This window comes from Pantoea sp. EKM10T (genome assembly GCF_011800685.1).
GTDB classification, from domain to species: domain Bacteria; phylum Pseudomonadota; class Gammaproteobacteria; order Enterobacterales; family Enterobacteriaceae; genus Pantoea; species Pantoea agglomerans.
Genome location: NZ_JAALEU010000010.1, coordinates 114,632 through 169,382, shown reverse-complemented (window position 1 = coordinate 169,382; position 54,751 = coordinate 114,632). Strand labels below are relative to the sequence as shown.

Below are 54,751 nucleotides of genomic sequence, written 5' to 3'. Positions count from 1 at the left end.
TCGCCGGAAAGGGTCGGCCGCGCGTCGTCGGTGACCGAGCCGCTGGCAATCTCGCCGGTGATCGCACCGACGTCGTCCGTCAGGGTGACTGAGTCACTGACAATGCCGGAGTTGATGTTATCTGGAGGAGTTATGTCCGGTCGGGAACCGTTGGACGGCGGAGAGACATTACCCGCAGGATCGACAACCACGATAGTTACGTCGGTATCCCCTTCATGGACAGGGTTAGGCTGGATACTCCAGTCACCATTTTCATCAACTACAACCGTGGTGGTTTCACCGGTACTGCCATCGGAAATAACCACAGTTGAACCAGGTTCTGCTTTACCTGAGATTTGTTCATCATCATTGCTATTTATAACCGCCGCTTCTGGCGAAGAGGTGTCAGTAAACTCTTCAGTCAGGCTACCGCTATTGCCCGCACTATCAGTTACCGTAACAGTGACGGTGCCATTTGGTTGTGAAGTCGGTGCTTCCACATACCAGTTACCTTCACTGTCCGTCTGGGTCGTGATCTGGGTGCCATCAGGCAGTTGAATGACAACCTGTGAGTCAGGGCTATTCGATGTTCCGGAAAACTCTGGACGACCATCATTATCACTGTCCGCAACAGGATCAAGTGTCACCGATACACTCTTAGCGGAAGAGTCATGGCCACTGCTACCACGCCCGGACGCACCAATAGCAACGCCGCCTGCCGCGCCGCCCAGCAGCATAAAAGGCAACCAACCAAAATTGTTGTGACTGGCAGTCAGCGGATCGGCACTGGCATATCCTTCACCACCTAATACCTGTTCACCGCTCTGACCTTCAGTTAAAGCTGGCGGGTATTCAGCCACATCGCCGGAAGTCGGCACATATTCATAAAATTGACCGTTTTCGCCCAGCCCAATCAGATGAACGTTTTCATTATCATAATAATCTTCCAGTACAATATCAGGATGCTGAGAATCATCCTGGCTAAAGAAAAGCTGCAGATTATTGCCAACGCGCCTGGTTACAACCATTTGCGGAGCATGTCCTGTAGCGCTATCGATCAGTTCTATATTTAATGCACCCTGATGCGGAACTTTGATCGTTGTAGGATTTTCAGATTTTGTATCAACAGTGTATGAAGAGATAATACCCTTCACACCACGCAAGTTCACTTTCAACATAACAACCTTCTTAATTAACGAGGATTGATAAAATTCAATAGAAATAAGGCTTTCACAAACCCTTAATCTCTATATTCATATACTTCGAATAACCGTGATTTTATGACGAGATAATCCGCAATCCTGACATTGCTTCCAGCACAACTCTTGATTCTGGAGTCAGTGAACGGCATTATCAGAACTGATTAATAAAAAATATGGTGCCAGATTGCATCAATGCAGTGAGTATGCAGCGCCCTGAGCTTTACTGCTTTTATCAGCTATCTTCATAGCATTGCTCTGAGCATGACTACTGTCAGAATTTAATAGTGAAGAAGCCACCGGGTGATTCAATAGTTTTGACTCGCCCGCTTCAGAACAAGAACGTTCATTCACTACACGCGATAACGTACGTGATTGTGCTTTGAGACTGGTTAAAACAGATTCAGCTTCCTTTGCAGGCACCAGACGCGCCGTGATTTTCTGCTGATCATTTACCGCTAACTGATAGTAATAGCGCTCACCTGATTTCAGCTCTGGTGTGGGTACTTCAATTTTTGCTGGCTGGACAGAATCATGCTGGCTGAACATAACGTCCAGTTTTTTCTGGCCAGGACACACACTAATTTCAGTCCCTCTATCACCTGACATTACGCTAGTATAGTATTGATTATTAAAAAATACGTTAACGACGCGTTTTGATGCGGCAGGATTTTTTTCATCAATACGGTAGACAATAATGTGCGCACGCGGGTCGTGTATCTGCTCCGGCGCCTTGTCATTTTTGACTTCTTTAAACAACGATGGCGCAGGAGCGTTCTGCAATGGTGCCGCCTCAACATAATTGCAGTACAGGTAGCCTGTAAGTAATAAAACCATACTCAGCATTACTCCCTGCATAAATTTAAAGGGACTATTCGATGCTTTGCATGTTAAACGTGAATTATTTTCCATATAACTCTCCTTAAGGTGCTTAATCACTATATTTAAAACACCTTATATCCGATGTTGAACAGGAGCTGACAACTCCTTAAAAAATTAAAAATGGGAAATTTAAACAGCGCAGAAGGGTGAGCCTACGCCTCTGGATAACGTTAAATCTCATTTACATTGATAACTCCTTTGTAAAGTTCAAGCAACGAGACATCATTGATAAATGCATTAAATTCTTTGTCTCCTTTCAGAGCGAACTTTCTCATCACATTATATTTATGTGCATAGATTGTTTTAACTGACAAATCTAACCTTTTTGCTGTCTGGATTACACTGTATCCTTTCTTCAAAAAACTAAGCACCTGAAGTTGCACCACGGTGATACGTGCAAATTCGCACCGTAAACAGTCTGAAGGCAGATATCCCATAACTCTTCCCTGAGTGTTTAACCAGGCCTTGGTTATTTTCTCAGTGATTAAACGTACCGAATCCCTTTTTGACACTTCAAGCAAAGATTGATAACAAAATGGTAACGGGTTTTTAATTTTCTCTCCGAAATCATCGGTAAATACCAATATGATACTGCCAGGCTTTCGCTCGCGATAAGCGGGTTGACACATATAAAGACGCCATTGCGAAACATTGATCAGGATGAAGTCAGCCTGCCGCAGGTTATGACTATCAAAACCTGATAAAAATTTTACTTCTGCATCAGACAGCAGTGCCTCCTCAATTACCTTTGATATGCCCAGTCTGAAGAAGTAATCGTCATCCGTACAAACCACATTAACATCCATTTTTTCCCTTCAGCATCACAAAATTCACGATGACAAATATTATATTCAGGTGAACTTACCGTTAATCAGTACCAATTCGCCTTTCTCTTTTAGTTCCTTGAGCACTCTGCAAATGGAACTTTTTGATAAATGAGAACTATTTTCAATAAGATATAGTGCTGAAAATCGTTTCTTTAAATGAGTCGGCAGTTTTTTCCATCTTTCAATCAAAGAAAGAACTTCATCATATGAGTTACTTTTTGGTAACTGAATGTAATTCATCAGATCAGAATACTGTCCTGATAAAATAGACATTGCGTCATTAAAAAGATCTTTCTCAAAAACCAATCGCCAGAACACGTCATAGTCAATGAAACTGACTTTTCCATAATCAACTCGTTCCAGATAGACTGGCGGCTCGTCTAAAGCTGGAGTGACGCCGACAACAAACGGAGCGGATAAGATATTCAAAACCTTATTCTCGCTTTTAAGTTTAAGTAAAAAATCGCCGTCAAGAATAAACATAACGCGACGTACATTATCTTTAGTCAAATGATAACGGCGCTTGCCTCTTGAAATTTCATCTGGATTAGCAATCTGCGTAAATCCTGCTAATGCATCGATGATCCGTTCATGATTTTCAGTCACTCTATACATATTAATTAACTCAATCTAACTGACGCATTGGTCAGTGATTAGCAACAATTCGTAAAATCAGTTTTTTATAGTCTCTTTTTCTTTCGCCTGGTGTACTCGCTTACCTGAGCTCGCCTCCATAACTCGGGCAGTTAAAAATAGTCTTTATCGGTTCCACTATAATAAAACCGTCCCAACAAAATTCAAAACCGCAAATACAAATAAATAAAGACACTCAGGCTAATAAAAGAAACAATAACCAGATCTTACACCATTAAAATGCTGTTTAGTTAGCACATAAATCTACTTTGTAGCACCTTACGGGCAGTGTTATAACTTTTTTCCTAAAAAAAGAATTTCCCATTACCATTTGAAAGATGATGTTATGAGCATGCTATTTTAAAAGCACGCATTTAAACACCTCTCTCAATTTTCCAGCATGGTTGAAAAGAAACAAATCAAATTGGCATCAATGTTAATTCTCCTTAATAAAGTTACGCTGTCAGGCAGCATTGCATGGAAGGAATTAAACCACGGCACCCATCAAACAGATACTTAAATTGATTATCTTTAAATATTTAGTTTTTTATCCTGATATATATAGTTTACTTAGCTTAAATCACCAGAAACTGGCAAATGGGATTTTTCCCTTTTTAATTCCACTTCTCAAATGACTTCACATTCAGGCAAGTGAAATCATTAACTCATGGCTTTATGCACAAGCTTATTCATAGATAAATCAGTTTCACTGAACCGCGTTCATGGCATGCGCTTCCCGGATGCCAGATAATTTTAAGCATCAGGCATAAGCAGTGCTGTTAATGGTTAAATCACGCATAAGAATAATGTACGCTCAAAAAATTCCAGAATACCAACAGCAGTTAATATTATGTAAAAATATAATAGCCATATCCTTGCTTACGATAACAAAAGAAGAATTATGGATGTTTTACTATTTCATTTTTTATGACCACCCATTCTAATAGCGCCGTTCGCTAGAAGCGGCATAAATAATAATATTGAAAAAATGTTACATGGAGATATCGATGAGAGAGTTAACATCTTTTGAAATGCAAAACGTTTCAGGAGCAGGTTTTTTTGACTTTATTGGCGCTGTAGTTGTCGGTGCCGTTACGGGTATTAGTTCTTTTGGTCTTAAATGGGGAATGAGTGGCGGAAGCACCGGTGGCGTGTTAGGCGTTGGTATTGTCTCTGCCGGTGTAGGTCTGATTGTCGGCGCAGTCCTTGGTCTTGTTGATGGTGCTTTATATGGTGCTATGAATGGCTGGGATAGCACGGCAGGCTGGTTTAACGCGGTCGTTGAAAACCAGTTTGATCCTAATGCATCTGTAATTACAGCTTAAGGAAACAACATGCGTGAATTGAACAATAAAGAAATCGAAGGCGTTAGCGGTGGTTCATTAACTTCGGTGATCCTGGATTTCTTTAAGCAGCTAGGCGCAAGCTCAGAAGAGAAAACTGAATGGACGCGCCCAGACTCAATTCCAGCAGCGAACCCGGTTAGTGGGTCTGCCTTTGGCATGGGTATTGTTGGTGTCGCAGCAGCAGTCGTATTTGGATTGCTGATTTTCTAATTCTCTTGTGAGGAATGAATCCTCCAGGGAAGTGAACGATTATTAAATCGTTCATTAATTGATGTTATTAATTATTTTATACAAAGGAAAGTATATGAAAAAGTTATCTATGGTTGCTCTTGGTCTGATGCTGGCTGCTGCTCACGTTAATGCTGCTGAAGCTTCAGATGGCACCATTAACTTCACAGGAAATATTGCGTCTCAGACTTGTACTGTAAGCGTAAACGGCGGCGGCAGCACTGCAACCGTTACACTGCCTAAAGTAGCAAGTAGTATTTTAAGCACATCTGGTCAGACTGCAGGTAACACTCGCTTCACTATGGCGCTGAGCAATTGCTCAGCTACGACTGGTGACGTGTACGCTTACTTTGAACAAGGTGCCAACGTCAATGCTGATGGTCGTTTGACCAATACTGGTACTGCAACGAATGTTGACCTGCAGCTGCTGGATAGCGGAAATGGCGTGTTGAACGCGGGTAGCACTGAGCAGACCACCTCTCCAAAAACTGTCGCTCTGACTGCTGGTGCAGGTACTCTGACCTATTCTGCTCAGTACTATGCAACTGGTGCAGCTACTGCTGGTACCGTCTTATCAGCTGTGAACTATTCAATCAATTACCTGTAATTGATTATGGTGGGAGCATCTGTTCCCACCTCTCTTCCTCTATCATCATTTCTGTCAAAATCATGAAAAAAAAAAGTTTTAAATTTTTGATCTCCTGTCTGCTGGCTTTTACGGTGACCTCATCGGCTTTTGCCAGTGTGACGATTATCGGCACCCGGGTAATCTACCCCGCAACAGAAAAAGAAGTCACAGTCCGCTTAGATAACCATGGCAATCAACCTGCGCTGGTACAGGCCTGGATTGACAATGGAAATCCTGATGAAGCACTGGATAAAATAAACGTACCGTTTGTCTTGCTACCGCCTGTTTTCCGTATGGAGGCTAACAAAGGACAGACATTACGTATCGTTTATACCGGTTCAAACCTGCCCAAAGATAAAGAGTCGGTATTCTGGCTTAACGTACTCGACATCCCTCCTCGCGATAAAAGCCTTGCGAATCAAAATCAGTTGCAAATGGCTATTCGTAGCCGCATCAAAATTTTCTTTCGCCCAGCCCGGTTCGATGCGATGCAAGCCACAGAAGCAGCGTCGGGTCTTATCTGGCATCAAGGGGAGAAAGCGAATCAGCTGACAGCAACCAATAACTCTTCGTTTTACGTCAACGTTTCACAGATCAATGCCGAGGATAACGCGGGGCGAAAAGTAGTCAGTGAAAAGGGAGAAATGCTTGCACCAGGCGAAACAAAAAGCTTCTCCCTAAAAGGATTGAACGCAAATCAAATAAAAACAAACTTTCATTATCAATATCTGGATGATTATGGCGCTGCACGCAATGTAGACGCCAAAATTAGTCAGTAACTTTGGTAACTCATCAGGGGTAATAATGATGGCAAGGATGATTAAAAATAATAAACCAACGGCAAAAATATTTTACCGATCTTTTCTGGCGCTTTTTTTAACTGCATCAACAGGCGCCGCATTTGCAGAAAATTCGTATGATTTTGACGAATCATTTGTGAAGAATTTACCGGGCGTTAAAGTTGATGTGGCCCGCTATGCAACCGGTAACCCTATTGATCCTGGTACTTATACGCTGGATATTTTCCTGAATGGTCGTCAGATTGGTCGGGAAAATGTTCAGGTCATTCGTGAAGGGGCGGGTACCAAAGCGTGCCTTTCCTATGATCTGGTCAAAAGCTTGTCACTTAAGGACACAGTTTTTAGCCCGGGACAAGCTGAAGATTTGCGCTCTGGTAAACAGTGTATGGCGCTGGAGGAGGTAGTTAAAGAGAGTCATGCAGCTATCAATTCTGCCGATATGCAGATGGATATCTCAATTCCGCAAATTTATCTGTTGCGATCTGCGCGCGGCTACGTTGCGCCAGAATTCTGGGATAAGGGTGAAACAGCACTTACGCTAACCTATAACACCAACTATTATCGCTCTGTAAATCACGGTCAGGCATATGACTCATTTTATGGCCGTGCACTGGCGGGTTTTAACCTTGGCGGATGGATGTTCCGTCACGATGGTTCTCTCAGCTGGCAACGTCAAAAAAACAACGAGTATCATCATTACGATGCAATTAATACCTATGTCCAGCGTGATATTCCGCAAATAAAATCACGGCTGTTATTAGGTGAAGGCAATACCAGTGGCGAAATTTTCGATACGCTTTCTTTTCGTGGTGCGCAAATATCTACAGTTGACCAGATGTGGCCAGACTCTCAGCGAGGCTATGCACCAGAAATCCGCGGCGTAGCCCGAACCAACGCTCAGGTAACTGTATCGCAAAATGGCAACAAAATTTATGAAACGACGGTTTCACCAGGCCCTTTTAATATCACCGATCTTTATCCTACAGGCTACGGTGGTGATTTAGACGTGACCGTGAAAGAAGCTGACGGCGGTGAGACCCGTTTCTCAGTTCCTTACGCAGCGATGACGCGTCTGAAACGTCCGGGCATGACTTTTTATAGTCTGACCGGTGGTGTATCCCGAAAAGACAATATGGTTTATACACCTTCGGTCTATCAGGGCACTATTCAGCATGGTTTTAGCAATAGTCTGACCGGTTACTCAGGTATTCTGGGATCAGATAACTACACCTCTGTGCTGTTGGGAGGTGCATTTGGTTTACCTGTTGGTGCGATCTCACTGGATATTACTGGGGCTCAGACAAAATATGGTGATGAGAAAAAGCAAGGTGTAAGTTATCGGGCAACTTATAGTAAGAAGGTTTCTCAGACTAACACGAATTTTACTCTGGCGGCTTACCGCTTCTCATCATCCGGTTATTACAGCTTTGATAATGCATTACAAATCAATAACTATTATAAAAAAAATCATAAAAACAGTTCGTCAAATTATCTTTCGCGCCCCAAACAACGTTTTTCTATGACGGCAAGCCAAAATTTTGGGGAGTCATATGGGAATATCTATCTTACTGGTTTTGTTCAGAATTACTGGGATTCTGCCGGAACAAATACGCAATTTCAGCTGGGTTACAATAATACAATTGGTCGGGTCTCCTATACTTTATCAGCAAACCGATTATTATATTCAACCGGCGGGCATGATACTCAACTGTCACTCGACTTCTCGGTGCCAATTGGCAGCGATAGTCAAAGTTATGTAACCGGAAGTGCGACACATAATAAACAAGGTGTGAATGCACAAACAGCAGTTAATGGTGTTCTGGGTGAACATGACCAATATAACTATAACGTTGGAATAGCGCGCGATACTGATAATGAGAAGTCCGGTTCAGTTAGTGGGCAGTACCGTTCGCCCTACAGTATGCTGACGGCGTCTTATACTAAAGGGGAAAACTATTATTCTGCCTCGGGTGGTATCAGCGGTGCGGTAGTCGCTTTACCTGATAGCATTAATTTCAGCGCTTATCAGTCTACGACTTATGCTGTTGTTACCGCAGAAGATGCAGAGGGCGCGCGTGTACTCGGCTATCCCAATATTGTGTTAAACGGCAGCGGCAAAGCTATTGTGCCAAACCTTAACCCGTACCGGATAAACGAACTGGCCATCGACCCAAAAGGAATTCCACTGGATGTTGAGCTTGAATCAACTCAGCAGCGCGTTATTCCTGTTGAGGGTGCAGTCGTCAGACTTGATTATAAAACCAGCAAAGGAAAGCCACTGTTAATTCGGGCTAATCAGCCGAACGGAAATGCCTTGCCATTTGGTGCAACGGTTAATGATGAAGACGGTAACCTTATCACCACTGTTTCACAGGGTGGTCAGATTTATGTGAGGTTAAATAAAGATGTCAGCCGCCTGCATATTTCCTGGGGTAAAGCAGCCAGTGATAAGTGTCTGGTTAACCTGGAGTCCGGTATTGTTAATTCCAGTGAAAACAACACCCTTGCAAGGCTCACAACAACATGCAGCAGCGATCAATCAAAACCTGTTCGCTACGTGTCTAACGGCGAAATGAACAAAGATAATCAGGGTTAATCGGGTGACATTATGATGTTTATTAACTTTAGAAGGACACTGACCAGAATAGTCAGCATCATGATTATGGTATCTGGTTTCGTCATGCTAGCACCAATTAATGCGAACGCGGCAGATGATGTCACACTGACGTGCAAAAAATCTCTTTCTGATGCGGTATTAGATTTCCGCTCACTGGGGATAAATATTTCGGCAGCTGTTCCGGTGGGCACGGTCGTTTATAGTGGCAATTTAACAGTCACGTTCAAATGTGCCCTGGATAATCTGCAACAGTTTTTTGATGGTTTAACGGGAGAAGTGTACTTAAAGCGTAAAACAATTGCTGAAGATGCACTCGGTTATGGCTTAACCATTTATACCGGTTACGGTGGTGAAATGTCCACCGACGCTGCCAATATTCCTACCGGCAACAAGATCGCTACTTACGCGTTAACCAGTGGCGGTACAGTCGGTGCTTATACTGATGTCACATTGAATGTGCCTTTTCAGATTGTGCGGACGTCAAACTCGATGGCTGGCCCCAATTTGCTTCCGGACTATGTCAACGTATTTGATGTAGGCTCATTGGTACCAGGAAATGACCTGAAACTTTATGTCAGATATATTAAAAGCGGCATCACTGTGAGGGATCAAACCTGCTCAGCAGCAGGCGATGTTAACCCGAGGGTGTCATTAGGGAGTTACACAGCGAATACCAGCAGTGGGTTGGGTTCCGGTATTGGACAAACCAGCCCATCTACCGCTTTTAATCTTCAGCTTAACTGTGAGGCACTTCTTTCAGGTACCTTTGACGTTATGATGCAGTTGGATGGGGATGCGGCTGATGGGCTATCGGATGTCGGCGTAGTTTCTCTGAACTCGACCTCAACTGCCAGCGGAGTGGGTGTTCAGATTCTGAATGAAAGTCAGCAACCTGTTGCACTGGCAGCACCATACAGAGTTGCAGCTTATCCACTGTCGTCAGCATTGATAACAGTGCCCTTATATGCACGTTATTACCAGACTGCTGCCACAATAACCCCTGGTAGTGCTAACGCAGTTGCTACCTATACCATTAGTTATCAGTAACCACATGGGCTCTTCGGAGCCCTTTACCAGACTTTATAAACTGAGAAAGGATTTTATCAGTGGATAGGCCATTAAAAGGAAGGAGGTTTAAAGTTGGTGTCTCTGATGAGAGTCCTTTTATTTTTTATTCAATACAAAAAATACTCTCAACCGGATTTCACAACCTGGACATTGCAGCATACCCGGTAGAAGCAGAAAATCTTTTTGTAAAACTGAATAGCGATCCTCCTGATATATTAATTACTGATTTTTGCTTTAACTTTGAACGTAATGATTTGAACGGCGTTAGAAAGCTAGAAGAAATTTACAACCATAATGCTAACCTTAAAATCATTATCTTTACGGCACAGAATAGCCCGGCCATTTTGAAAAGAATATTGCAAATTCCGGTAAATGCAATAGTGAGCAAACGTGATGATATACGGGATCTGGTAGAAGCTTTGCACTGGGTTTGCTCATCGAATTCTGAAATATTTTATTCAGAAAAGATGAAAGATCTGGCGCAATCTGCTTCAGATGAGCCCGCACAGACTCTTTTATCACCCGCAGAAGTTGAAGTAATCAGGCTTTTTGCTATCGGGTACAGTTTAATGGAGATAGCTAAAGCACGTAAACGTAGTATCAGTACGGTTGCAACGCAGAAATATAACGCCATGCGTAAACTTCAGCTGCAGTCTAATACTGATTTGATTAAATATGTCTTTGCCCAGCAACTCATTTAATTTCGGGCTTAATTTTTAAGAAACAGCGAGCATCATGAAATTTTATAATTTTAAAATTGCATTTATTGTACTGTCCTGCGTGCCATTTGGATCTTATGCAACCAGCTTACAGCAGGCTGCCCGTGCCGCATTAACCTATGACTCTGCATTGCAATCCAGCCAGATGACCAGTGAAGCCGATCAGCAAAAATACTGGCAGGGTATGGCCGGAATGTTGCCCACATTGACGCTCGAAGGAAACTGGGATCGTCAGGAACAGCCGGATAAAAAATATCAAAGTGGTGTAACAAATCACAGTTACGATCTCAGTGTCAGACAACCCCTGTTTGATATGAGTAAATATGCTGGCTGGCGTAAAGGCGTTGCTATTGCCAATACCGCTGAAGCCCAGTCAAAAAAAGCTGAAGAAAAGTTATTAAATGCGATCAGTAATGCCTACTTTTCGGTGCTCTATCAGCAGGAAGTTTTACAGGCTGCGAAAGCTGCCAGTCACAACTTTAAACAACAGCAGCAAAAACTGCAGGCCGGTATTCTGAATGGACAAAACACTCGTACAGAGCTGGATGAAGCTAAGGCCAATTACGCTCTTGCTCAGGCCAAAGAAATAGAGGCGAGTAGTCAGTTATTGCTGGCTGGAGAAGCATTTCGTCGCTTATCGGGTGTCAGCCCGGACACTGTCGAGCCGGTAAACTTTCAGTGCCTTAACGCTTCGCCCTACGCTTCTTTAACTGATGCGATTAATGCCAGCCAGCAACGTAACACTGAAATCAAAATTGCCCTGTTTCAGAATGATCAGGCCGATGCTGATGTATTGGCTGCAGATGGCGCACATATGCCTGTCGTGTCACTTTACGCCAGATATGGCAAAAACTGGAGCCGTAACGATAACGACGATAATTTACTTTATGATGCTATTTTTGGCACTAACTCTAAAAGTAATAATCTGCAGTATGGCGTTAACGTTTCTATTCCATTATTCGCGGGTGGCAGCCAGATTTCACAATCTTATGAAGCAGCCTATCGCCGTCAGGCAGCGAAATATTCCACCATGGAAGCACAACGCAAAGCGGCTACAGATACACGTTCAGCATGGCTTAGTCTTACGAATGGAAAAGCGTTAATCAACGCGCAGAAAAATGCCGTCGAGTCTTCACGCGAAAAAGTGGTGTCTGTTCAATATGGCCGGGAAATGGGTTTCCGTACGGTAAATGATGAGCTTGATGCCCAGCAAAAATATTTTAGTGCGCTTAAAGATCAGGCTGAAGCTCGCTTCAATTACCTGAACGCCCTCATTAATCTGGCACAAAGTACCGGATCACTATCAATCGACATGCTGAATTTTTTTCAGTGCCGTTAATCCCTTACTCATGATGATTATATAAATGGAACAGTCACTATTCCGTCAGGAGGCACTTGATGCAGCCAACCGTGGAAACCTGGGCATTGTGGCACTCTATTGCCCACCTTATCGCTGGTTAGTTATTTCCGTTGTAGTGCTGATCACTGCCGCGACAGCGCTGTTTTTTATATTTGGCAGTTATACAAAATATGAATCCTCTACCGGAGAACTGCTGCCTAAAAATGGCATGCTGATCATTCCGCCCCCCGTAAGCGCTACGGTGGTCGATATTCCGGTAAAAGAGGGCCAGCATGTTGAAAAAGACGATGTGCTGATGGTGTTGTCATCAGAGGTTTCAACGCAGTTAGGTCAGACTCGTCAGGTTATTGCCGAGAATCTGAAAGGCCAGCGTGAAAGGCTTCAACAGGATCTGGTGACGCTTGAAAAGCTTCATCAGGTTGAAATGAAGGGCCTGACCGACACTATCGCCAGCCTGAAACTGCAACAGGAGCAGCTGAAGCTGCAATTGACACACCGTCGGAAACAGGTTTCCCTGGCGAAAATGCAGTTGGACAAGCTGGAAGCCATGCACAACGAAGGGTATGCCTCAAGCCGTCAGATGGAAGAGCAGGAGTCTAATCTGCTCGATAGCCAGGCGCGCTACCAGGAATATCAACGTCAGCTGTTGGACATCTCGCAAAAAATTGTTCAGACCGAGCAACAGCTGCATGAAAAACCGCTGGATGACGAGAAAAAGCGTAACGATATCGAGCGCCAACTGGCTGATAACCGTCAGTCGATGGCTGAAAATGAAGCGCGCCGCTCGTTTGAATTACGTGCGCCTAAAAGCGGGTATGTCGGCATGATTATGGTCAAAAATGGACAGATGCTCACCGCCGGTCAGTCAGCCATAGCAGTTTTGCCAAGCAATACTGAACTGGTCGCCCGCATCATGGTAAACACGCAGTCCATTGGTTTTATCCAACCGGGACAGCGGGTGGTGCTGCGCTATAAAGCGTTTCCTTATCAAAAGTTTGGTCAACAGTATGGAAAAGTTATCGAGGTTTCACGCACCGCTCTGTCTCCTCAGGAAGTCACTACGTTAACCGGCAAAAACAATATTCAGGAACAGCAGTACCGCGTGCTGGTCTCCCTGGACAAACAATCAATTACTGCTTATGCGCAGAATGAAAAACTCAAGCCGGGTATGGCGCTGGATGCCGATTTTATCGTCGACAAACGTCGTCTTTATGAATGGGTGCTGGAGCCAATTTTTGCGCTTGGACACAAAATCTCTCTCTGATTAAAAGGTCTGTTCTGTGTTGTTATTAGAGAAACTCAATTTTAAATGGTTTAACCGCCTGCCGATGATTCGTCAGTCACAGGCGACGGAATGTGGTCTTGCTTGTCTGGGGATGATTGCCAATTATCACGGTCATGAAATCGACATGATCACCCTGCGTCGCAGGTTCGCAACGTCGCTTAAGGGTGCAACACTTAGTGATGTCATTGCCATGGCACAACAACTCAATATGAGTTCCCGTGCGTTACGCGTTGATATGGAAGAGCTGTCTAAATTACGCATGCCCTGCATTCTGCACTGGGAATTGAACCATTTCGTTGTGCTAAAAAAAGTGCGCGGCAATAAGATCACGCTTCACGATCCTGCACGCGGCATTCGGGAACTGACATTTAAAGAAGCATCACCGGCGTTCACCGGCGTTGCACTGGAGCTGGTTCCCTCCTCCACTTTTGAGGTCAAAAAAGAAAAAGAAAGCATCTCGATGATGAAGCTGGTGGGCAGTGTGACAGGGGTGAAATCTGCCTTTGCCCAGGTGCTTATCCTGTCCATCGCTCTGGAGCTTTTCGGCGTACTCTCCCCCTTCTTTATGCAGTGGGTGATGGATATGGTGCTGGTCTCCGCAGATTACTCACTACTCTCCTTGCTCGGGATCGGCTTTATCATGATTGCGTTGTTTCAGACCATGATTACAGCGCTGCGCTCATGGGTGATGAGCTGGTTCTCAAGCCAGCTCAGCGTGCAGTGGACGGTCAATGTCTGTCACCATATGTTAAAGCTGCCACTTGAATGGTTCGAATCCCGTCACGTTGGTGACATTCTGTCCCGCTATGGCTCGCTGAACACCATCCAAAGTACGCTGACCAGCCGCTTCATTAGTACTGTGCTGGATGGGGTAATGTCGATCGTGACAGTAGTGATGCTGTTTATCTATAACGCTAAGCTTGCCTGGCTGGTAATTGGCCTTTTTGTCGCCTATGCACTGTTACGCTTCATGGCTTATGATCCTGTTCGCCGCGCCAATGAAGAGCAAATCATCAGTTCAGCCCGCACGCAATCTTCATTACTGGAAACGCTTCGCGGTATCCAGGCAGTAAAAACCAATAACAAGCAGGTGCCTCGTCTCTCCGCCTATATGAATTTCCTGGTGGATACGACCAACAAAGGCATTGTGATTCAGAAGCTTAACATTTTGTTTGGTTCCGCCCAGGGATTGCTCACTTCTGTAGGCAGGGTAGTACTGGTCTGGCTGGCTGCGCTGCAAGTACTGGATGGCAACTTCTCTGCAGGTATGCTTACCGCCTTTATTAGCTTCTCCGATCAGTTTATGAGCCGCGGTGCAGGTCTGATCAACGCCGTAATCGACTTCAGAATGCTGCGTATGCATGGTGAACGACTGGCCGATATCGTGTTGTCAGAAACTGAAGTCAGCTCAGAAGCCAGTCCGGTACTGGTGAGTAAAGATACGCATGATGAGACAGAAACGCCGCAGGATATCAAACTAACGGATATCCGCTTCCGCTATGCACCTACCGAACCCTGGGTAGTAAATGGTGCCAGTCTGGAAATTAAGGCTGGCGAAAGCGTTGCGATTGTCGGCCCTTCAGGTCAGGGAAAGACCACCATGGCCAAAATCATTCTGGGTCTGCTGCACCCGGAAGGTGGAACAATCACCGTGGGCGGAATGGACATTACCCAGACAGGACTTGAACACCATCGTAACCGTATCGGCTGTGTTATGCAGGATGACATCCTGTTCTCAGGCTCGATCAGTGAAAATATTAGCTTCTTTGATAATAATCCTGACCACGCAAAAATTACCCGTGTAGCACGCCTGGCGCAAATTCACGGCGATATCATGAAAATGCCGATGAACTATCAAAGCCTTGTCGGTGATATGGGATCGTTTCTCTCTGGCGGGCAGCTGCAGCGTATTCTGCTAGCTCGCGCCCTCTACCGCGAACCAAAAATACTGGTACTGGACGAAGCAACCAGTCATCTGGATATCTATAACGAAGCGCAGATCAACAATGCAATAAAGCAAATGAAAATTACCCGAATCATGATTGCACATCGCCCGGAAACCATAAGAAGTGCAGATAAAATCGTCCTGTTAAATAACGGTACGCTCAGTGAAGTTACCGCAGAGCAGTTATTTGGCCAGACAGAAAAAACTAAAGAAATGGAGATTACACATGGATAAAAATATTTGTCGGTTTAGCGAAGGTATGATTACTTTACCGGAAGGCTACTGCGAGCGAACCCTGAACACGCTGGCGGATCCCCGTTCAGCGATGCCACCCGTCACTATTTCTCGTGATAAACTGGCCAATCACAACAATCCAGAAGAATATATCAGCAGTCAGCTTGCTATTCTGCAGAGACAAATGAAAGACTGGCAGCAGCAGGCAAATCAACCCGTGGTGTTGGGCGATAATCTGAGCACAGGCATCATGATTACTTATGATTTTCTGCGCCCGGATAATATCCGGCTTTATCAAAAGCAGGCGATTTTCACCTTAAACCTGGAGGATGTATTAATTTTCTCTTTGTCAAAGGCTGCCCCCCTGACCGATGAAGAAATTCAGCTGTTTAATAATATCCTGAAGAGTTTCCAGAGCTGGCCCTGATACTTTTCCTCAGCAAAGCCTGACGACATAACGTTAAAAGAAAAACCGGGCAGGATAAACCCTTCCCGGTTTCATGCATTCTGAACACCGCTAAATTAGCCGTTTACAGAGCTTAGTAACGCTGGCAGGTAAAGAGATAGGAGATCGGCCCACCGATAATATAGGTATTTTTATCAATCTTATCGACATCCAACTGCAGATGCGTTGGATCCAGCGTGATCTCTGCTAACAACTTATTAAAGATGACATCAGGGGTAGTATCAGTATTCGAAGTGACAACTTTGCTGATCTGATACCGGTAAGTATCATCGGAAATTTTAGCGCCATTGATTAATGCAACCCTTCTGTTAAGAATAGTAACACCGTCATTGCTCGTTGCCTGCCCATTCAGCAACAGATAGCCTGAATCCTTTTTATCAAAACGTAAATCCTGGGCAACAGCGAACTCAATTCGTTTATCATCATTACGACTGAGATCGTAACGGCTAAACGCTGAGCATCGAAAAGGAAAATCTTTGGCCTGATGTGTTAAGTAATAAACCCCTGCAAAAGTCACCATTAATAGCGCAGCCAGCATGAAGATAATATTAATACCAATGCTCCGCTTCATCCCATTCTCCAGTCAAGATAATAAAAATTGTCGCATGAGATGATATGACCATCGCTATTAATTTTACACGATGAAAGAATTGTTCTTCCGAAATTCTTAGTAGTAAAAGAGGTGTTTTTATCAAAAATAATCCGGTGACCCGCATCGCAGGTTTGATTATTTTCCCTTAGAATTTGCACTATTTGCTTACCCAATGCCTGTCGTTCAACCTCATCCAGACCCTGCAATAATACTGCTTCGCAGCCACCTTCAAGTTTAATGGCACTCATTGGAATAATTTGCTCGTCAGGACGAGATACCGTGAAATACCAGAGCACCATGCCCAGCAATATCAGAGCAACAGAAGCAAACCAATATCGCCGGGTGACGTTAACGGACGTAGCTGGCAGCTGATTACCGGGCGGAGTGGCAGGCAGGACAACGTTTTCAGCAGACCCTTCAGTTATACTTCCTTCCGATATGTCATCAGTTAAAACTTCCGTCACCCCCATGACCGGGGCTGATTGACGTTCAATTTTAATATCGGTATTCAGGCGTATACCAATTTTCGGGATGGTGATAATCAGATTTTCACAACCATAAGCCGCGAGCGCCCTGCGCACAATACTCAGATATTGATTCAGATTACTATTCGATCCACGCAGGCCATATTTATCCCAGACCTCGGTCAGCAACGTATCACGCGCCAGTATTTCTCCCCCGGAATTCAGTAACTGCTCAAAAAGCCGACCTGAAGAAATACTGAGGCTCAGCGACTCCTGAGTAGGAATGTGGCTAAGCGTGCAGTCATCAGAATTGTAAGAAACCTGATCATCGATTATGTAAATCATTAAGAAATCACTGAATTTCCGCTCATTTATCGACAGTATAATTCAGCTTATATGAAGAAGCACTACAGACGCGTTAATCAGGCGATTAAGGAAATTTTTACAGATTAGCCAGCAAAACAGGCCGGGCAGAGTGCGTCACTGCCCGGCAGCTGGCTAATAATTTAAGAAACGACGAAGAATCATAAAGTTAGCGGCAATTTTTATGGCTGATTAGCGGCAGCAAACTCCGCATAATTACTTTGTGTAATGGTTTTATAGGGGATCCAGTTCAGTGATTCCACTTTCTGTTTATCCAGTAACGCTTTCACGACTTTCACAGCGCCCGTCGCCTGCCCTTTCGCATCCTGGAAGATAGTCAGCGTCATCTTTCCATTTTTGACGAACTGCTGGCCATCTGGCGTGCCATCGATCCCGGCAACCAGAATGTGGCTGTTTTTCGCCTGATTCAGCGCCATAATCGCCCCGATAGCCATTTCATCATTATTGGCGGCGATTGCATCGATTGGTCGCTGATTAAGCAGCCAGCCCGAAACTACGTCTACCGCTTCATTACGCTGCCAGCGTGCAGTCTGTTTTTCGATTACCGCCATTTGCTTATATTTAGCGATCACCGCTTCAACAGCACGCGTCCGTTCCCGCGCTTCTTCATTTGATAATGCGCCCATTAAAATGGCGACATTGCCCCGATAGTTCATCTGTTTTGCCAGCGCTTCCATCTGCATCTCACCCCCCAGGGCAGAGTCAGAACCGACATAGGCCATACTGGACGGTAATTTCACTTCCGGTTTACGGTTAACAAACACCAGCGGAATGCCCGCCGCTTCTGCCGCTTTCACCATCGGCAGTACGCCCTGTGTATCGACCGGGTTGAGAATAATGGCATCCACGCCCTGATTGATAAAATCTTCAACCTGCTGTACCTGAAGAGCTACATCCCCTTTGGCATCGACGAACTGCCCATCCATTTTCAGCGCTTTTATCTCACCCACCATCTGCGTCCGCAGAATCGATACGAAGTTAAGATCGAAATTAGCCAGTGCGACACCGATTTTAGGTGTTTTAGCCCAGGCGGTAACGCTAATCATCAGGCTGAGCAGCAGTGCTAACATTTTGGTTTTCATCGCGTAATCCTGTAGGGTTTATTATTGATAGAACCGCCGGGCAACAGGCAAATACCCGGCGGCAGAGCTCACAACGTAAAGTGATCGCGGAACTGTGCCAGGGCTGTTTCGCTGTCGCCTTCGGCCCAGCCCTCCAGCGCAACGACGCCGCAATAGCCGACCTGCTCCAGCGCACGGGCAATGGCGCGATAGTTAATTTCCCCGGTGCCAGGCTGCATGCGCCCCGGCACATCAGCCACCTGGATTTCACCGATAGCGGGGCCGCAGCGTCGTATCAGCTCTATCAGGTTGCCCTCTCCAATCTGGGCGTGATAGAGGTCCAGATTCATTTTCAGTGCCGGGCTGTTGACCGCTTCGACCAGCGCCAGCGTATCGGCAGCCCGTGCAAACGGCGTACCCGGATGGTCAACTGCCAGATTCAGGTTTTCGAGAGTAAATACCCGCCCGGCCTGCTCGCCGAGCGCAGCGACACGCCGCAGGGTGTCGGCCGCTTTAAGCCACATCTCACCGGTAACCACCTCAACCGGACGAACCGCCTGGCCGTGAGCATCCAGCCCGGTGCCATGCAGATTCAGGCTCGGGCAGTTCAGACGATCTGCAATCGCCAGTGAGGTTTCTGCGCTATGCAGCAACTCTGCAATCTCATCATCATCAGTCAGGTTACCGTTGAGGTAGCCGGTCATGGAGGTAAAACGCGCACCTGTCGCCACCAACGCGTCGATATCTTTGTTGGCCCAGTTCCAGATCTCCACGCCAAATCCCAGCGCATGAATCCGCTCAACACGCGCGATAAAAGGCAGTTCGAGAAACACCATCTCCGCACAGACTGAAAGCTGATAACCGGCCATTAGCGTTCTCCCAACAGAATGGGTTTGCGTTGCTGCACCGATTCAATACAGGCCAGCGCAATTTCCAGCGCGTTACGCGCATCAGTGCCAGTAGCGCGCGGCGTGTCACCGTGCAGAATCGCGCGGGCGAATTCTGCCATTTCAGCAACATAGGCCTCACGCAGCAGATCGGTATCCATTCGAGACGTTGCGATGGCAATACCCTCGGCGTGATAGCGCACACAGTTGTCCTGATTGATGTTGCCCGCCTGCAGCATACCTTTACTGCCAAAGACCTCACCGCGAACGTCATAACCGTAAACTGCCTGGAAGTTGGCTTCCGCAGTGGCAATGGCACCGTTATCAAAGCGGATGGTCACCACCGCGGTATCAAGTAATCCCTTATCTTTAAAATCGGGACGCACCAGCGCATCAGCCAGCGCATAGACCTCAACCGGCCGGGAACCCGGATTGAAGTGCAGCAGGGTGTCGAAGTCATGGATTAAGGTTTCAAGGAAGATGGTCCACTGCGGGATCGGGGCCGGATCGCGCAGGCCAGGGTCGCGTGTCACCGAACGGCTTAGCTGGGTGGTGCCATTGGTGCCTGCTCTGACAGCTTCAATAGCTGCGGCGAAGCCTGCACTGAATCGACGATTGAAGCCGACCTGCAACACAACGCCCGCATCCTGTGCGGAGGCAATAGCCCGATCTGCCTCATCCAGCGTTACCGCCATCGGTTTTTCGCAGAACACGTGCTTGCCAGCCCGGGCTGCAGCGATCACCAGTTCGGCGTGAGTGCGAGCCGGCGTAGCAATAGCAACGGCATCGATTTCGCTGTCATTGAGTAACGCCTGGATATCGGTATAGGCTTTCTCCACCCCCAGCCGGTCTGCCAGTTGCTGCGCTGCGCCGGGTTGCAGGTCGGCGACCGCTGTCAGCCGTGCCCCAGGCACCCGCAGCGCCAGATTCTCTGCATGAAAACTGCCCATGCGGCCAGCACCGATCAATCCCACTCGTACTGTTTTAAGGTTCATAACTGCTCCTGTTTTTTGTTGTCAGCCCAGTCAGGCTGAATAGGGTGTCCGGATGTCGCCTGCGCTTTGGCGGCAAAACGACGGGATTTTGAAAGCATCAGCGGCTCGATGTGCTCCAGTGAGATGCCTCGGGTTTCAGGCAGAAAACGTTTTACAAACCAGAAGGCCACCAGGCAGCCAGCGGCGCAGAGCATCAGTGGAAAAGCACCATGGAAGTGATCCATCAGCAAACGGCTACGGTTCATCATCGGGAAAGTCTGAGTAACGAGGAAATTGGCGAGATACATTGAAGAAAAGGCGTAGCCCATCGCGACGGCACGAATCCGGTTGGGAAATATTTCAGAGATTAGTAGCCAGGCACCCAGACTCCATGACATACCAAAAATCAGTACGAACGCCACCAGGCCCACGACCGGCAGCAGGCCACCGATCTGCGCTATAAAGGCCCAGGCCGTAATCACCAAGCTGACAGCGCAACCCAGCGCTCCCCAGCGCAGCAGACGCGTCCGTCCCCAGCGATCCACTGCGTTCAGACAAAACGCTACTCCGACCAGCAGCGCCAGTCCAAGGAAAATGCTGTGATAGAGGGAGGTCTGTGTATCCGGTGAGATGTTCTGCAGCAGCGACGGTGCGTAATACAGCAGGATGTTGATGCCCGAAACCTGCTGCAGAATTGCAATCGCGCAGCCGATCAACAGGATGTAACGCATTCTGGCGTCGCGGAGCAGACGGGTTCCCTGCTGACGGGTAACAGAATCCGCGTCCGGCGCACTTATTTCTGCCAGCAGACGCCGCGCATGTTCAGGCGTCAAAAGCCGGGTCAGCACTGCCAGCGCGCGTTCACGCTTGCCGTTTAACGCCAGCCAGCGTGGTGATTCCGGCATAAAGGGCACCAGTGCCAGAAACAGCAGGCAAGGCACCACACCCGACGCCAGCATCCAGCGCCAGCCTTCACTGACTATCCAGGCATGGGGCATACCGCGTGCAATCAGGTAATTCACCACATAGACCGTGACCTGACCGCCAACCATCAGCATCTGCTGCAGCCCAAGCATGCGCCCTCGCCAGTCCTTAGGTGAGACCTCTGCGATATAGAGCGGCGTAATTGCCGACGCCATCCCGACCGCCAGGCCACCCACCAGTCGGTAAATCACAAAACCGGTTAGGGAATCTGCCAGCGCAGAACCCACCGCAGACACGGCAAATAACAGCGCGGTGATCACCAGTGTAGGTTTACGCCCGATCCGATCTGAGATCGCGCCGACACAGCCAGCGCCGACGATACAGCCGAGGATGACATTTGAAACAGCCCATCCACTTTGCCACGGCGTTAGTGCAAGGTGTTCCGTCAATGGCTCAATAACGCCGGAAATCACTGAGGCGTCATAACCGAGGATCACCCCGCTCAATGAGGCGATGGAACAGATGAACAGCAACAACTTCAGATTATGTTTACGCATAACACCTTAACTTTCCCATTGTTTTTGACAGGTGAGAGTTAGTGTCAGCGTTGCAAAGTGGATGCCAGTTTTAAAGCGGGCTTTTATGTGAACGCGCTCGCAGATGGCGCGTCCTGATTGAAAATAAAATTTACATGTCAACTTAACATGTCATTAAAATGGACATTCCATCGACCACGGGAGAGTGAAATGCAATCTCTGCATGATTTGCTGCCTAATAAAGAAGAGAGCGATGCCATATTCAGCCTGCCGGAAGGCGGTGATGCGGCACAGTGGGAAGCTCGGTTTGCCCGGGGCTGGCAGGCATTTAGCCAGGGTGAACAGCCGCGCTGGATCCGCCGCAGTATTTTGCAGTCATGGAACCGCTCGCACGAACATGGCATCGATCCGGTATCTTTTGAGTACAGTGCCTCCGATCCAACGGAGCTGGCCGCCGTTCTGCGTCATAACAGTGAGCTGATTACTGTGGCGCATAGCGTGATGGAGAACCTGCTGGCTTACAATCCCGACGGTCATATCAATCTGACAGATGCGCAAGGCATCGTACTGAGTTTTTGCGGCAGCGACCTGACTCCGGTCGGCAGCATCCTGCGTGAGGAGGTGCTCGGCACCAACTGCACCGCGCGCTGCCTGCGAGAGCAGCGGCTGGTCTATGTACTCAGCGGAGAAAACTGGAAAATCGCGCTGCGTGAACGTAACCGGCAGTGCGCTGCAGCTCCTATCCGTGATGCCAGCGGTCGTATGACTGGCGTACTGACGCTGACCGCCACGCCTGACAATTTCAGTGCCCATACGCTGGGCACCGTGCAGGCTGCCGCAGAGGCAATTGGCCAGCAACTCACCTTACGCCGTCTGCTGGCCGAGCAGCAGTCGATACTGGAGACCCTGAATGAGGGCGTTGTGGTCTGCGACCGCGACGGACGCATCAAAACCCTGAATCGCTACGCTCGTCAGATCTTTGCCGGTATTGATACCGACAACGCCCTGATCGATCAGGTGCTGCAGCCCCAGTCCGGTTCATTGCTCACACTGCCCTGCTGTAATGACCGCGAGATGGTGTTCCGCCCCGATGGCAGACCCAGTGTTTCATGCCTGGTCTCGCTGATGCCGGCACCGGACGGCGGTCGCATCCTGTCGCTGCGGGAAAATCAGCGCATCCGTGCCATTACCCGTCGTGTGCTCGGCGTCAGCGCCAGCTATACCTTTGAGATGATTCGTGGTCAGGCACCCACGCTGCAGAAGGCTCTTCAGGATGCCCGCGCCAGCAGTCGCAGTGACAGTACCGTTCTGCTGACCGGTGAAAGCGGAACCGGTAAAGAGCTGTTTGCTCAGGCGATCCACAATGCCAGCAGCCGGGCGCATGAGTCCTTTGTCGCGGTTAACTGCGGCGCACTGCCGCGTGACCTGGTGCAGAGTGAGCTATTCGGCTACGTCGATGGCGCGTTCACCGGCTCACGGCGCGGCGGTTCGGCAGGTAAATTTGAGCTGGCCGACGGTGGCACGCTGTTTCTGGATGAGATTGGCGAAATGCCACTGGAGGCACAGACCAGCCTGCTACGCGTGCTGCAGGAGAGTGAGGTGCTGCGCATCGGAGCGGCGCATCCGCTGAAAGTGGATGTCCGCATCGTGGCGGCAACCCATTGCGATCTGCTCAGTGCAGTGGAACAGGGTGCTTTCCGCCGTGACCTGTTCTATCGCCTCAATGTTATCTCCCTGACCATCCCTGCCCTGCGTGAACGCCAGAGCGACATTCCTGATCTGGTGAATACCTTCATTCACGCCCTGTGTCAGCGGCTGAATAAAACGCCTCCGCAGGTGAGCATTGAAGCAATGAACGCCCTGCATGCATGGCACTGGCCCGGCAACGTGCGCGAGCTGGAAAATCTGGTCGAGCGGATCGTTAATCTTTGCCAGAGCAGCATCATCGACCTTGCCGATTTGCCGCCAGCGATGGTGACGCGCGCAGCCGAAAACAGACCAGCGGCCAGCAGCCTGTTGCAGGATAATGAACGAGCCTGCATCCTGCAGACCCTTCGCGCGCAGGGGGGTAATCTGCGGCAGTCCGCTAAGCTGCTGGGCATTTCCCGCACGGCGCTCTATAACAAGCTCAATCAGTGGAATATCTCTATAGATACACTGCGCCAATAACCGGCTGGTGGCACTCAGCAACACCAGCATACATTCAGCCCGTTCAAAACATGGCTTTTGATCGCAACAGGGCCTAAAATGTGACCACCCCTAACAGTGGTCACTGAATTTTTTCACCCACCTTTGATCTGCCAGGTTCTGACAATGACTCAATCCGTAACGGAAAATGGCACACGCGGCCCGGCCGGGCACAATGTGCGTGACCAGATTGTCGATGCTGCCATGCAGCACTTCGCGCATTATGGTTACGAAAAAACCACCGTCTCCGATCTCGCCCGTGCTATCGGCTTTTCCAAAGCGTATATCTACAAATTTTTTGAATCAAAACAGGCGATTGGCGAAGTGATCTGCTCCACCCGGCTGGCGATGATTATGCAGCACGTCGAAGTCGCTATCGCCGATGCGCCTGGAGCATCGGAACAACTGCGGCGACTGTTCCGCACGCTTTCCGTCACCGGCACTGAACTCTTTTTTCACGAACGTAAACTCTATGATATTGCTGCCGTCGCGTCGCGTGACCGCTGGCCGTCGGCGATGGCGCATGAAGAACGACTGCTCAGCCTGATTCAGCAGATCCTGCGCCGAGGGCGTGAAGCAGGTGAGTTTGAGCGTAAAACCCCGGCTGACGAAGCGGCGGAGGCAATCTATCGGGTGATCAAACCCTACGCCAGTCCGGTACTGCTGCAGTACAGCCTTGATGACGCTGAAGAAGCCTCTGCACAACTGGCAGCGCTGGTGTTACGTAGCCTTGCGCCCTGAACAATGCGCATGATGTGACTATTGACTTATTTAGTCACAAGAGCAACGATAGCACTCTGTCTGGTTATCGCTCAGGATTCTGATGCTGCTAAGCTTATCTCTCTCTGCTCTATTCCATCCCTGCGTTCGTCCATCGCACCATTCTACGCAGGGTCTCACCTTCCGCGCTCAAGGCGTGTATCCATTGTCTGCGGCAGCATTTCAATCACTGTCCGGACTCTCTACGGGAGTAATCCAATGAGTCACTTAGCCTCATCACAACGCATTGTCATTACCGGCGCGGGCATCGTTTCGCCACTGGGTTGTGGCGTTGAAACCGTCTGGCGGCGATTAACGGCTGGAGAATCAGGTATACGTACCCTTCCCGATACGCTTACTGCTGGCACCGGTATTTCAGTAGGTGGCAGCGTGCCGGGCATCGATGAAGATCCGCTGGCAGGTTACGACCCCGAAGCGTTCATTGCGCCGAAAGAGCGTAAAAAGATGTCGCGCTTTATAGAATTCGCGCTGCTGGCAGCAGAAGAAGCGCTGAATCAGGCAGCCTGGCATCCTGAAGATGAGGCGACGCGTGAACGTACCGCGACGATTATTGCTTCAGGCGTCGGCGGCTTTGGTGCCATTGCCGACGCGGTGCGCACCACCGATGCACGCGGCCCGCGCAGGCTCTCACCCTTTACAGCACCTTCGTTTCTGGCCAACATGGCCGCGGGTCATGTCTCGATCAAACACGGCTTCACCGGCCCGCTGGGTGCGCCCGTTACCGCCTGTGCGGCGGGAGTTCAGGCAATTGGTGATGCAGCCAGGTTGATCAGAAGCGGTGAAGCGGACATTGCTATTTGTGGCGGCACAGAAGCGGCGCTGGATCGCGTCACGCTGGGCTGTTTCGCGGCTGCACGTGCGCTATGTGTGGGCTATGAAGATCAGCCGCACCATGCCTCACGTCCGTTTGATCGTGACAGAAACGGCTTTGTGATGGCCGAAGGTGCAGGCCTGCTGGTGATTGAGTCACTGGCCCATGCCGAAGCACGCGGCGCGACACCGCTGGCGGAGATTGTCGGCTATGGCACCAGCGCCGATGCATACCATTTAACCGCGGGTCCGGAGGATGGCAGCGGGGCTGCAAGGGCGATGAGAACCGCCCTGCGTCAGGCGGGCATTAGCCCGGAAGACGTGCAGCATATCAACGCACACGCAACCTCAACTCAGGTTGGCGATCACGGTGAGCTGGCGGCTATTCGCGCAGTGTTTGGCGATGATTCGCAGGTCGCGATCGCCTCAACGAAATCCGCCACCGGCCATCTGCTGGGTGCGGCAGGCGGCGTTGAGGCGATATTCACCCTGATGGCGCTGCGGCAGCAGCTTATTCCGCCGACGCTGAACCTCCATCATCCCGATGAAGCCGCAGGCAATCTGGACCTGGTGGCGCTCAATGCACGTCCCACGGCGCTGACTTATGCCATGTCGAACGGTTTTGGTTTTGGCGGCGTCAACGCCAGTCTCCTGTTGCGTAAGTGGCAATGACTGCAGTGTGACGATTAAGCCCGCGCTGCCAGACACCCTCTTAGCGCGGGTAATACATCGGACGTCCTGAAAAATCATGCACAGCTGTTCCCTGTGTGCCGGGGTTTATCAAAACACCCTCTGTACAACACTCGCTTTATAAATCTGTACCTTTCCTGACAAAATTGCCTCCGCCAGCCCTCCTGCCCTTTTTCTTTCAGCACTACAATTAATCGGATGAAAACAACCTCAGAGAACGTTAATGAAGATTGCAGCTTTCGATATTGGTGATACCTCTTTAAAAATGGGCGTGATTGATGAGCAGGGAAATATTCTGACCAGTGAGAGTGCTGATATTTCCCATAATTCACGCGACAAAATACTTGATGAGATCCTGGCCTGGCTGGAGAAAAATCCCGGCTGTGCTGGCATCGCCGTCAGCACGCCCGGTTATATTGATGCAGAAGCTGGATATATCGCCATGGGTGGCACCATTCGGGACTTCGACCAGTTTCATCTGAGCCAGTGGCTGACGGAAAAAACCTCACTGCCTGCCACGGTCGAAAATGACGCCCACTGCGCCTTACTGGCTGAACAGTGGCTGGGCAAAGCAAAAAAACTCAGTGATTTTCTGATGTTAACTATCGGCACAGGATTAGGCGGAGCGGCCTTCTGCAACGGCGCGCTGATCCGGGGCGGTCGTAACCGCGCGGGCGAGTTTGGCAGTCTGCTGACTTCGCGCCCCACCAGCAGCAATATTGAACCCATACCATGAGCCAGAGTTGTACCATGACGGCGCTTCGGGAGAATTACAGCCAGCTCATCGAAAAATCTTCCGACGACGTCACGGGTAAAGATGTCTTTGACGCATACGATCGCAAAGAAGAAGCCGCGCAGCAGGTGGTGAATAAATTCTACCAGGATCTTGCAGCCTGCTTATATAACCTCTTCAGCGTGTTCGATCCGCAGATGATATTTATCGGTGGTGGAATTACCGAGCGGGAACCGTTCCTCGAGGAACTGGCAGAGCAACTGGCAAAATATGATCTTGATATCCGCATTGATACCGCGACCTACCGCAACGACTCCGGCATGTTGGGCGCAACCTGGAATTTCCTGCAGCGTCAGCCAGACAAATAATGGCTTGTAGTTCAGGACGTATGCAGGTTACACCTTTCTGATAATTATGATGATTTATCTGGTGCGGTATTCAAAACGATAACCCGGTCATGACCGGGTTTACTCTTGTTTATATTAGTGTCGTATTTGCGCCAGATCGTCTGACGTCAGGCCGGTCATTTCTATGACAGTTTTACGATCAAGGCCGTTTTGTAGCATAGTGCGCGCAATTTTCAGGGTAGCTTCACGCTGTCCTTCAGTACGACCTTCACTGCGACCTTTCTCAATACCACGCCGTTCACCAAGCTCGATACCTTCTGCGCGACCTTTTTCGATCCCTTTTTGTTCAAGCTGCTGTGCGATGGTCATCAGTGCGTCTCCGTGTTGTGGCACCCGCTGTGCCAGTTCGCGAACGAAAGCTTCGTAGTCAGCTGACTCACCAGCCTGCAGTAAATAGTGTATCAGCGTCATCACCTGGGGTGAAGAAAGATAATCGGCCATGAGTAGCGTGACCAGATGGTCAGTCAGGCTTGCAATGTCGCGTTGATGAATATGTTTCTGCAAAAGCGTCAGGGCGGCCATACTGCGATGAGTCATGATCTCATCATCCGGGATGACCGTAATGTCCACCAGCGGGAAGGCGCCTCTATAAAGGCTTTCCGCCACTACCGGATCATCAAATTCGTCGAACCAGCGGGTCGACCACGGATAGGGAGTGCGCTTACCGGTATAGAACAGTACAGGTATGACTAAAGGCAGTTTTTTATGGCCAGCTTCAAGGTGGCGCTGCATAGCGGCTACCGCATAACGTATCAGGCGGAATGCCATATGCCTGTCAGGGGTGGATTGGTGTTCAATCAGAACATGAATATATCCGTCACCGGTTGAGGTTCTGAGACTATACAAAACGTCACTGAAGTATTGACGCAAATCGTCTTCAACAAATGATCCGGACTCAAGCTTCAGTGTGGTGAGATCGCAGATTTTAAGCAATTTCTCCGGAAGGTGGATCTGCATAAAATCTCTGGCAACATCCGGATGCGTAAGAAACTGTCGAAAAGTAGCATCATGAGGTGTAGCACTTTTTTTATTTTTCATCAGTTCAGCCCCTGTAAATTCCATGCGCTGCTACCACAGCGAAGAGGCTATCTTAATGGATCAGATTTTAATTTATAATATTTAAACCTTGCCCAGTCTATATAGATTAACTACACCCATAGTCTTTTAAAAAATTTATTAGCAAGATAGATTACGACGCGTTCTAAATTAACCACCTTAATCAATTTATATAGCGATAATTAAAACCTCCGGATGTACCCGAAACTTCTAACGCTGACCATTAATGTCTGAACCGCTTTACGAAAAGTTAATTTTCTATTTAAGTCACGGCATAACCAGCCCGATCACGCTGTTTATACCGCTCGCTCCCTATCCCCGTCCCGGCGCATCCAACAGGCTAAGCGCCACGCCTGTCAGGGTATAGACCACGACATACAACAGAATCAGTGCCGCAAGCAAAAGACGGTGGCTGCGCATCTCACTTTTCTTCATGGTGCCATTCAGAAGGTGTAGCTCAATGCCAGGGTGGCCGATGCGCCGTTGTGCCGTGCAACGATGGGGCTATCTGAAGCATGCTTATCCAGCCAGCTGTAGTCACCGATCACACTGGCCGCCCAGGCGGGTGTGAACTGATGGATCCAGGTCAGGCTGGTGTCGGTGCCATAAAATCCACCCGCGGCGTCATAGCGTTCAAAACCACTGCGCGCACTTTGCTTGCGGTTAACGCCATACCAGGTATTCATATAACGCCCGTCGCCAAACAGTCCCGCCACCTGCAGTGCCACAGTATCGCTGCTGGTCTGCCAGGGGATCAGGGTCACGGAAGTCCGGTACTGCACGCCCTGACTATCACTTAATGGCAGCGTCGCTTTGCCCTCCAGCACCAGCCACGGCGTTACCGACCATCCCAGCGCCAGCGCGGTGTTCATCGTTGCATCGATGTTCCCCATGCCTCTGAGCCGGTCATCCCCGTCACGCCAGGATGAATTCTGGTCAGAACGGCCCAGCCCGTAGCCCAGCGTATGTTCCAGATACAGTCCATTATCTGCCTGCAGGTCATAGCCAATGCCTTTCTGTGAGTCTAAAAAGAAGGCCCCGTCGCGTGCCTGGATCACCGGCATCAGCTGCCAGTGCTGCTTATCTGCGCCGCTATAGCGTGGTGCATTGATACCTGCAATGCCCAGCGTGACGCTTGGCGGCGGCGTAGTCTCATCAGCCATGGCAGTCGCGGCACTGAATCCCAGCGAAAAACAGACCATGTGCAGCGTTATTTTTCCGGTTATCATCACGTTTCCTCATTATCACATCAGGTGCGGAGCTGAGGGGTTCAGAGCCGCGTCAATGGCCGGAGTATGCGAGGCGAGTGTCAATTAACGACCAGGGATTTATGAAGAAACAGTCAAGGTGATCCGAAAATGCAGTCAAAACGTGTACTGATTATTGAAGATGATGCTGATGCGGCGGGCGTACTTGAGGCCTACCTGAAACGTGAAAATTATGAGGTCATGATTGCCGGTGATGGGCCAGGCGGGCTGGATGCCGCCAGACGCTGGCAGCCCGATCTGATCCTGCTGGATATCATGCTGCCCGGCATGAACGGCACTGAAGTGCTGGCAGCGCTGCGACGTCGTGACGATACCCCGGTGATCATGGTGACCGCGATGGGTGATGCGCCGGACCGCATCGGCGCACTGCGCTATGGCGCGGATGACTACGTGGTCAAACCCTATCATCCGGGCGAAGTGGTGGCGCGCGTTCAGGCAGTACTGCGCCGCAGCCAGCAGAGTCAGGTGCCCGCGGCAGAAACCTTGCGCTGGGCGGGTTTAGTGGTGGACCCGGTGGCACTCACCGCAGTGGTGGATAGTGACAGTGCTTCACCGCGCCGCCTCGATCTGACACCGACCGAATTTTCCCTGCTGGTCACCCTGATGCGCGCTCCGACGCGTCCGTTTACCCGCCTGTTTCTGCTGGAGCACTGTCTGCCGGAAAGCGATGCGCTTGAGCGGGTGGTCGATACCCACGTCTATAACCTGCGTCGCAAACTGGAAGCCGCGGGAATCTCTGATGTCTTACCGGCAGTGCGCAGCGTCGGTTACCGGTTCAGACAGCCATGAAGAACGATACGCATACTTCATTGTGGCGCTGGATCTGCATCCGGGTGCTGTTTCTGGCGATTGGCAGCGTGGTACTCATCGCCATCTGTATGTGGCTGCGCTTCGCAGTGCAGGCGTACTGGGTCTATTACCGGATGCCGCCCGCGCTGCTGGAGGAGTTCACCCGGTTGCGCCACCACCCTGCCAGCGATCCGGCACGCTTTCATCAGATTATGGACCAGTGGTGGGGCATCAACTTCTCCGATCCGTCGCTGGCCTCGTCGGACTGGCTTACCGTGATCGTGCTGGTCGTGGTAACGATTCCGTTTATGGTGCTGATGGCGCTGCGTTTCGCCCGTCCGCTGTCGGCGCAGTTCAGCCAGCTGGCTACCGCGGCGCGAGCGGTTTCAAAAGGCGAATTTGGCCGATCGGCGGTAATCGTAAAAGAAGCCCCACAGGAGCTGGTACGTTTTACTGAAGATTTTAATCAGATGACGCAGCAGCTGGCGCGTTACGAGCGTGAGCTGCGCACCTCGCATGTGGCGATGGCGCATGAGCTTCGCTCGCCACTTACGGCGGCGATGGGCCGCCTGCAGGGGATTCTGGATGGCGTCTTTCCTGCCGAACCGCAACAGCTGGCAATGATCATGAAGCAACTGACGCAGCTCAGTCGCCTGACAGACGAACTGCATCTCTTGTCGCTGGCGGATGCCGGGAAGCTTACCCTGAACCGCGAGTGGTTTAATCTCAGCGAGTTACTGCGCGAGCGCTCCGGCTGGCTTCTGCCGCAGGCAGAACAGGCGGGGATTGCCATCAGCGTGACATCACCCAACGATCTGCGGCTGTATGCCGATACCTTCCGGCTGGGCCAGGTAGTGACCATCATCTGTGAGAATGCAATGCGCTACGCTGCCGACGGTGGCGCGTTGCTGATCACGGCCAGCCAGAACGATCAGGCGATCATAATGACCTTCCGCGATTATGGTCAGGGTGTGGAGCCGGACTTCCTGCCGCAATTGTTTGACCGCTTTACCCGCGCTGACTCCTCACGCGCCCGCCACTCCGGCGGCAGCGGTCTGGGACTGTCGATTGCCAAAGCGATTGTCGAGGCGCACGGCGGGTCGCTTCACGCCACACTGCCCGCCGACGGCGGTCTGCTGATCGGGATAACGCTGCCGGCGAGATAAATTGTTCTGGCTTGACCATTTCTTGATGGTTCATGGAACGTTTCTGGACACATGCCGGGTTCAATGAGCACAACTCATTAAAGGAACCCGGTTATGACAGACTTCTTATCGGATGCTGCCCGCCAGGTGTGGCGTCATCTCTTCGGTATTCACATCTTTGCGCCGATCATCTTCGTGCTGCTCGGGGTATTCATCATGACCGGTTGCCGGGACAATAGTTCTGCTCCGCCTGCCGCCCCGCTCCGCCCGGTTAAATCGGTGATTGCTCCACCGCTCAGCAGTGATGCATCGCTGGTGCTGACTGGCGAAATCCGCGCTCATGAAGAGGTCGCGCTAGCCTTCAGACTGGATGGCCGGGTGGTGAGCCGTGCGGTTGAGCTGGGCGATCGCGTCAGCGCCGGGCAATCGCTGGCAGCGCTGGAAAATGATCAGTCACGCAATCAGCTAAGCAGCGCACGGGCCGATCTCGACAGCGCACGCGCCGCCGAACGGGTCGCCGCGCTTAACCTGCATCGGATGCGGCTGCTGATGCCCGGAGGGGCCATCGCCCGCAGCCAGCTGGACAGCGCCCAGGCGGACTGGCAGAGCGCACAGTCCCGCCGTCTCAGCAGCGAAGCGGCTCTGAAAAATGCCCAGGATAACCTAAGCTGGACTCAGCTGACTGCGCCTGCAGCAGGCCGGATCACCGCCATCACGGTTCAGCCAGGTCAGGTGGTCAGCGCCGGACAAAATGTGATGACGCTGGCAGCAGGGGATGCACGCGATGCGGTGTTTGACCTGACAACGCCTGCGCTGCTGCATCCTGATGATCGGACACCGCTGAAAGTGACGCTGCTCGCCGATCCCGGCGTGCAGGCCAGTGGCACAGTGCGTGACATCAGCCCGCAGGCCGAACCACAGACCCGCACATGGCGGCTGCGCATCTCACTGAATCAGCCGCCTGAGGCGATGGCACCCGGTGCCACAGTCATTGTCACCCTTCCCGATGCGCAGCCGCCGGTCATCGCCCTGCCCGCCAGCGCCCTGACCCGCTCCGCAGACAAACCCGCGCTGCTGGTCGTTGATGCGGCGTCACGCCTGCAGCTTCGTCCGGTAGTGCTGGCCCGCTTTAACGCGCAGCAAATCTTCGTCACTGCCGGGATCAAGCCGGGAGAGCGCGTCGTCACCGCCGGAGTCAGCACCCTGCAACCTGGCGAAAAAGTGGCGCTTTCGCAGGAGGCTCCATGAAAAAAACGTCTGGCTTTAACCTCTCCGGCTGGGCGCTGGCGCATCAGCAACTGGTGATCTTTTTCATGCTGCTGGTCATGGCGGCGGGTGTGCTGAGCTATGAACATCTGTCACGCAATGAAGACCCGGCGTTTACTATCAAAACCGCCGTAATATCAGCCCAATGGCCAGGCGCTGATGTGAACACCACGGTGCAACTGCTCACTGACGTACTGGAACAGAAAGTGCAGGAGATCCCGTCGCTGGATGCGGTTGAGAGCGAAACCCGCGCCGGACAAACCGTCATCTATGTCAACCTGCGCGATGACACGCCGCCCTCTCAGGTGGCCGGCATCTGGTACCAGCTGCGTAAAAAGATGCAGGATGTTGCCCCTTCACTGCCGCAGGGCGTGCAGGGTCCGGCCGTTAACGACGAATTTGATGACACCTTCGGCACCATTTATGGCTTCACGGCGGAGGGTTTTACCGCCAGAGAGCTACGCGACCGGGTCGATAACCTGCGTCGCAATCTGGCCAGTCTGCCCGACATCGGTAAAACCAGCCTGTTAGGTGTACAGGAGCAGCAGGTGGTTATCGCCTTTTCGCCGCGCAAGCTGAACGGCATGGGGCTCGATTTACAGCAGGTCAGCGACGCCATTAAAGCTCAGAACGATGTCGTCCCGGCGGGCAGCCTGCGTACCGACCGCGAGAATATTGCGCTGCGGGTCAGCGGCACCCTGACTTCGGTTGAAAATCTGCGGGCGATTACCCTGCATATCGGTGAGCGTTTTATTCCGCTGACCGATCTGGCCACCATCAGCCTGCAACCTGCCGAACCTCCAGCGCCGACGTTTAGAGTTAACGGCGTTCCGGCTATCGGGCTGGCGATCTCCATGGCCGGCAGCGGCAACATGCTCGATTTCGGTCAGCAGCTCAGTCAGCGCATGCAGATGCTGGCCAGTCAGTTACCGCACGGTATTACCATGACCCGCGTGGCCGATCAGTCTTCCGTGGTGAAAAACGCGGTCAGCGGCTTTGTCCGGATACTGGGCGAAGCGATCGTCATCGTGTTAGCCGTCTCCTTTGTCTCGCTGGGACTGCGTGCCGGTCTGGTCGTTGCGGCGGCGATCCCGCTGGTACTGGCAATGACCTTTACCGGCATGTTAATGGCAGGCATCGGACTCCAGCGCATCTCGCTTGGCGCACTAATCATCGCGCTGGGGCTGCTGGTGGATGATGCCATGATCACCGTCGAGGCAATGGTGGCGCGACTGGAAGCGGGCGACAGCAAGTGGCAGGCCGCCACCTATGCGTTTAAAACCACCGCCTTTCCGATGCTGACCGGTACGCTGGTAATGATCGCCGGGTTCATTCCGGTCGGGTTCGCCGCCTCCAGTGCCGGAGAGTATTGCTACTCATTGTTTGTGGTGATTACCCTGGCGCTGCTCTGCTCGTGGGTCGTCGCGGTCATCTTCTCTCCGCTCACCGGCTGCTGGCTGCTGTCGGCCAGGCACATCAAGGCCGATAAGCCGCGGGGCGTGCTGACGCGCAGCTATCACCGGCTACTGGAGGTGATTCTGCGTCACCGGCTGGTGACGATTGGCACAGCGATGGCGGTGCTGCTGGTCAGCCTTTACGCCACCACTTTTATGCAGGGTGAATTTTTCCCTGCGTCGGATCGGCCCGAGCTGCTGGTCAGCCTGACGCTTCCCGCCAGTGCAGCCCAGGCTGAAACCACCCGCCGTACCGCACAGGTGGAACAGATGCTGCGCAACGATCGGGATGTGGCGAACTACACCAGCTACGTTGGCTCGGGCGCGATACGCTTTTATCTGCCGATGGATGTGCTGCTGGATAATGAAAACATCGCGCAGCTGGTGGTGGTGGCGAAAGATCTGGCGGCACGCGATCGGCTGCGCAGCAGGCTGGAGCAGAAGCTGGCGGTGGATTTCAGTGATATCACTACCCGGGTATCGCCGCTGGAGCTGGGGCCACCGGTCGGCTGGCCGCTGAAATATCGCATCACCGGCCCGGATAATGCCAGGGTGCGTCAGGCGGCCGATCGGCTGGCGGCGCTGATCGCCCGCTCATCGCTGACACGCGAGGTCAATCTTACCGCCGGAGAGCCAGAACGGGTCATGACGCTGGCGGTGAACCAGACCGCAGCCCGCGCAGCCGGACTCTCTTCCGAAACGATAGCCACCGCGCTGAATACTCTGATGTCCGGCAGCGTGGTGACCACCCTGCGCGATCGTAACCGCCTGATCGACGTCGTGCTGCGCAGCAATGACCCGGAGCGGCAGGACACTGACACACTGGCAGGATTGATGATCACCAATGCCAGCGGACAGAAAATCCCGCTGCGACAGGTGGCAACCCTGAACTGGGGAGTGGATGACCCGGTGATATGGCGACGTCAGCGGCTGGCTTACATCACCGTACAGACCGATATTGCGCCCGGTCAGCGGGCTGAACAGGTCTCGCAGCAGCTCGCACCAGCCGTCGCCGCCCTGCGCGCCTCGCTGCCGGCCGGATACGGTATTGAAGAAGGTGGCGTGGCGGCCGAATCGGACAAAGGCAACGGTTCAGTGTTTGCTCTGCTGCCGGTAACAATCTGCGTCATGCTGGTCTTGCTGATGATTCAGCTGCAACGCTTCTCCGGTATGCTGCTGGCGCTGAGCATGGCACCGTTTGGCCTGCCCGGCATCGTATCCGCGATGCTGCCGGCTGGCACACCGCTGGGGTTCGTGGCGCTGCTGGGGATTATTGCCCTGGCGGGGATCATCATCCGCAACGCGGTGATCATGATCAGTGAAGTCGATGCGAATAGCCGGGCCGGCCTGACCGCGGGTGAGGCAATCCGGCAGGCTGCCCATCACCGTGCGCGTCCCATTCTGCTGACCGCCTGTGCGGCAATACTCGGGATGATCCCCATCGCCCATCAGGTTTTCTGGGGGCCAATGGCACTGGCGATTATTGGCGGTCTGGTCAGCGGTACGCTGGTGACGCTCACGGTGCTGCCCGCCGCGTTAAGTCTGTTGATGCAGCGCGGTTCACGTTAAAACAACATCCGGCGATCCCGTGCTGAGAACGGCGGGATCGCCGGAAAGGATCAGTTCATCACCTCGACCAGAATCAGCGGGCACTTTCTGACTTTGCAGGCCTGACTGTAGGCCAGCGAGCAGACCGAGCAGAGATCGCGCACGTCAGACTGGTACTCATACTCCATGAAATAGCGGAACTGGCCGCCCGCCGAATCTGTTCTCCAGAATCGCTGCGGCTCCAGAATTTCATCCAGTTGCCTGAATGTCAGGGCTGACGGGTTGTGAAACCCGACTCTTACGCGGTATGTAGTCATGCACCGATTATTGGCATCCCGGCCCCGTGCCGCCAGTTGATTATTGTTTTCAGTTCAATAGCTGGCGCTTATCAACCCGCTTCGCCTGGTGCCGCAGGCTGTTCTGCCAGCAGCGCCAGCAGGTGCAGCACCGCTTTTGACGGATGAAGCCGACGCCAGGCAAAGGCAACGTCGGTAAATAGCGTGTTGTTTTCGATATCGCAGAAGCTGACCCCGGGGTTATCGACGCAGCGCATCGACTCCGGCACCAGCGCAATCCCGCAGCCCGCCGCCACCATGCCCAGCGACGTAGTGATCTGCGGAGCCTGCTGAAAAGTGTGGCGCGAAAAGCCCGCTCGCAAACAGGCTGTGACAATCAACTCATACAGGCTGGGCGAGACGTCGCGTGGGAAGATCACCAGGGTTTCTCCCGCCAGCGCGGATAGTGCCACGGTGGGTGTGCCGCTGAGGGGATGGCAGCGCGGCAGCGCAATCAGCATCTTTTCGGTGGAGATGACGCGCAGATTAAACGCCTTGCTGCTTTCACACGGTAGCCGGATAAAAGCGGCATCCAGCAATCCCTCCTGTAAATCCTGCATCAGCAAAGACATATTCTCTTCGCGGGTCAGAAGCTCCATCGCCGGATAACGTTCTTTAAACTGGCGGATCAGGGTGAAGATGCGTGGATTAAACGCCACCGAGCTGGCAAAGCCCAGCGACAGCTGACCACTGATCCCGCGCGCAATACCGCGTGCGTTCTCCAGCGCCTGATCGGCCAGTTGCACAATCTGCCGGGCATCCGCCAGAAACGCTTCGCCCGCTTCGGTGAGTTCCACTCCGCGCGTCAGGCGCTTCAGCAACGGTGTGCCAATTTCCTGCTCCAGCCGCAGTATCTGCTGACTCAGCGGCGGCTGCGATATGCCCAGTATCTCGGCGGCACGAGTGAAGTGAAGCGTCTCGGCTACGGCAACAAAATAACGCAGGTGGCGAAGTTCCATATCAAAAACGTCTCAAAGTTAACAGGTTTCGCTATTGGACCCACCGACTGAATCGGTTCACCATTAGGTTAACACGGCTTAACGGTTAATCGATGAGGCATCAAATGAGCAATTGTGTAACTGATTGTTCCTGTAAGGATCAACTAAAACATACTGTCCTGACGCTTTCACAGGATGCACCAGAAAGCGTTATCTATCAGACCTCTTTAATGAGTGCGCTGCTGAGCGGCGTTTACGACGGCAATGTCCGTATTGCCGACCTGCTGCGTAAAGGGGATTTCGGCCTGGGTACCTTTAACCGGCTGGATGGCGAGATGATCGCGTTTGACAGCAAGGTCTATCAGCTGCACGCCGATGGCAGCGCGCACCCGGCCGATCCGGCGCAGAAAACTCCGTTCGCCGTGATGACCTTTTTTAAACCGCAGCATATGTATGAATTTGTCCGGCCGATGTCGCGTGAGGCGATTCATCAGGTGATCGACAACGAAATCACCTCCGATAACCAGTTCTGCGCGCTGCGCATCAGCGGTCGTTTCAGTCGCGTCGAGACCCGCACCGTGCCATGCCAGTGTCGTCCCTATCGCTCAATGCCGGAAGTGCTGGGCGATCAGCCGACCTTTGCCTTCAGCCAGCGCGCGGGCGAACTGATCGGATTCCGTACACCGCAATATATGCAGGGCATTAACGTTGCGGGCTATCACGAACATTTTATTACCGACGACCGCGAAGGCGGCGGCCACATTCTCGATTATGCGCTGGAACAGGGCACCCTGACCTTTGGTGCCATCAGCAAGCTGGTCGTGGATTTGCCGCAGGATAGCGATTTTCTCAATGCCGACCTGAACCCCGCCAATCTTGACGCCGCGATTCGTGCGGTAGAAAGCTAATCAGAGGAATGACGATGAAAACTCCAACCGATACCACACTCTGGACCTGTGGCGCTGACCTGGTGGTGGCGCAACTTGAGGCACAGGGCGTCCGCCACGTCTTTGGCATTCCTGGCGCAAAAATTGATAAAGTCTTCGACTCACTGCTGGATTCCTCCATCCAGACCATCCCGGTTCGCCACGAAGCTAACGCCGCATTTATGGCCGCCGCAGTGGGCCGCCTTACCGGCAATGCGGGCGTGGCGCTGGTTACCTCCGGGCCGGGCTGCTCCAACCTGATCACCGGCATGGCCACCGCCACCAGCGAAGGCGATCCGGTGGTGGCTATCGGCGGTCAGGTGAAGCGCTCCGACAGCGCCAAGCAGGTTCATCAGAGCATGGACACGGTTTCAATGTTTCGCCCAATCACTAAATATGCGGTTGAGGTCACCGACCCCGCTGCACTTTCTGAATGCCTGTCGAATGCGTTTCGCCATGCCGAACATGGCCGGGGCGGCGGTGCCTTTATCAGCCTGCCACAGGATATTGTCGATCAGCCGGTTACCGGCAAAGCGTTGAGCAGCAAAGGCCGCCCGGTACTGGGCGCCGCACCTGACTCAATGATCGACGCCGTCAGCGAAGCTATCGCCGGGGCTAAAAATCCGGTCATCCTGCTGGGATTAATGGCGAGCCAGACAGAGAACAGCGAAGCGATTCATGAGCTGCTGACACGCAGTCACATTCCGGTCACCAGCACCTATCAGGCAGCAGGAGCGGTCAGACAGGATCACTTCTCACGCTTCGCCGGGCGCGTCGGGCTGTTTAACAACCAGGCGGGCGACAGGCTGCTGCAACAGGCTGACCTGATCGTCACCATCGGCTACAGCCCGGTGGAATATGAACCGGCGATGTGGAACAGCGGTAACGCCACACTGATTCATATCGACGTAATACCCGCTGAGACCGACAACCGCTATCTGCCTGACGCAGAACTGGTGGGTGATATCGCCGCCACAGTGCGTAAACTCGCCGCGCGCATCACTGCCCCACTCCAGCTGACCCCGGAAGCCGCCACCATCCTTGAGGATCGTCAGCAGCAGCGCAAATTGCTGGCGATGCAGGGTGCCAGCCTCAATCAGTTTGCTCTGCATCCGCTGCGCATTGTCCGCGCCATGCAGGACATCATTAACAGTGACGTCAGCCTTACCGTCGATATGGGCAGCTTCCACATCTGGATCGCCCGCTACCTCTACAGCTTCCGCGCCCGTCAGATCATGATCTCCAACGGTCAGCAGACGATGGGTGTGGCCCTGCCGTGGGCGATTGGTGCCTGGCTGGTCGAGCCGCAGCGCAAAGTGGTTTCAGTTTCCGGCGATGGTGGTTTCCTGCAATCCAGCATGGAGCTGGAAACTGCCGTTCGCTTAAAAGCCAACATTCTGCACATCGTCTGGGTCGATAACGCCTACAACATGGTGGCGATGCAGGAAGAGAAAAAATATCACCGCGTCTCGGGCGTCAATTTTGGGCCGGTCGATTTCAAAGCCTACGCCGAAGCGTTTGGGGCAGCGGGCTTTGCGGTGACCAGTGCGGCAGAGCTGGAGCCGACGCTGCGTAAAGCGATGGATGTTCAGGGGCCCGCCGTGGTCGCGGTGCCGGTCGATTACACCGACAACCCGCTGCTGATGGGTCAGCTGCATCTGAGCCAGCTTCTTTAATTTCTCAAAAAGGAAATCATGATGAAAAACAGAGTGGCATTTGTGACCGGCGCAGGCCAGGGCATTGGTGAAGCGATCGCCCTGCGTCTGGCGAAAGATGGACTGGCGGTTGCAGTAGCCGATTTTAATCAGGAGACCGCACGCCAGGTCGCGGAGAAGATCAACCAGCAGGGTGGCAAAGCGATTGCGCTGAAAGTCGATGTCTCACAGCGTGATCAGGTGATGGAAGCGGTAGAAGAGGCGCGCCGCACGCTGGGCGGCTTTGACGTCATCGTCAATAATGCCGGTATTGCGCCCTCCACGCCGATTGCTGAGATCACCGAAGCGGTGGTCGACAAGGTCTACAACGTCAATGTCAAAGGAGTGATCTGGGGCATGCAGGCCGCGATTAAAGCGTTTGCTGCAGAAGGTCACGGCGGCAAAATTATCAACGCCTGTTCTCAGGCGGGTCATGTCGGTAATCCGGAGCTGGCGGTTTACAGCTCCAGTAAGTTTGCCGTGCGCGGCCTGACGCAGACCGCTGCGCGCGATCTGGCACCTGCCGGCATCACGGTTAACGCCTTCTGCCCTGGCATTGTCAGAACACCGATGTGGGAAGAGATCGACCGCCAGATCTCTGAAGCAGCCGGCAAGCCCGTCGGTTACGGCACCGAGGAGTTTGCGAAACGCATTACGCTGGGACGTCTTTCTGAACCGGAAGATGTGGCTGCCTGCGTCGCCTACCTGGCCAGTCCTGACTCCGATTACATGACCGGTCAGTCGCTGTTGATTGATGGCGGCATGGTGTTTAACTGATCTTCGTTCGCCTGCTGCGTCATCGCGTGGCAGGCGTTTTTCCTGACCGGGTTGAACCGTTAATTTTTTTTATCTGAAAAGCGGTTAACCATCAGCCTCTTGACCGTCTGCCCCCGTATTTGCTGCCTTTTTGTCGCCACAGAGATTAAAGCTGCTTATCACCCTGCCGATAAAACAGAGACTCCTCTCCCTGTTCGAAGCGACCATGTTAACGATCAACCATAACGAAACCGCCGCGATTACGAACAAAACGCGGTACAGCACTGACTCTGTTCTGGGACGAACGGTTGAACGGTTATCATCAGGGATGAGAATTAACAGTGCCAAAGATGACGCGGCAGGTCAGGCGATTGCCAACCGCATGACGGCCAATATTAATGCCGATGCGGTGGTAGCGCGTGGCCTCAATGACGCCATCAGCTATTCCCAGACCGCCAGTGGCGGCCTTGGCAGTATCGTCGATCTGCTGATCCAGGCGCGCACCCTGTCGGTCCAGGCAGCCAACGGCACGCTGTCGGACGCCGATCGACAGAGCATCAACGGCCAGTATCAGCAGATTATGGCAGGCATCAATGAAGTGGCAGACCACACTGAGATTTTTGGCCGCTATCCACTGGCGACGAATAATCCCGATCTTCCCCCTGCGAAACTGGGTAACGTTGACCCTATCAACACGAAGTTTCCGGTGCCGGGCAAGAATTACTCCTTTACCTCTGGCGTGATCCCGCTGGCCTATATCCCGGCAGGCTCGACGGCGATAAGCATCACGATTGATTCGCTGGGTATGGATGACGATCTCCAGCTCTTTACCCGCGACGGTAAGCACCTGGTCGGTACACCACTGGACGGCAGTGCGCCTGATTACACCTGGGCCAGCAAAAGCATCACTAATGCGGCTACCGCGGATAGTCGCCTGCTGACCAGCAGTAACGGATTTGCCAGCGGTGCGGCTTATGACAGCTCGCAGTTGCTGGAGGGCGGCCCGAGCTGGACGCTGGCAGGCAGTAACAGCAGCACCTACAACGGCATGAACATCACTTACAGCGGTGACGGCGATCGCTATGAGGATGTCGCCAGCGGCGATTTCAACAACGGCACCATCACCAGTAACCGGCTTGAGCGCATCACGCTGGATACCGTCAGCGAGGATTTGATTGTGGTGGTGGTGGGCAATGGTTCCTTCACCGGTAATCTGACCTGGGGAAATCTGCCGGAACCCAAAAGCCTGCCTGCAACGCCGCCGAAGAAGAGCGAACCTATGGAGGTGGTCACCAGCGCCGATTACGGTCAGCCGATTCAGTCGGATACTATTCCGGCAACGCCATCGGATACCAAAACGCTGGGGCTGAACAACACAACGCTGCTTACAGAGGGCGATATCTCAACCACCATGAAAGCACTGGATAGCGCGCTCGAGAAGATCAGCGGTTATCAGTCGACCTATGGCGCAAAGATCAACCGTTACGAATCGAACCGTAATGTGTTATCGCAGCAGGGCGTGGATACCTCAGCGGCTCGCAGCCGCATACAGGATGCGGACTATGCTGAAGAAGCCAGCCAGCTGGCACGCAGCCAGATTATTCAGCAGGGTCAGACGGCCGTCAGCAAAATGGCGAATAAAACCCCTGAGATGATTATTCAGCTGTTAGGCAGCTAATAACGTTAACTGGCTGAGCATCATGGCTCAGCCGGTTACCCTGTTTCTCCACCACTCTACTACCCGCCTGATTCAGCCTCAGCTGGCCCGAAACCCCGGTTACACTTCGACACCCTTTGATCTCAGTCACACAATCTCGTTTAAGAACCGTTTAAAGATGATCATGATCACCCTTCTTTGTTAAAGAAATGCTAAATACTGACAACTATTTATTATCATCTTTGAATGCAGGGTTAATTAAAACAACAGGTTAATCATTACCACGCTAAGTAATTACCTGAATTTTCCTGCCGGCATGTAACTTTTTCATTACTTTTCCGCCATTGCGAGGGCTGTTAATTTGCTGACGATACTGGGTTTTTCCATGGTTGTTTGCTTCATGTATCTGATCATGACCAAACGCATGTCAGCCTTGATTGCGCTGATCCTGATACCAACCATATTTGCGCTGATTGGCGGTTTTTACGCAGGTCTGGGTGCCATGATGCTGGACGGCGTCAAAAAGCTGGCCCCTACCGGCGTGATGCTGACCTTCTCCATTCTCTATTTCGGTCTGATGATCGATGCCGGATTGTTTGACCCACTGGTGCGCTTTATTCTTCGGATGGTGCGCGGTGACCCCCTGAAAGTGCTGGTCGGAACGGCGGTACTAACGCTGCTGGTTTCTCTGGATGGTGACAGCTCAACCACTTACATGATTGCCATTGCCGCATTCCTGCCGCTCTATCACCGGCTGGGCATGAACGTGTTGATGATGACCTGTCTGGTGAACCTCGCCAGCGGCATCATGAACCTCTCACCCTGGGGAGGTCCGACAGCCCGTGCCGCGGCGGCACTGCGCATTGACGCCCTTGATATCTTTATTCCTATGCTGCCAGCCATGCTGCTGGCCTGTGCCAGCCTGGTGGCGATGGCGGTGCTGTTTGGCCTGCGTGAGCGTAAGCGCCTTGGCGTGATGACCATGAAAGATCATCATCTCGACAACATTGAGCTGGGGCTGGGCGATGCCGAAGAGTGCGCAGCCAATCGCCGTCCGAAAATGTTCTGGCCTAACTTCATCCTGACCACCGTGCTGCTGGTGCTGCTGGTGATTGGTTTAATGCCGATTCAGATCCTATTTATGCTGGCGTTTGCGATAGCGGTGATGCTCAACTATCCCACGCTGGAGGAGCAGAAAGCCCGCATCAGCTCTCATGCCGGTAACGTGCTGGCGGTGACCGCATTAATTTTTGCCGCCGGTATTTTCACCGGCATCCTCTCCGGCACCGGCATGGTTGACGCCATGGCGAAGAGCCTGCTGGCTGTGATCCCGCCCAGCTTCGGACCTTACCTGGCGGTGTTCACCGCGCTGGTCAGTCTGCCGTTTACCTTCTTTATGTCGAATGATGCCTTTTACTTCGGCATTCTGCCGGTTATCGCCCAGACGGCGGCCAGCTACGGCATTACCGCAGAAGAGATTGCCCGCGCTTCTATTGTCGGCCAGCCATTCCACCTGCTGAGTCCGCTGGTGCCGTCAGTCTACCTGCTGGTGGGTCTGGCGAAAGTCGACATCGGCGACCACCAGCGCTTTGCAATTAAGTGGGGGATTCTGGTCAGTCTGGTGCTGATGGCGGGCGGTCTGCTGACCGGTGCTTTCCCGCTGTTCCACACCTGATAATCCTCTGCTTTATGGCGGATAACCGGCAATTTTTCCCGGTTATCCGCTTCACCGCTCCGCCTACTGCGTCATCCCTCTCTACACTCTATAGCCAGGCTGATGTGCTACGCGCCGGACAGGCCGTAGCCTCTCAGAGATATCCCCATTGCCCCTATGGAGGCCCGATGAAAATTCACCACCTTAACTGTGGCTGTATGTGTCCGCTGGGCGGCGCGTTCTATGATGGATTCAGTAAAGGCCTGAAAGCACATCTGGTCTGTCACTGTCTGTTGATTGAGACGGATCGCGACGGGCTGGTGCTGGTGGATACCGGCTTTGGTCGTCAGGATATCCATGCGCCCGGCAGCCGCCTGTCCGGCTTTTTCCGCGCATTAAACAATATTCAGCGCCGCGATGAACTGACCGCACTGTCACAGTTTACGTCACTGGGTTTCCGGGCTGAGGATGTGCGGCATATTATTCTGACCCATCTCGACTTTGATCATGCTGGCGGACTGACCGATTTTCCGCAGGCGCGAATCCATCTGTTGCAGCAGGAGGTTGATACCGCGCATCAGCGTCATAGCTGGCTGTCACGGGAACGTTACCGGCCCGGACAATGGGGTGGGATCAGCAACTGGGAGACCTATCAGCCGCAGGGAGAAAAGTGGTTTGGTTTTGAGGCGGTTAATCGCCTGCGTGACTTACCGCCGGAGATTTTGCTGGTGCCGCTGGCGGGCCATACGCCGGGTCACGCGGGTATCGCGATTCAGCAACCCGATGGCTGGCTGCTGCACGGCGGCGATGCCTGGTTTTACCGCGGCGAAATGCGGCAGCAGACGCGACACTGCACGCCGGGACTGCGCTTTTACAAGTGGATGATGGGCATGGATAACGTGGCCAGACGACACAATCAGCAGCGACTGCGTGAGCTCTCCTGCCAGCGCGGCGGCGAAATCACCTTTTTTTGCAGTCACGACGCCCGTAAGCTGGATGCATTACAGGTTAATGCGCCGCTGCGCTGATGAGAAAATACCCGTATTCACTGATTCGAGCAGCATGGTGACCGGATGAAAACTCAGGGTTATGGTTTGTCAGGCGCCTGTTACTTTGTCGCTTTCGCGATTTCATATCCAGTCTTCTCACTTAAGCTTCCTTGTCATAGCTTATCATTGTACAATGATTTGTATTACTTACTACGGAGGTACTATGAGAGCAATCAGTTACAGCGAAGCCCGACAGAATCTGTCTGCCACTATGGTTCAGACAGTTGAAGATAAAGCGCCGGTATTGATCACTCGCCAGAACGGTGAATCCTGCGTGCTGATGTCGCTTGAGGAATATAACTCACTGGAAGAGACGGCATACCTGCTGCGGTCACCTAAAAATGCGCGCAGGTTGATGGATTCTATCGAAAGCCTGCAAAGCGGTAACGGGACTGACAGGGATATTATTGAGTGAAACTAACCTGGTCCGCAGAAGCCTGGGAAGATTATCTCTACTGGCAGGATGCCGATAAAAAAACCGTTAAAAAGATAAACGAGCTGCTCAAAGATGCCAGCAGGACGCCTTTTGAAGGCAAAGGAAAACCCGAGCCGTTAAAGCATAATCTTGCAGGTTTCTGGTCACGCAGAATCACGGCAGAACATCGGCTGGTGTACGCTGTCAGCGGGGATGCTCTATTGATTGCCTCATGCCGTTATCATTACTGACGGGCTCAGGAGCTTGCGCCTGAGCCCTTACAATGCACCAGTTTCAGCGGCGTAATCATCCACCGCAATCCGGATCGCCCGCCCTCTTTTTCAGCTGTGCGGAAAGCCAGGGTGCAGTCAGACTCTCTGCAGATGCGCTGACCTCTTCCGGTGAGCCGGAGGAGACAATCCTTCCTCCTTTAAGACCCGAGCCGGGACCCAGATCAATCACCCAGTCCGCCTCTGCCACTATGCGCATGTTGTGTTCCGCCATGATCACGGTGTGACCACGCTTCACCAGTTCATCCAGCACTACCAGCAGCTTATCCATGTCAGACGGGTGCAATCCTGTCGAAGGTTCATCAAGCAGATAAAGCGTGGGCGTACGCTGGACCCGCTGCAGCTCCCAGGCAAGCTTGATACGCTGGCACTCGCCGCCAGAGAGTTCAGTGGCGGGCTGACCCAGGGTCAGATATCCCAGCCCCAGCGACGTCAGTGCCTTAAGCGAACGCTGGATCCCGTCATGCCCATGAAACACCTCAGTGGCGTCGTCCACGGTCAGATCAAGCACATCCGCTATCGTCATATTGTTCCACTTCACCTCCAGCGTTTCGGGGTTATAACGGCTTCCCGCGCAGACGGAACAGGTTGCGGTAGCGCTCGGCATGAAGAGCAGCTCAATCGAAATCTGTCCCTGCCCTTCACAGGCAGGACAGCGTCCGGCTGGCAGATTGAATGAAAACCGGCTGGCGCTGAAGCCTTTGGCTTTCGCCGCGTCGGTGTCTGCAAACAGCCTGCGGACGATATCGAAAAATCCGGTGTAAGTGGCCAGATTTGAGCGTGGTGTCCGGCCGATAGGACGCTGATCGATTCTGACCAATCGGCCGATGGCGTCACTTCCGCTGACAACCTGACCCTTAACGTCCGGCACCAGATACTCTTCCTCGCCCTCCTCGATGTCAGGCGTTTTGTCAAAACGTCCGAGCATTTCCGGAAGCACGCGATTCAGCAACGTCGATTTTCCGGAGCCGGACACGCCGGTGATGGCCGTCATTCTCCCCAGAGGGATGGCGATATCCACTCCGGCAATATTGTTGCAATAGACCTGTTCAAAGCAGAGCCAGCTCTCTGCGGGCCGGCGCTGGCGCAGCCCGGTATAGTTTCGTGAGAAAAGATAGCCCGAGGTGGGTGACGCACTGACTTCTTCAAGCCCTGCTGGTTCGCCGTTATAGACGATCTCGCCGCCATGCGTTCCCGGGCCGGGGCCGACCTCAATGAGCCAGTCTGCCTCGGCGATGAGGTCAATATTATGTTCGACGACCACCAGCGAATTACCGGCACGCACCAGATTCTTCAGGGCTATGAGCAGCGATTTGACATCATCGGGATGCAGTCCGGCTGACGGCTCATCCAGCACATAAAGCACGCCAAACAGCCGCGATATCAGCTGGGTGGCCAGACGCACGCGCTGCAGCTCGCCGGATGAGAGTACGGTGGTACGGCGTCCCGGCGCCAGATGACCCAGACCCAGCGTTTCCAGCTGCTCAAGCCGCATACAGATATCCGACGCCATCCGGATGACCGCCTCACGCAGTGCCGCCTCTGCCGGCAGGTCCGGTGATGCGCCACGCGCATAAGGCTTCAGCAGTTCAGCGAGCTCAGAGACCGACAGCTCACTCAGGCTGGCAATGTCATGCCCGGCAAAGGTCACGGACAGCGCATCCCGGTTTAGCCTTTTACCGTGGCATTCAGAACAGGGAGTGACCGTCACAAAGCGCGCCAGCCGTTTCTTCGTCGTCTCGCTGCCACCCGAATAACTCTGCAGCACGATTTTTGCTGCACTGGTGTACGTGCCGGTATAAGCCGGCTCTTCGCCCGCCGCCAGCGCGTTTTCGCGCTGCTCAGCATTCAGACCGACAAAAATTGGCACCGATGGCTGTTCGTCAGTCAGCAGTATCCACTGCTGATCACGGGCTGAAAGCGTATTCCAGGGCGCATCAACATCGTAGCCGAGCGTCTCAAGGATGCTGCGCAGATTTTTGTTATGCCAGCCTCTGGGCCAGGAAGCGATAGCTCCCTGGCGGATGCTCAGTGAGCTATCCGGCACCATCGACTCGGTTTTAACGGTGTGCACTCTTCCCAGTCCCTGGCAATGCGGACAGGCACCTTCAGGATTGTTAGGCGAGAAAAAATCGGCGGTCATAAAGGGAACGCCTTCAGGCCTTACGCCCGCACGGGAAAACAGCAGACGCAGCGTGACAGAAATTCGGGTGAGGCTGCCCACCGTTGAACGCTCCTGCGCGCCAGCCCGGCTCTGCTGAAGCGCCACCGCGGGTGGAAGTCCGTCAATATTATCCACATCCGGTGCAGCAGCCTGATCGATCAGACGACGGGCATGTGGCGACACCGACTCGATAAACCGGCGCTGGGCTTCCGCATAGAGGGTATCAAAGGCGAGGGACGATTTACCGGAGCCTGAAACCCCGGTGAACACCACCATGGCGTTGCGGGGAAATCGCAGCGAAACATCTTTGAGATTATGTGTTCTTGCACCCTGTACCGAGATATAAGGATCAATGTGCTCATCAGCGCGGTAATGATCGGCGTTGCGTTGTTCTGTCATGATTTCCCTGATTGATAATGCACGGCAGATTCACGATCGCCTGCCGTTAATGACTAAAAATTGCAGATGCTAATCCGGCGTTCAGGCTATCCGGCCCGTTTGGGGATAGAAACAACAGCAAGGGTAGTCAGGGATCGCGGTCTGCACAACGCGAGGGGGGTTCATCGCTTCGTGGCAGCACAGACTGGTAACCAGCTTGTACAGGAAGCCTTCTTATCTCTTAAGAAAACCCTGGAGCAAACTCAGGCAAAGGCACACTGACGCCACCGGACACCGTTCAGGACTTGCCGGACTGGGGTGTTGTGGCTGATGCCGTCACGGACCTGGGTGAGCCAGGATTCAATACTGCACAGCAGGAATAAAAAAGCCCGCACATGGCGTAATGCTGGTCAGTTAAGATTCGATTTGTAAAGGCTGTCACGGTCAAACGTGGCAGCTTTTTTTTCGGTAAACGAGCCGGAGTGCGGGCCAGAAGCTTCAGAGCAGGCCGGTGGCGATCAGGAGCAGGCAATCCGCAGCGCTCAACAGAATGAGTCTGCCAGGAGAGTCCGCAGTACGCGGGCGAAAGGCGGGGCGGCACAGGATGTGCCATCCCCGACGGTCCGTCAGGCAGGCGAATGAAGTGAAGGAACCGCGCAGCGGCGCGAGGACCGCCAGCCCCTGAGCGGCACCAGACTGCGTTATCACTTGTCGCTTAACTGACTGGCATTACGCACATGGCGGGCTTCAGTTACTGGACTCATATCCTTTTGGATTCGGCTGCGCCTACAAGTGATGCAAGCGGTATATTGAACATTTCATGCAGGTTGCGGATCATTGGCAGCGTCAGCGCACGCTTATGATTCAATACCTCATAGACGCGGTTCGGGCGTCCAATCGCCGGCACCAGGTCTTTTGCTGTCAGCCCCATCTGCTCCATGCGGAATTTAATCGCTTCTACCGGATCGGGTGCCTCAATCGGATAATGTTCCTGCTCGTATTTTTCAATAAGCAGGATCATGACGTCCAGAAAGTCCCCGGCTTCACTTCCCGGTTCTGGCTCGTTGTCGAACAGGGGAGACACGGCGGCCAGAGCGGCTTCATAATCTGCTTCACAGTGAATCGGTTTGATTTTATAACTCATCACATTTCCACCGTATTTGCGTTTATCTTGTCGTATTCAGCGTGCGTACCTACAAACTTTATGTAGACCGCCTGAAACCTGTAAGCCACTGCAACGATCAGACGGTAATGATTCCCTTTAATATCAAACACCACCCGATTGTTGTTCAGGAAATCTGCCGTTCTGTACTTATCCTTGATGTCCTGTGGTGTTTTCCACTGAGCCTTGCTGACTTCATCTACCCATGCTCTTAACGGCTGCTCCGCCTGATTATGAGCCTCCCAGAATCGTTTGAGAGACGCGATCGATATAATTCGCACTGATTTTCCCTGTGGTCCCACTATGGGACTAACTTAACAGTCCCATAGTGGGACTTCAAGGTTTAAGGCGCATCTTTTTTTTCAGGTAAGTAGTCTGGGTAAACAGTGATGAATCAGAGATATTGCCAGGTTCGCGCTGGATGACGCTAATAATTTTTAAGCATCCTTAACGCAAAAAAACCCGTCTGCGACGGGTTTTCAGGCATAGAAGGCGACAATCACCGCTCCGGTATTACGGCTTTTTAAACTTGTCTTCGACTTTCTCTTTCGCTTCCGCGATTTTATCACCGGCCTTTTCCGCGAAACCCTCTTTATGCGCTGGCTCGCTGCCTGGCGTTACCGGACGGGTGTCGTGGTCAGCGCGGGCCTGACGCGTGCTTTCAAGCAACGGATCGGCCACAGTACGATTCCCGGTCAGCCGGTCTGCGCCGAGAGGATCTGTACTGGCATGGTCAATATCCACTTCCTGACGGCGTACCGAATCGTTGATAGTTTCAACCCGATCGCTTGTCTCTTTGCGTAACACCACCTCTTCAATGATCTCCGCGGTCTTATTAATCACGGGCTGCTCATGCGTCTCTTCCACTTCGACAGTTTTTTCAGACCAGTCAACATGGGTGGGTGAACCTGATTCATTCACCGGACGACGGAAGATTGCGGCGTGCTGCTCATGCAGCGAGACATTTTCTGAGACCTGATCGGTGACAGTGTAGCGACGAACGCGGGTTGAACCTTCACTGACCAGACGTTTACCCACTTCCAGTCGCTCCTCGGCCAGACGCAGTACATCCTCGTCACTTTCGTCACCGGTCAGGGCAGTACGGGCAGCGCCACGATGGGCAGGATCGGTAGAGAGCGGATCGACGGCGGCATTATCCTGAAGCGTTCCACTGGCAGGTGCAGTCAGACCATCACTGGTCGCGTAACCGGGCGCGTAATCATCGGGCAGCGCCGCACTGCGCTCGGTAAGTTCTTCATGTGCATCAAGGATGCCCAGGGCGCGAGGTAACTCATCTTCATCGGCCCGCAGCGACAGCACTACTCCGCCGGTTCGCATCGCGTCTTCATACACTTCGGCCTGATCCTCCTCCAGCGTATTGCCGAACAGGCGTTGCCAGAAGCCAGGGTGACGGGCCTCCTGACCTTCGGTACGCAAACGATCACCGGAGATGATATCAATGTCATCATCCAGGAACCCGGCCTTGATCAGGTTACGCTTTGCACCCTCTGCCAGTGAGATATTGCTGAACATTGTTACGATTGTTTCACGCGCCATGTTGTGTTCCTCGGTGATGGATTCGGACGGCTCTGAATAGGGTGTTCGGGTCAGGTGAGCGTGCTGTTTGCGCAGGGAGACGACCTGTTCTGTCGCTTCCTCACTGACAACTTTGCGGATATGCCACTCCTCTTTCAGCACCAGATGACGAACGATCTCGATTTCCTCTTCAACGACAGGAATGATCAGAACGCCATTTTCTTCACGGATCTCCGGCATCTCAGCCAGCCGTTCCGATTTAGGAATGCGTTCTATTTCCGCCGTCTGGTGCCGGAGCATCAGCGCAATCTTCTGCTGATGCTCAGTGACCTGTCGGGTAACCCTGACATGACCGTCGATGACCCGCTGTTTTGAGACCTCAACGGTTTCCTCCGCCAGGCTTAGCACCTGGTCGCTACCCTCTGACCCTGGTTTTTCAGGGGGTTGATTGTTCATGTTTAACCTGCCTGTAATACAGAGCGATCATTTGTACTTTTCTTTACCTTGAGCATAAGTCACTGCTTTTCGGTTAGTTAAAGCCTGGCACAAACAATGACAAAAGATAGGAAAAAGCAGAAAAACGCCATTATATGAAGATAACGTGGTGCTAAAATCGATTAAGCGGTGCGGCAGATAAAAAACAGCTAACGAAGCGGCAGACAGTGAAATCTCTTTTATCCAGTGCGCGAAAAGAGGATCAATCAGGCGTTAACCCGACCCGAAGTGAATCAGGCATATCGGGTCAGGGGTTAAGCCATTCGCTTTCCTGCAGTTCGCCATTAGCCGAATAGCGAAACAGGGCGCGCTGATTTTCGTTTCGCTGAAGCTGATAGGCGTCCAGCACACTGGCCTGCAAAATCACCACGCCAAAGCGGGATTCCCCGGTTTCCGTTGCTGCCGCGTCAGGCGTCTCATCAGCCGTTGCCCGTGCTTCCCCCGGAGGTCCGCCGGTGTAAGTCTGCCGCGTGTGCTGCGGTAACGCACGCCAGGCTGCCCGGGCAACATCACTTCCCGCCGCATAACACGCAACCCGCCCTGCCAGCCGTAACTGCAGGCGACGCTGATGGCAATATCCCAGCACGGTGACCTGCGGATTCGCCGCCATCTCCTGCCACTTCGGGCTGCGAACATCCGTATGAAATGTCAGCATCCTGCGGTCGTCGGCACACTTGCGCAGAACCACGGTGCGCGCCTGAGGTTGTAGCAGAGCATCGACCGTACAGAGCATCAGATAACGAAATCCACCCTGTGGATCGGTTGCAGATTCCTGCAGCGCAGCCCAGGCTCCAGTTTCAAACGTTTTCAATTCCATGGGGATTACTCTCATCAGGATCAATTTTCAGCCATCTGGCTAAAAGCGTAGCAATGAAGTGGGCAGAAGGCCTGACAGCGCAGCGATAAGAGCAAATGTGGCAAGCGGGAGCTGGACAATGCACGAGAGCAGGAGCTGTTGAGATAGCGTCGGGATTGCGGGATACCTCGCAGAGCGGCAAAAGCGCGTCCCGCCAGTCAGCCACTCTGTGTTATTTTTGCGCCATCGCCACAGAGATCCGATCCGCAGGGAGTTGCACGATGACAACTGAAGAGTCTGCTAAAGTACCGGCTGAAATACCGCTGAAAGTCACCTCGCCGCGCCTGACTTATCGGCCACTTCGGCAGGAAGACTGGCCCTTCTATCTGGCAGTCAGTCAGGATAGATCGGTGATGCAGTACATCAGCGATCCGCGCAGCGCTGAAGAGATCAGAACCCACTCATTTGATGTCCGCCTGCCCGCCTGGTACAAGGGCTGCAGGCACTGGCTCTGTCTGGTTATCGGAGAAAAAACATCCGGTGCTCCGGCTGGCTTTTGCGGGTTTATCGATCGTGGAGAGGGTATTGCGGAGTTTGGCTTTATTCTGGCCGCAGATGCGCAGGGCAAAGGCTACGGCAGCGAGTCTCTGCATGCCATTATCACCTTCTGCTTTGAGCAACAGGAATACCGCAAACTGATCGCGACGGTGACGGCAGGCAATGCGGCCTCACGCCGGACCCTGATTTCAGCGGGCTTTGTGCAGGAGGGGACGTTGCGGCAGAACTTCTTCCTCAACGGCCAGTGGCAGGATGACTGGATCTTCGGCTTGCTGAAACAGGAATACCAGCCCGCACACTCACACTGAGGCGCAGACTATCAGCGTCGGGCATCCTCCGCTCCGTTCGCCACAATCAGACCGATTAGCGTGGCGTAACGTCATAACCGCTGGCGATAGCGGGCGCACAGTGCTCCTCTCCGCACAGCATCGCCTCAAAGTCCGCCGGCGTCAGTGGCTGGCACAGGCCATTGCCCTGCATAATGTCGCATCCGGCGGCCGTAACAAAAGCGATCTGCTCTTTATCTTCCACCCCTTCGGCGGCCACCCGAATCCCCAGGCTTTTGCCGAGCGCGGTAATGGCCCGGAACATCATACGCACCCGCATGCTGGAACCCAGCTCGTGCGTCATCGACTTATCGATTTTAAAACCCGTCACAACGCTATAGCGCAGCAGGTTAATCGCCCCCAGCGTACGCCCGTAATGATCGATAACGAACGAGGCTCCCGTTCGGCGTACGGCGTCAACCTGGACCGGCATATCCTGCATCAGCACGGCCAGCAGTGGCTCATCCACTTCCAGCTCAACAAAACCGGCATCGCCTCCAGCACTTTCACGTATCACCGTCTCCAGGCTGTTCCCTGCCAGCTGGCGCGGAAACAGGTTAATGCTGACTCGAAGCTGAGGAGAGCGAACCTGCCACTGCCGGACCTGTGCCAGAGCACTGCGGATGATCCATTCACCCAGCGTGACTGAAAGCGGACTTTTAACCAGCATGCCGATAAATTCAGCCGGCAACAGCAGCCCGCGCGTCGGATGCTGCCAGCGCACCAGCGTCTCGCAGCCAATAAGCTTTCCGCTTTCAACGTCGTAGCGGGGCTGATAGTAAAGAGTGAACTGCTGCTGCCGCACCGCCGTTTCCAGTTCGCGCTCAAAACGGCGCCGCTGCTGCTCCGCTTCACGAAACGCGGGCATAAACAGCATGCTGCAGCCTTTACCCGACGCTTTGGCGCGATAGAGCGCCAGATCTGCGGCGGACATCACCGAAGAGGGATCCCTGCCGTGCTCCGGATAGGAGGCGATGCCGGTGCTGGCACCGACCACCACCGGTGAGTCGTGATAGCGGAACGGCGTCTGAACGGCCGCAATCAGTTTCTCCGCCGTGATCGCCGCCTCTGCGCTGCCGCCTGCTAACAGGATCACAAATTCATCACCACCCAGGCGCGCAGCCGTCACGGCACTGGCGCAGACCGCACGAATCTGTTCGGCAACGTGGCACAACAACGCATCGCCTGCAGCATGCCCCAGCGTATCGTTAACCTCTTTAAAACCATCGAGATCGGTCATCAGTAACGTATAGGGGACGCCCGCCCTGGTCAGCTGGCCGACCTGATCCATAAACGCGCTGCGGCTGGCGAGACGTGTCAGCATATCCAGTGAGGCCAGCTCACAGAGCCGCGCCTCACTCTCATAGCGGGCCGTGACATCGCGGATGATCATGCCCACCAGCCGTTCGCCCTCTTCACGCCAGCCCGAAAAAGAGACCTCTGCCGGAAAT

The 54,751-nt window shown here is 52.5% G+C and carries 50 protein-coding genes (1 of these 50 only partly in view); 29 read left to right on the top strand and 21 right to left on the bottom strand.

The genetic code is table 11. From position 1 onward, the window contains the following. From HFD95_RS18475 to HFD95_RS18460, 4 genes are all read right to left on the bottom strand, one after another. The coding region (locus HFD95_RS18475) for an Ig-like domain-containing protein (protein ID WP_243208641.1) at positions 1 to 1,157 on the bottom strand (1,157 nt) is incomplete at its 3' end. A 213-nt stretch (positions 1,158 to 1,370) separates the two neighbouring features. Beyond that, entirely contained in the window at positions 1,371 to 2,090 is a 720-nt protein-coding gene (locus HFD95_RS18470) for a hypothetical protein (protein ID WP_167430597.1), read from the bottom strand. Between the two features lie 140 nt (positions 2,091 to 2,230). After that, positions 2,231 to 2,866 carry a LuxR family transcriptional regulator gene (locus tag HFD95_RS18465; protein WP_167430596.1) on the bottom strand — a complete coding sequence of 212 codons (636 nt, stop codon included), beginning with the start codon at positions 2,864 to 2,866 and terminating at the stop codon, positions 2,231 to 2,233. A 45-nt stretch (positions 2,867 to 2,911) separates the two neighbouring features. Continuing rightward, positions 2,912 to 3,502, bottom strand: coding sequence for a helix-turn-helix domain-containing protein (locus HFD95_RS18460; RefSeq protein WP_167430595.1), 591 nt, complete (start codon positions 3,500 to 3,502; stop codon positions 2,912 to 2,914). Between the two features lie 1,025 nt (positions 3,503 to 4,527). On the opposite strand from HFD95_RS18460, the gene HFD95_RS18455 reads away from it, so the two are divergent. The 11 genes from HFD95_RS18455 (at position 4,528) to HFD95_RS18405 (ending at position 16,177) form a co-directional block, all read left to right on the top strand. Continuing rightward, entirely contained in the window at positions 4,528 to 4,845 is a 318-nt protein-coding gene (locus tag HFD95_RS18455; protein ID WP_010256762.1) for a hypothetical protein, read from the top strand. A gap of 9 nt (positions 4,846 to 4,854) precedes the next feature. Next, entirely contained in the window at positions 4,855 to 5,076 is a 222-nt protein-coding gene (locus HFD95_RS18450; protein WP_010256766.1) for a hypothetical protein, read from the top strand. Between the two features lie 94 nt (positions 5,077 to 5,170). Continuing rightward, on the top strand, positions 5,171 to 5,701 hold the full coding sequence (locus tag HFD95_RS18445; protein ID WP_010256772.1) for a fimbrial protein: 531 nt from the start codon (positions 5,171 to 5,173) through the stop codon (positions 5,699 to 5,701). Between the two features lie 62 nt (positions 5,702 to 5,763). Beyond that, on the top strand, positions 5,764 to 6,501 hold the full coding sequence (locus tag HFD95_RS18440; protein ID WP_052271916.1) for a molecular chaperone: 738 nt from the start codon (positions 5,764 to 5,766) through the stop codon (positions 6,499 to 6,501). A 25-nt stretch (positions 6,502 to 6,526) separates the two neighbouring features. Further along, on the top strand, positions 6,527 to 9,118 hold the full coding sequence (locus HFD95_RS18435; protein WP_167430594.1) for a fimbria/pilus outer membrane usher protein: 2,592 nt from the start codon (positions 6,527 to 6,529) through the stop codon (positions 9,116 to 9,118). A gap of 12 nt (positions 9,119 to 9,130) precedes the next feature. Beyond that, on the top strand, positions 9,131 to 10,186 hold the full coding sequence (locus tag HFD95_RS18430) for a fimbrial protein (RefSeq protein ID WP_010256778.1): 1,056 nt from the start codon (positions 9,131 to 9,133) through the stop codon (positions 10,184 to 10,186). A gap of 59 nt (positions 10,187 to 10,245) precedes the next feature. Beyond that, on the top strand, positions 10,246 to 10,908 hold the full coding sequence (locus tag HFD95_RS18425) for a response regulator transcription factor (RefSeq protein WP_157354283.1): 663 nt from the start codon (positions 10,246 to 10,248) through the stop codon (positions 10,906 to 10,908). A 34-nt stretch (positions 10,909 to 10,942) separates the two neighbouring features. Beyond that, positions 10,943 to 12,265 carry a TolC family outer membrane protein gene (locus tag HFD95_RS18420; RefSeq protein ID WP_010256785.1) on the top strand — a complete coding sequence of 441 codons (1,323 nt, stop codon included), beginning with the start codon at positions 10,943 to 10,945 and terminating at the stop codon, positions 12,263 to 12,265. Positions 12,266 to 12,290: 25 nt separating this feature from the next. Beyond that, entirely contained in the window at positions 12,291 to 13,550 is a 1,260-nt protein-coding gene (locus tag HFD95_RS18415; protein WP_022624194.1) for an HlyD family secretion protein, read from the top strand. Between the two features lie 16 nt (positions 13,551 to 13,566). Next, positions 13,567 to 15,750 carry a peptidase domain-containing ABC transporter gene (locus HFD95_RS18410; RefSeq protein WP_033786428.1) on the top strand — a complete coding sequence of 728 codons (2,184 nt, stop codon included), beginning with the start codon at positions 13,567 to 13,569 and terminating at the stop codon, positions 15,748 to 15,750. Next, positions 15,743 to 16,177, top strand: coding sequence for a DcrB-related protein (locus HFD95_RS18405; RefSeq protein ID WP_010256796.1), 435 nt, complete (start codon positions 15,743 to 15,745; stop codon positions 16,175 to 16,177). The genes HFD95_RS18410 and HFD95_RS18405 overlap by 8 nt, the downstream gene beginning before the upstream one ends. Before the next feature lie 112 nt (positions 16,178 to 16,289). Here the strand turns inward: HFD95_RS18405 and HFD95_RS18400 are convergent, their stop codons facing one another. From HFD95_RS18400 to HFD95_RS18375, 6 genes are all read right to left on the bottom strand, one after another. After that, positions 16,290 to 16,787, bottom strand: a complete 498-nt coding sequence (locus HFD95_RS18400) for a FidL-like protein (protein ID WP_022624196.1) — start codon at positions 16,785 to 16,787, stop codon at positions 16,290 to 16,292. Then, positions 16,784 to 17,617, bottom strand: coding sequence for a winged helix-turn-helix domain-containing protein (locus HFD95_RS18395; protein WP_022624197.1), 834 nt, complete (start codon positions 17,615 to 17,617; stop codon positions 16,784 to 16,786). The genes HFD95_RS18400 and HFD95_RS18395 overlap by 4 nt, the downstream gene beginning before the upstream one ends. 200 nt (positions 17,618 to 17,817) lie before the next feature. Beyond that, positions 17,818 to 18,738, bottom strand: coding sequence for a substrate-binding domain-containing protein (locus tag HFD95_RS18390; RefSeq protein ID WP_033759854.1), 921 nt, complete (start codon positions 18,736 to 18,738; stop codon positions 17,818 to 17,820). A gap of 68 nt (positions 18,739 to 18,806) precedes the next feature. Then, a complete protein-coding gene (locus HFD95_RS18385; RefSeq protein WP_010256807.1) occupies positions 18,807 to 19,586 on the bottom strand; it encodes a TIM barrel protein in 780 nt (259 codons plus the stop codon). Further along, entirely contained in the window at positions 19,586 to 20,599 is a 1,014-nt protein-coding gene (locus HFD95_RS18380) for a Gfo/Idh/MocA family oxidoreductase (RefSeq protein ID WP_010256810.1), read from the bottom strand. The genes HFD95_RS18385 and HFD95_RS18380 overlap by 1 nt, the downstream gene beginning before the upstream one ends. Then, complete coding sequence (locus HFD95_RS18375) at positions 20,596 to 22,059, bottom strand: sugar porter family MFS transporter (RefSeq protein ID WP_167430593.1); 1,464 nt, start codon at positions 22,057 to 22,059, stop codon at positions 20,596 to 20,598. The genes HFD95_RS18380 and HFD95_RS18375 overlap by 4 nt, the downstream gene beginning before the upstream one ends. A 189-nt stretch (positions 22,060 to 22,248) precedes the next feature. Here HFD95_RS18375 and HFD95_RS18370 point away from each other — a divergent pair, with 189 nt between their 5' ends. From HFD95_RS18370 to HFD95_RS22260, 5 genes are all read left to right on the top strand, one after another. Then, on the top strand, positions 22,249 to 24,207 hold the full coding sequence (locus HFD95_RS18370; RefSeq protein WP_167430592.1) for a sigma-54-dependent Fis family transcriptional regulator: 1,959 nt from the start codon (positions 22,249 to 22,251) through the stop codon (positions 24,205 to 24,207). A gap of 144 nt (positions 24,208 to 24,351) precedes the next feature. Beyond that, positions 24,352 to 24,966: a TetR/AcrR family transcriptional regulator gene (locus HFD95_RS18365; RefSeq protein ID WP_010671991.1), complete on the top strand. Its 615-nt coding sequence runs from the start codon at positions 24,352 to 24,354 to the stop codon at positions 24,964 to 24,966. Between the two features lie 237 nt (positions 24,967 to 25,203). After that, a complete protein-coding gene (fabF, locus tag HFD95_RS18360) occupies positions 25,204 to 26,487 on the top strand; it encodes a beta-ketoacyl-ACP synthase II (RefSeq protein ID WP_033759862.1) in 1,284 nt (427 codons plus the stop codon). Positions 26,488 to 26,728: 241 nt separating this feature from the next. Next, positions 26,729 to 27,241, top strand: coding sequence for an ROK family protein (locus HFD95_RS22265; protein ID WP_256378173.1), 513 nt, complete (start codon positions 26,729 to 26,731; stop codon positions 27,239 to 27,241). Continuing rightward, the gene (locus tag HFD95_RS22260; protein WP_256378172.1) at positions 27,238 to 27,606 is read left to right on the top strand and encodes an ROK family protein; all 369 of its coding nucleotides are present in this window, start codon (positions 27,238 to 27,240) and stop codon (positions 27,604 to 27,606) included. The genes HFD95_RS22265 and HFD95_RS22260 overlap by 4 nt, the downstream gene beginning before the upstream one ends. Positions 27,607 to 27,720: 114 nt before the next feature. On the opposite strand, the gene HFD95_RS18350 is transcribed toward HFD95_RS22260, so the two are convergent. From HFD95_RS18350 to HFD95_RS18345, 3 genes are all read right to left on the bottom strand, one after another. After that, entirely contained in the window at positions 27,721 to 28,683 is a 963-nt protein-coding gene (locus HFD95_RS18350; RefSeq protein WP_167430591.1) for an Rpn family recombination-promoting nuclease/putative transposase, read from the bottom strand. A gap of 330 nt (positions 28,684 to 29,013) precedes the next feature. Next, a complete protein-coding gene (locus tag HFD95_RS22255; RefSeq protein WP_254920079.1) occupies positions 29,014 to 29,136 on the bottom strand; it encodes a hypothetical protein in 123 nt (40 codons plus the stop codon). Between the two features lie 8 nt (positions 29,137 to 29,144). Next, positions 29,145 to 29,930, bottom strand: a complete 786-nt coding sequence (locus tag HFD95_RS18345) for a MipA/OmpV family protein (protein WP_010671986.1) — start codon at positions 29,928 to 29,930, stop codon at positions 29,145 to 29,147. 129 nt (positions 29,931 to 30,059) lie between these two features. Between HFD95_RS18345 and HFD95_RS18340 the strand changes: the two genes are divergently transcribed. The 4 genes from HFD95_RS18340 to HFD95_RS18325 all read left to right on the top strand — a co-directional run bounded on the left by HFD95_RS18340 (position 30,060) and on the right by HFD95_RS18325 (position 36,192). After that, entirely contained in the window at positions 30,060 to 30,758 is a 699-nt protein-coding gene (locus tag HFD95_RS18340) for a response regulator (protein ID WP_010256840.1), read from the top strand. Then, on the top strand, positions 30,755 to 31,924 hold the full coding sequence (locus HFD95_RS18335; RefSeq protein WP_167430590.1) for a cell wall metabolism sensor histidine kinase WalK: 1,170 nt from the start codon (positions 30,755 to 30,757) through the stop codon (positions 31,922 to 31,924). The genes HFD95_RS18340 and HFD95_RS18335 overlap by 4 nt, the downstream gene beginning before the upstream one ends. A 93-nt stretch (positions 31,925 to 32,017) precedes the next feature. Beyond that, entirely contained in the window at positions 32,018 to 33,151 is a 1,134-nt protein-coding gene (locus tag HFD95_RS18330; RefSeq protein ID WP_167430589.1) for an efflux RND transporter periplasmic adaptor subunit, read from the top strand. Beyond that, positions 33,148 to 36,192, top strand: coding sequence for an efflux RND transporter permease subunit (locus HFD95_RS18325; RefSeq protein WP_167430588.1), 3,045 nt, complete (start codon positions 33,148 to 33,150; stop codon positions 36,190 to 36,192). Before HFD95_RS18330 ends, HFD95_RS18325 begins: the two co-directional genes overlap by 4 nt. 50 nt (positions 36,193 to 36,242) lie before the next feature. Here the strand turns inward: HFD95_RS18325 and HFD95_RS18320 are convergent, their stop codons facing one another. Further along, on the bottom strand, positions 36,243 to 36,488 hold the full coding sequence (locus tag HFD95_RS18320) for a hypothetical protein (protein ID WP_010256845.1): 246 nt from the start codon (positions 36,486 to 36,488) through the stop codon (positions 36,243 to 36,245). Between the two features lie 71 nt (positions 36,489 to 36,559). Then, a complete protein-coding gene (locus HFD95_RS18315; protein WP_022624205.1) occupies positions 36,560 to 37,465 on the bottom strand; it encodes a LysR family transcriptional regulator in 906 nt (301 codons plus the stop codon). Between the two features lie 104 nt (positions 37,466 to 37,569). On the opposite strand from HFD95_RS18315, the gene budA reads away from it, so the two are divergent. The 8 genes from budA (at position 37,570) to HFD95_RS18275 (ending at position 45,846) form a co-directional block, all read left to right on the top strand. Further along, positions 37,570 to 38,352: an acetolactate decarboxylase gene (gene budA, locus HFD95_RS18310; RefSeq protein WP_167430587.1), complete on the top strand. Its 783-nt coding sequence runs from the start codon at positions 37,570 to 37,572 to the stop codon at positions 38,350 to 38,352. A gap of 14 nt (positions 38,353 to 38,366) precedes the next feature. Continuing rightward, the gene (gene alsS, locus HFD95_RS18305; protein ID WP_010256852.1) at positions 38,367 to 40,046 is read left to right on the top strand and encodes an acetolactate synthase AlsS; all 1,680 of its coding nucleotides are present in this window, start codon (positions 38,367 to 38,369) and stop codon (positions 40,044 to 40,046) included. Between the two features lie 21 nt (positions 40,047 to 40,067). Further along, entirely contained in the window at positions 40,068 to 40,841 is a 774-nt protein-coding gene (locus HFD95_RS18300; RefSeq protein WP_022624207.1) for a (S)-acetoin forming diacetyl reductase, read from the top strand. A gap of 205 nt (positions 40,842 to 41,046) precedes the next feature. Continuing rightward, positions 41,047 to 42,498 carry a flagellin gene (locus tag HFD95_RS18295; RefSeq protein WP_124890774.1) on the top strand — a complete coding sequence of 484 codons (1,452 nt, stop codon included), beginning with the start codon at positions 41,047 to 41,049 and terminating at the stop codon, positions 42,496 to 42,498. Between the two features lie 340 nt (positions 42,499 to 42,838). Then, positions 42,839 to 44,152 carry a CitMHS family transporter gene (locus HFD95_RS18290; protein WP_010256858.1) on the top strand — a complete coding sequence of 438 codons (1,314 nt, stop codon included), beginning with the start codon at positions 42,839 to 42,841 and terminating at the stop codon, positions 44,150 to 44,152. Positions 44,153 to 44,319: 167 nt separating this feature from the next. Continuing rightward, positions 44,320 to 45,159 carry an MBL fold metallo-hydrolase gene (locus HFD95_RS18285; protein WP_167430586.1) on the top strand — a complete coding sequence of 280 codons (840 nt, stop codon included), beginning with the start codon at positions 44,320 to 44,322 and terminating at the stop codon, positions 45,157 to 45,159. A gap of 184 nt (positions 45,160 to 45,343) precedes the next feature. Continuing rightward, positions 45,344 to 45,595: a YoeB-YefM toxin-antitoxin system antitoxin YefM gene (gene yefM, locus HFD95_RS18280; RefSeq protein WP_010256861.1), complete on the top strand. Its 252-nt coding sequence runs from the start codon at positions 45,344 to 45,346 to the stop codon at positions 45,593 to 45,595. Further along, positions 45,592 to 45,846: a Txe/YoeB family addiction module toxin gene (locus HFD95_RS18275; RefSeq protein WP_010256862.1), complete on the top strand. Its 255-nt coding sequence runs from the start codon at positions 45,592 to 45,594 to the stop codon at positions 45,844 to 45,846. Before yefM ends, HFD95_RS18275 begins: the two co-directional genes overlap by 4 nt. Positions 45,847 to 45,901: 55 nt before the next feature. On the opposite strand, the gene HFD95_RS18270 is transcribed toward HFD95_RS18275, so the two are convergent. From HFD95_RS18270 to HFD95_RS18250, 5 genes are all read right to left on the bottom strand, one after another. Then, entirely contained in the window at positions 45,902 to 48,448 is a 2,547-nt protein-coding gene (locus HFD95_RS18270) for an excinuclease ABC subunit UvrA (RefSeq protein ID WP_167430585.1), read from the bottom strand. A gap of 739 nt (positions 48,449 to 49,187) precedes the next feature. After that, on the bottom strand, positions 49,188 to 49,571 hold the full coding sequence (locus HFD95_RS18265) for a type II toxin-antitoxin system HigA family antitoxin (RefSeq protein WP_010256870.1): 384 nt from the start codon (positions 49,569 to 49,571) through the stop codon (positions 49,188 to 49,190). After that, positions 49,571 to 49,870 (bottom strand): type II toxin-antitoxin system HigB family toxin, encoded by a 300-nt coding sequence (locus HFD95_RS18260; protein ID WP_010256874.1) that lies wholly within the window; start codon positions 49,868 to 49,870, stop codon positions 49,571 to 49,573. The genes HFD95_RS18265 and HFD95_RS18260 overlap by 1 nt, the downstream gene beginning before the upstream one ends. 232 nt (positions 49,871 to 50,102) lie before the next feature. Further along, positions 50,103 to 51,581 carry a YsnF/AvaK domain-containing protein gene (locus tag HFD95_RS18255; protein ID WP_033759886.1) on the bottom strand — a complete coding sequence of 493 codons (1,479 nt, stop codon included), beginning with the start codon at positions 51,579 to 51,581 and terminating at the stop codon, positions 50,103 to 50,105. A gap of 286 nt (positions 51,582 to 51,867) precedes the next feature. Then, positions 51,868 to 52,437 carry a pyridoxamine 5'-phosphate oxidase family protein gene (locus HFD95_RS18250; protein WP_010671973.1) on the bottom strand — a complete coding sequence of 190 codons (570 nt, stop codon included), beginning with the start codon at positions 52,435 to 52,437 and terminating at the stop codon, positions 51,868 to 51,870. Between the two features lie 260 nt (positions 52,438 to 52,697). Here HFD95_RS18250 and HFD95_RS18245 point away from each other — a divergent pair, with 260 nt between their 5' ends. Beyond that, on the top strand, positions 52,698 to 53,282 hold the full coding sequence (locus HFD95_RS18245; RefSeq protein WP_167430584.1) for a GNAT family N-acetyltransferase: 585 nt from the start codon (positions 52,698 to 52,700) through the stop codon (positions 53,280 to 53,282). A gap of 55 nt (positions 53,283 to 53,337) precedes the next feature. On the opposite strand, the gene HFD95_RS18240 is transcribed toward HFD95_RS18245, so the two are convergent. Further along, positions 53,338 to 54,751: the 3' portion of a bifunctional diguanylate cyclase/phosphodiesterase gene (locus HFD95_RS18240; RefSeq protein ID WP_167430583.1), read on the bottom strand. 716 nt of this gene lie beyond the right edge of the window; 1,414 of the gene's 2,130 nt are visible here — the last part of the coding sequence; its start codon lies beyond the right edge, outside the window — the gene reads right to left on this strand; the stop codon is at positions 53,338 to 53,340.

Excerpts from the sequence above, each read along its gene's own strand:
- HFD95_RS18460 (WP_167430595.1), bottom strand. The coding sequence starts at position 3,502 with ATGTATAGAGTGACTGAAAATCATGAACGGATCATCGATGCATTAGCA.
- fabF (WP_033759862.1), top strand. The coding sequence starts at position 25,204 with ATGAGTCACTTAGCCTCATCACAACGCATTGTCATTACCGGCGCGGGC.
- HFD95_RS18255 (WP_033759886.1), bottom strand. The coding sequence starts at position 51,581 with ATGAACAATCAACCCCCTGAAAAACCAGGGTCAGAGGGTAGCGACCAG.
- HFD95_RS18330 (WP_167430589.1), top strand. The coding sequence starts at position 32,018 with ATGACAGACTTCTTATCGGATGCTGCCCGCCAGGTGTGGCGTCATCTC.
- HFD95_RS18415 (WP_022624194.1), top strand. The coding sequence starts at position 12,291 with ATGGAACAGTCACTATTCCGTCAGGAGGCACTTGATGCAGCCAACCGT.
- HFD95_RS22260 (WP_256378172.1), top strand. The coding sequence starts at position 27,238 with ATGAGCCAGAGTTGTACCATGACGGCGCTTCGGGAGAATTACAGCCAG.
- HFD95_RS18430 (WP_010256778.1), top strand. The coding sequence starts at position 9,131 with ATGATGTTTATTAACTTTAGAAGGACACTGACCAGAATAGTCAGCATC.
- HFD95_RS18365 (WP_010671991.1), top strand. The coding sequence starts at position 24,352 with ATGACTCAATCCGTAACGGAAAATGGCACACGCGGCCCGGCCGGGCAC.
- HFD95_RS18315 (WP_022624205.1), bottom strand. The coding sequence starts at position 37,465 with ATGGAACTTCGCCACCTGCGTTATTTTGTTGCCGTAGCCGAGACGCTT.
- HFD95_RS18265 (WP_010256870.1), bottom strand. The coding sequence starts at position 49,571 with ATGAGTTATAAAATCAAACCGATTCACTGTGAAGCAGATTATGAAGCC.
- HFD95_RS18435 (WP_167430594.1), top strand. The coding sequence starts at position 6,527 with ATGATGGCAAGGATGATTAAAAATAATAAACCAACGGCAAAAATATTT.
- HFD95_RS22265 (WP_256378173.1), top strand. The coding sequence starts at position 26,729 with ATGAAGATTGCAGCTTTCGATATTGGTGATACCTCTTTAAAAATGGGC.
- HFD95_RS18440 (WP_052271916.1), top strand. The coding sequence starts at position 5,764 with ATGAAAAAAAAAAGTTTTAAATTTTTGATCTCCTGTCTGCTGGCTTTT.
- alsS (WP_010256852.1), top strand. The coding sequence starts at position 38,367 with ATGAAAACTCCAACCGATACCACACTCTGGACCTGTGGCGCTGACCTG.
- HFD95_RS18300 (WP_022624207.1), top strand. The coding sequence starts at position 40,068 with ATGAAAAACAGAGTGGCATTTGTGACCGGCGCAGGCCAGGGCATTGGT.
- HFD95_RS18250 (WP_010671973.1), bottom strand. The coding sequence starts at position 52,437 with ATGGAATTGAAAACGTTTGAAACTGGAGCCTGGGCTGCGCTGCAGGAA.
- HFD95_RS18270 (WP_167430585.1), bottom strand. The coding sequence starts at position 48,448 with ATGACAGAACAACGCAACGCCGATCATTACCGCGCTGATGAGCACATT.
- budA (WP_167430587.1), top strand. The coding sequence starts at position 37,570 with ATGAGCAATTGTGTAACTGATTGTTCCTGTAAGGATCAACTAAAACAT.
- HFD95_RS18295 (WP_124890774.1), top strand. The coding sequence starts at position 41,047 with ATGTTAACGATCAACCATAACGAAACCGCCGCGATTACGAACAAAACG.
- HFD95_RS18405 (WP_010256796.1), top strand. The coding sequence starts at position 15,743 with ATGGATAAAAATATTTGTCGGTTTAGCGAAGGTATGATTACTTTACCG.
- HFD95_RS18345 (WP_010671986.1), bottom strand. The coding sequence starts at position 29,930 with ATGATAACCGGAAAAATAACGCTGCACATGGTCTGTTTTTCGCTGGGA.
- HFD95_RS18380 (WP_010256810.1), bottom strand. The coding sequence starts at position 20,599 with ATGAACCTTAAAACAGTACGAGTGGGATTGATCGGTGCTGGCCGCATG.
- HFD95_RS18420 (WP_010256785.1), top strand. The coding sequence starts at position 10,943 with ATGAAATTTTATAATTTTAAAATTGCATTTATTGTACTGTCCTGCGTG.
- HFD95_RS22255 (WP_254920079.1), bottom strand. The coding sequence starts at position 29,136 with ATGAAGAAAAGTGAGATGCGCAGCCACCGTCTTTTGCTTGCGGCACTG.
- HFD95_RS18370 (WP_167430592.1), top strand. The coding sequence starts at position 22,249 with ATGCAATCTCTGCATGATTTGCTGCCTAATAAAGAAGAGAGCGATGCC.
- HFD95_RS18445 (WP_010256772.1), top strand. The coding sequence starts at position 5,171 with ATGAAAAAGTTATCTATGGTTGCTCTTGGTCTGATGCTGGCTGCTGCT.
- HFD95_RS18335 (WP_167430590.1), top strand. The coding sequence starts at position 30,755 with ATGAAGAACGATACGCATACTTCATTGTGGCGCTGGATCTGCATCCGG.
- HFD95_RS18375 (WP_167430593.1), bottom strand. The coding sequence starts at position 22,059 with ATGCGTAAACATAATCTGAAGTTGTTGCTGTTCATCTGTTCCATCGCC.
- HFD95_RS18470 (WP_167430597.1), bottom strand. The coding sequence starts at position 2,090 with ATGGAAAATAATTCACGTTTAACATGCAAAGCATCGAATAGTCCCTTT.
- HFD95_RS18395 (WP_022624197.1), bottom strand. The coding sequence starts at position 17,617 with ATGATTTACATAATCGATGATCAGGTTTCTTACAATTCTGATGACTGC.
- HFD95_RS18385 (WP_010256807.1), bottom strand. The coding sequence starts at position 19,586 with ATGGCCGGTTATCAGCTTTCAGTCTGTGCGGAGATGGTGTTTCTCGAA.
- HFD95_RS18455 (WP_010256762.1), top strand. The coding sequence starts at position 4,528 with ATGAGAGAGTTAACATCTTTTGAAATGCAAAACGTTTCAGGAGCAGGT.
- HFD95_RS18465 (WP_167430596.1), bottom strand. The coding sequence starts at position 2,866 with ATGGATGTTAATGTGGTTTGTACGGATGACGATTACTTCTTCAGACTG.
- HFD95_RS18320 (WP_010256845.1), bottom strand. The coding sequence starts at position 36,488 with ATGACTACATACCGCGTAAGAGTCGGGTTTCACAACCCGTCAGCCCTG.
- HFD95_RS18325 (WP_167430588.1), top strand. The coding sequence starts at position 33,148 with ATGAAAAAAACGTCTGGCTTTAACCTCTCCGGCTGGGCGCTGGCGCAT.
- HFD95_RS18450 (WP_010256766.1), top strand. The coding sequence starts at position 4,855 with ATGCGTGAATTGAACAATAAAGAAATCGAAGGCGTTAGCGGTGGTTCA.
- HFD95_RS18350 (WP_167430591.1), bottom strand. The coding sequence starts at position 28,683 with ATGAAAAATAAAAAAAGTGCTACACCTCATGATGCTACTTTTCGACAG.
- HFD95_RS18390 (WP_033759854.1), bottom strand. The coding sequence starts at position 18,738 with ATGAAAACCAAAATGTTAGCACTGCTGCTCAGCCTGATGATTAGCGTT.
- HFD95_RS18285 (WP_167430586.1), top strand. The coding sequence starts at position 44,320 with ATGAAAATTCACCACCTTAACTGTGGCTGTATGTGTCCGCTGGGCGGC.
- yefM (WP_010256861.1), top strand. The coding sequence starts at position 45,344 with ATGAGAGCAATCAGTTACAGCGAAGCCCGACAGAATCTGTCTGCCACT.
- HFD95_RS18340 (WP_010256840.1), top strand. The coding sequence starts at position 30,060 with ATGCAGTCAAAACGTGTACTGATTATTGAAGATGATGCTGATGCGGCG.
- HFD95_RS18245 (WP_167430584.1), top strand. The coding sequence starts at position 52,698 with ATGACAACTGAAGAGTCTGCTAAAGTACCGGCTGAAATACCGCTGAAA.
- HFD95_RS18400 (WP_022624196.1), bottom strand. The coding sequence starts at position 16,787 with ATGAAGCGGAGCATTGGTATTAATATTATCTTCATGCTGGCTGCGCTA.